Consider the following 57,671-nt stretch of genomic DNA (forward strand, 5'->3'; position numbering starts at 1 on the left):
AGGGGCCGATCCCCTTCACCACGCGGGGATAATGGACGCCCTCCTTTGGAGGGTGGACGGAACGTCCCTTCGTTACTTGAAACTTCCAGTCATCGCCGAAATCATACCAATAAAAGAGCTTCATTCTCTCCGGTAGCGGCCAGATATCGCGGAGCTCGACCTCATCTTCCTCGGTCTCCTCTTCGCTCTCTGAATCATCCCAGTCCAGAAAGTCGATACTTTCCGAGTCATCGAACACTATGGTCCGGTTCCCCACGGTGCGTCCGATGTAGAATTCATAAAGATGATCGGAGTCGAAACCGACCGATCGCAGAATGGCAGCGTGCAGATTATGCAGCGTCGCGTGGTTTCCGATCTCGATCACACGACTGCAAGGCTCGGCAAGGTATGCGCCCCGGAGGCACTTCACGGTAAGCGTGTAGACCAACGGATTCGCGTCAGGCGATTCCAATGCTTCCGTTCGGCCCGCATCGCGCCCGCGTACAAACTCCGCAAAACTCCTGGGCCCGACGCGTTCCCTGGCTCTCATCTTCCTCAAAAGAGATTCTAAGCGATCTATATCCATCGACTTTCGACGTTACGCCCCACTCCTTGGATGGCAAGTCGTAGTCCGCATCTGAGTCGCGTTAGACGCCAATTCCCGCAAACATACGGGGTTTCAACCACGGAATTCACGGAAGAGAAGACAAAATCATTTTCACCCAAACCAAACCTCGGCTCCAAGCACCCCAAACGAGTTAGCCAGATGCCCGCGTTCGTCTGCGGTTCCTCCTCTTCCTTTCCGTGTATTCCGTGTTTTCCGTGGTCTCAAACCGAGCCCAAGCCATCTCATTCAAACGGTGAACAAGAACCTCTCATTCTTCCTTTTCCCAGCTCCGGGCGGTTCACAAGTCCAACCGTTGCAGCCCGGATTTCCCTGTTTCCCGCTGGCGCCATGTCATCAGGAGTGGTGGGGCTACCAACGTGTCATGCGAGGAGGCTCCGCCGACGAAGCAATCCACGAAACAGCGATCCGTGCCGCCTTTCCCGGAACGTGGATTGCCGCGTCAGTCGTTCCTCCTTCCTCGCAATGACAGATGCTCGTCTGTTTTTCCCACCACTTTCAATCACGCCCCCGTGAGATCGTCCCTTGAACGAAAGCTTGTTTTCCCGCCAATTCCCGCTACAAGCATCCATTAATTATTCTACTATGCGCTCTCACGACTCCTTATCCGCAGGGGACGGGAACCCAGCCCGTCGGTTGTATTGGAAGTGGAACCTCGGCTTGATGCTACTGCTGCTGGCGGTGTGGGCGGCGGCCGGACTTGGATGCGGTATTCTTTGGGCGGATACTCTCAACCAATGGAATCTTCCGGGAACCGGTTACCCGCTCGGGTTCTGGTTCGCCCACCAGGGGAGCATCCTGGTCTTCGTCGCGCTGATTTTCATCTACGCCCTGGTCATGGACCGCCTCGACCGCACCTTGCAAATGAAGTCTTCCGCCCCCGTCCAACCGTTTAACCCGGAGGACGACCGATGAGCGTGCAGGTTTGGACCTACCTCTTCGTCGGCTTGAGTTTCAGCCTTTATCTCGGCATCGCCTGGTGGAGCCGGGTGCGCGACACCCAAGGGTTTTACGTCGCCGGACGCGGGGTCCCGGCGGCGGCGAACGGGATGGCCACCGCCGCCGACTGGATGAGCGCCGCTTCCTTCATTTCCATGGCCGGCTTGATTTCGACCATGGGCTACGCCGGGGGCGTTTACCTGATGGGGTGGACTGGCGGGTTCGTGCTATTGGCATTGCTGATCGCGCCTTACCTCCGGAAGTTCGGCCAATTCACCGTGCCGGATTTCATCGGCGACCGTTACGCGTCCCGCGCTGCCCGGCTGGTTGCCGTGCTTTGCGCGATTTTCATCAGCTTCACCTATGTCGCCGGCCAAATGCGGGGTGTCGGGGTCGTCTTCAGCCGGTTTCTCGAAGTCGATGTCACCGTCGGCGTGCTCATCGGAATGGTGATCGTTTTCGTCTACGCCACCCTCGGCGGGATGAAGGGTATCACCTGGACCCAGGTCGCCCAATACTGGGTCTTGATCACGGCCTTCCTCGTGCCGGCATTCGCCATCTCCTTTAAATTGACCGGCGTCCTCCTGCCGCAAGCCGGCTTGGGAGCGGAACTTCCGGGCCACGGCGTCTACTTTTTCGACAAACTCAACCAAATCCAACAAGACCTTGGTTTCGGCTCCTACACCGAACCATTTCTGGGAAGCTGGGATAAAGTGAACGTCTTCCTGCTGACGCTGGCGCTGATGGCCGGGACCGCCGGTCTGCCGCACGTGATCGTTCGGTTTTATACGGTGAAAAGCCCGCGCGCCGCCCGTTGGAGCGGATTTTGGGCCCTCTTCTTCATCGCCGCTCTTTATCTGACCGCCCCCTCGGTCGCCGGATTCGCCCGGTATTACATGCTGGAAAGCCTCAACGGCGCCACCGAGGAACAGCTCCCCGACTGGTTTCACAGCTGGGAAAAGACCGGTCTGATCCTTTGGCTCGACGATGGCGACGGAATCATCCGCTACACGGCCGACGAACGGAACGAGATCTTTCGGACCGGGAGCCTGAACCCGGCGGAAATGACCCGAATCACCCGCGACCACCAACTGTTCATCGATAGCGGAGGAACGCGGGGCCGGGATGGCCGGGCGGTGCTGCGGGAAGCGGGGTTGTCCGGCCCCGACCGGGACATCATTGTACTGGCCACTCCGGAGATGGCGGGGCTGGCCGATTGGATCATCGCCTTCGTGGCGGCGGGGGGTTTGGCCGCGGCCCTTTCGACGGCGAGCGGACTTCTGCTGGTGATCAGTTCATCGGTGGCCCATGACCTCTATTACCGAATCCTTCGGCCACAAGCGACCGAGAAGCAGCGTCTCCTGGTCGGTCGTTCGGTGATTGGGGTCGCGGTGGTGGTCGCGGGCATTTTCGGGGTCTATCCGCCTGGATTCGTCAGTGAAGTGGTGGCCTTTGCTTTCGGTTTGGCGGCGGCCAGTTTCTTTCCGGTCATCGTCCTGGGCATCTTCAGCCGCCGGGTCGGAACTGTTCCTGCGATCTGCGGGATGTTGGCGGGAATCGTTTTCACCGGGGGATACATCATCCTGACGGTTTACGGCGGGATGCCCCGCTGGACTCTTGGGATCAGTGCGGTCGGGATCAGTCCCCAAGCCATCGGCGCCCTCGGCATGCTCCTGAACTTCGCAGTCACCCTCGTGTTGACCCCCTTCTTCCGCGCTCCCGACGCCGAAGTCCAACGACTAATCGACCGCGTCCGCCAACCCGAAGAAGACAGCCCCGCGGTCGAAATCGAAACCGCCCCCGAGCACTAAATCGATTTTCTCCGGGTTGGAGTGTTTACTTCCTCGAGCGCCAAAGGCGCGGCCATCCTCCAGCCCAGTCCGAACGGCTGGGTTGCTTCTTCCCCGCCACTGGGAGGGATGGCATCCTGCCGTCCGCCGCCGGCGTCGGCCTTAAAAGTAGGTCGGCTATAAGCCAACCCTCCGATTTGGCCCTGCAACCCGGCATGGGCCCCTGCAGTGCATATACGCCAACGGCGTTTCGCCCTCCAGCCCAGGGTTGCCGCGCGCATGCGGAGCTACCCTGGGTTTTGGTCGCGAGACGATCTACCTCGAAGAGGTTGCGCCTTGGCCCCCGTGCGAGGATGGACCGGACCGGGCGGAACCGCGTTGCGGTTCGTGGTGTTGGGTATCGGTCCCCAGGGTAGGCCTCGTTTCCCTCGGCTCAACCCTGGGCTGAAGGGCGTAAGCCCGTTGGGCTATGGAACTCTGGTTCAGGCGTGAAAATCTTTTTCGGATCACCCTTTCTTCTGCCACTGGGAGGGATGGCATCCTGCCGTCCGCCGTCGGCGTCGGATTCAGAAGAAGGTCGGCTGGAAGCCTACCCTCCGATTTGGCCCTGCAACCCGGCATGAACACAAAAGTTCCACAGTACCCAGCGGCCTGATAGACAGCTATTCGAAACTGTGCACGACCATAGTCGGAGAGATTCACTATTCGGTTCTCCTAATAAGCATACAAAAGCACCCGATTGATTTCATCAGGATCCAGGACCTGACCTTCCCTGATATTATCATCCCATGGAAATCGATACACAAGAATGACTTCCGAATCACTCTTCAAGACAATGCTCGTGCTAAGATATCCCTCTTTCTCGATTCTGACCGAATCATTTCGATTGATTAGGTCGACCGCAACACGCCTCGAACCATCGGTTCAGGTTTCTGTTTTCCCCGATCGCGGATCGGATAACGCCACTCCGCCAGCTCTACCTGTAACGCCTGTCATACCCTCCTTGCACGAAACTTCGCCTCCAGTTCGAAGAAAAACAACTAAGCCCCCCGTTCCGTGAGGCACTGCTCCGTCTGGTCCGCCGCAGCGCCGACGCAACCGCGGACGACACGGAGGTCGTCCCTTCCACGGTCGAAGGCCTGCTTCACGGCTGGCGAAGGGGCAGACTATGGGCGAACCGATTGCTGTCCCGGCCGTCCGGAGCGTGACGGATCAGCCAGAAGCGGCCATCGCGGATCTCAATGACCAAGCCATCCCGTGGCCGAAGGCCTTCCGTCGGTGCCTCGGCGAAAAGCTCCTCCAGACTGTCGGGAAACCGACCGCTCTTTTGACGGTAAATTTCGGCGGCGAGAAGCAGGCGCATGAGTCCGAGTCGTGTTTCCGTCTGCGCGGAGGCTTCGACGGCAAAAGCCAAACTGCCGGTAAAAAATGAGCGAACGATCCGGTGAGGGCTAAAGTCGGCCATCAGATGAAGGCCGGCTTCGTCGACGTATTGCAGCCCCGCCTCCGGGTCTTCGATTTGGAACAACGTCCGTGCCGCCTCCAAGGCATCGCGATGATCCCGATGGAATCGTCCGCTCGCCACATAGAGGCGGGCCACGGTTCGAAAAGCCCGGCTATCGGTTTCAAACCTTGCCGTCGGATTCTCGCGAAACCGTTCCATCCGGACATGGGTCGTCACGGCCGCCCCGGCGATGATCGGTCGCATGGTCCGGGCTGCGGCCGCGGCCAAAAGATGGTCGAGGCGGCGCAGTTCGTCTTCCCCGAGTTCGCGGAGATCGAGCAGTCGCTCAACCGCCGCCACGATTGAACGAATACGCGAGCTTCGCCCGAACGCGGCGAGTTCCCCCGGTTCCCATTGGAGAAGGTCGTCCAAACGGAAGGCCAGTTCGATCGCTTCAAGGGCGGCCTCCGTTTCCTTCCGCTCTCCATGCCACATCGCCCGCAGGCAGAGCAGTTCGCCCGACTGGCGCGCCGGGCCGAGGTGCGGGAGGGAGGGATCGGACGGATAGAAGGGATGGGCGAACCGGGCGTAAGGACGGGAGGCGGCCTCCGCCACGCGTTCCAATGCGGCGACATTGCGATCCAACAACAAGGCCACTTCGGCCATCTGATCGGCGGTGAACAAATAGCCCCCGGACGAATGCTGCTCCCCCGGTGACCCGGGCCAAAGGTCGCGGATTTCGCCGCGCTCCAAATCGAGCCGCTCGAAAGCCTCCTCCAACAGAGGCGCGGCATTGCCTTCCGGCTCCAGCGAGGGATCGAAGTAAAACCGGACGAACGCCTCCCCGGTGACCGGCAGGCCCGCCGCCTCGACACGATCGATGGCTTCGGCGAGAGTGCGCTCGGCGGTTTGGCGCGAGATCCAAAAGGCGCCGCCCACCGCCCCGACGGCTCCAAAAGCGAGGAAGACCAATCCAAGGACGAAGGGATTTTTGAGGCAGACGATGCGGATCATGGTTTCCTCTCCGTTATCACCGTTTTCCCCGTTGGACACAAGCGGTTTACGCGATTTCGGCTTGGCAGGTGCCAATAGGAAAACATGCTTGCCCTCATGACCGACCCTTCCGTTACCGCCGCCCGTTGCCCATCGCCCCCCTTGGCTGAAGCCGTCGGCCTATGCATTTCGTTTCGCCGCCAAATCGCGGTGGACGGAGTCGACTTGACCGTCGGCTCCGGGGAAATCGTCGGACTGATCGGACCGAATGGAGCGGGAAAAACCACGACCTTGCGGATGATCTCCGGCATTTTGCCCCCCGATGAAGGGGAAGTGCGGATTTGCGGACACGATTTGGCGGGCGACGGCATCGAGGCCCGCCGACGGATGGCGTTTGTCCCGGACGATCCCCGGCTCTTCGAAAAGCTGACCGTTTGGGAACAACTCCGCTTCATCGGTGCGCTTTACGGGGTCGACGGCTTCGACGAGAAGGCCGGGCGATTGCTCGAAAACTATGGATTGAACGACTTCCGTCATGCGCTGTGCGGCGAACTCTCCCGGGGGATGCGCCACAAAGTCGGCATTTGCTGCGCATTCCTCTACGACCCCCGCGTGCTTCTGCTGGACGAACCGTTGGCCGGACTCGATCCCCAGTCGATTCGAATGGTAAAGGAAACCGTTCGGACGCACGCGGCCCATGGCGGGGGCGCGGTGATCAGTTCCCATTTGCTCCCACTCATCGAAGACCTTTGCACCCACCTCCTCGTGTTGAATCGCGGAAAAACCGCCTTCCATGGAACCGTGGCCGACTTTCGCCAACTGTCTCGGAAAGGCGACGCGGATTGGCTGGAAGAAATTTTTCTCCGGATCGTCACCGAAACGACCGTTACGCCGGATACCAAAGCCCAATGAACCGGGGTCTGCTGCAACTCTGGAAACTCCTCGCCATCGCCCAATGCCGGTCGTCGCTGCGATCCCTCCGCTACCCCGGACGGGCGACGGTCGCGGCAGTCGGATTGCTCTATCTCGGCGGACTGCTGTGGCTGGGATTCCAAGCCGACGGCGATTCCGTGACCGAAGGAATTCTACCGATTCTCCCCGGGCTTTACCTCCTCGCGCTAACCGCGACAACCTGTTCGTCGAGGGACTTCGCCGGATCGTTCTGGACCGCTCCCGAGGTGGATTACCTTTTCACCGCGCCGGTAGCCCGGCGGGAGCTGCTCCTCTACAAACATATCGCCGTCGCCGGCTTCCTCCTGGGGATCTGCCTCCTCCTTGGCCTTCTATTGGGAAGCGGCTGGGCAGGGACCGTTCACGCCTTCGCGGTATTCTCGATCATCGGACTCCTCGGGCTCGGTTACGCGACCTTGCTGGGACAGACGGTCGGCGCCGTCGACCGTCTGCATCCAAGTTTCGGGTACGCATATCGGGCGGTCTTGACCACCATCGCGATCTACATCGGTTTCGTGCTGATCCGATTTTTATGGGAATGGGTTCCTCTGTCGCTCAATGGATTGGCGCCGATTTCCCCGTCCCACGATTTGCGCGGCACGCTCTTCGGACAAGCAGTGGCGGTCTTATTCTCCCCGGTCTACCTGATGTTCGACGGCGGGGTACGGCTCTTCTTGGGTGTGGCAGGCGGCCTCGGCATCTATCTGACAACTATGGGAGCAAGCCTGCTCATCGCCTGCGACATCCGTAGAAACGCGGTCCTTCGCGTCGACCGCCGCGAACGTCCGGCGACCTTCGGAACCGCCACCAACACCGACGCTGATCGAAAGAGAAACGCCACCCGCTTCGCTCCCCCGATGTTTTCTTTCCTCGGCGGATCCCGCGCGATCATTTGGCTCCAAATAATCGATACAATACGAAGCCGCCCGATTGGAAAACTTTCACTCTTCCTGTCGGCCGTTGTCGCGATCGTGGCGATCGTGGCGATATTGCCGGACCTTCAGGTGATGGCATGGCCCATCTGGATGGCGCTCTTCATCTTCTTGATGACTTTGATCTGCGGCGATCCCCGGTTCCTCGCAAAGATAGCCGATGAATCCCACGTATATCCAGTCACGCCCCGGACGGTGGTGGCCGCGACGGTCTTGGGCCGGACGTTTCTCGCGGGAACCGCCATTGCCGCGACCTGCCTTGCATTATTCCCCATCCTCCCCGGTGGAAGTTTCGGGTATTGGATCTTGATTTTCCTGCTCCCCTCCCAAGTCCTCAAGGACTCGGTGGGATTCGGAATCCACCTCCTGTTTCGGAATTCCGTCGGAAACGAAAAGGAACAACGCTCTCGCCAGCTCTCCGTCAATCTTGCTCCCGACGCCGCCCTCCTCTGCGCCGGACTGATCGCCGGCTCGGCCGCGATCACAGTCGCAGTCCTGACCCACCTCCCGACTTGGGTGGCCGTCCTGACCGCGTGGATAATTCTGACAACAATCAGCGCGACCTTCCTCGAACTCGCAGCCCGATGCTTCAACATGGAAAGAAAGTAAGTAATTCAAGCCGCAAAACCGCGCCGAACTCCCAAGGCTATTTCATCCGGCAATTTAATCATTTGGAACGATTCGGTTTGACCCCACTTTATCGACATCGGTTCATCTCTTAATGAGCAAACGAGACGACGACATCGGGACTTGGGTCAGTTTCGCCGCAGTGGGCGTATTCTTTTATTGGGTAACCGAGAAGCGGTCGCGCATCGTCGGGTTTCTCGCCATCGTGATCATCGGATCGTTCCTCTTGGCTCGACTGGCGGAAAAAGAAAACGTGGAGCGACGCGAGGCCTACGAAAAACGGGTACACGTCCAGGGTCTTATCGCTCAGGATAAACTCGATTATACCCCGGTGATCGCTCTTCAGCACGCCGTGATTATCAAGCAGTGGGAGGAATACCTTGCCAGCCTGCCGGCGGTCAATTCCACCCCCGCCTGGCGGGCTAGCCAAACCGCACAAGGCCCGAAGATTGACCGGCAGGAAGGGCGCTTGCTGGGCCGAATCGTGACCCACTCCGATATTCTCGCTTTCGTCGAGGGGCCGCTGACGGAGACCTTAGGCACTCCATTATTCACTCAATTCATGGCTCAACCTCACCTTCCGTTTTTCACCGACCCGGAATCCGCGGTCCCGTCTCTTTACCTGCGCACCGACAGCCGCGGCATCTGGACCTGGAATGGCGGGGACTACGGCCAACGAGCCTACAAACTCATCAATCCGGCGTGGTTTATCGATGCTCAAATGCAACACCACCTAAGCGAAAATTCGACCCGCGATCAACTACTTGAGATGGCCACCTCCTTTGAATTTCGGTTCACCGCCCGGAAACACGCGGCCCTGGTTGCCGCGTATGAAACCAATCAATTGTCTCCCCTTATCGAACGACTCACGACCGACATTCGACGCCGCGATCCCCAGATTGCCGATGACGAGCTAAAGCGCCTGATCCTGAAAGACGTCCAATCCAGTGTCGACCACCGCACCCTCTTACGCGAAGTTCCTGACTACCGCGTCGAGGACTTTCCCTTCTTTCGCCCCGCCACGAGAGATCTCTGACGCAGACTCCCGGAAGGTGACAAGCGAGTACTTAATGACCGACCTCAACTGCCTGCGACAAGACCTCGCCGAAGCGGGCGCGAAGAAAAGGGTGCGGACGCAATGTTACTTAGACTTGGCTAGCGTTCAGGAATCAACTCCCGACTGAGCGGACGGGCGCCATTACCCACCCCCGGGAGTTGACCCACCTGACGGACACGTTGAAATGTTCCTTCTAGCGCCGATTCCCGGGCGGCGAGACATGTGTAAACTGCTTGCAAACCATCGTTAATCGTGGACCGCGAGGAGGCTTCCCCCCGAATCACTTCAAAAAAGTTTTTTGCCAACTGACCATCTCCGCCAAAGTGAGCCAAGCTGTCATCGACTTTGTGGGTCTCCGTAAATGGCTCGTAATGCCAGACTCGATTTAATTCGTTCTTATACCAATCAAACGAAATCGTCCCCTGACAACCCGTGATCGTTGCCCCGCGAGCGCGAGCGGAATTCTTAATAAAGAAAACCTGACTATACACTGCCTGGGCTCCATTTCCAAACTCCAACAATGCCGACGAATGGTCTTCGTTCATTCCTGAATCGGGCGTTCCGATATCCTCATAATAAAGCCGGTCTTTGCTCGGCTTTCTCCCCTTCAGCGAGCTATCGGTAAACACCCTCCCACGGGAAAGCATCGCAGCCACCCGCACCACTGGCGCTCCAGCCAAATATCTTAAGTAATCAAAGTCATGCGTCGCCTTTTGCACGAAGAGCCCCTGGGTTGTGTTGTAGTCACGAAACCAACTATCGAAATAGACGGTTCCATACGGAACGTTATTGACCGCTTGCAAATGCTGCACCCGTCCCACGGCATTTCCATCCAATAAATCCTTCACCCGGCGGCAAAGCTGGGAGACGCGTAAGGGAAAACTCACCACGACTTCCGACTGCGAATCTGCAAAAGCATCTTCGAGAGCGAGCGCGTCCTCCATGGAAGTGGCGACAGGTTTCTCCAAAAAAATGGGTAACCCATACTGGGCAGCTTCAATCGCGAATTTCGCATGAAGGTCGCAGCGCGTCCCTATCGCCAAAGCATCCGGACGCGCCTGACGAACGAGTTCGTCCAGAGTCGAATAGAAGGCGACTGACGACCGAACATCAACCGGCAAACGCGCTCTTGCCGACTTCTCATCCGGATCAATCACCCCCACCACGCGCAGTTCCGACTCAACACCTTGGAAGGTGTTTAACATACTGCCCATTCGTGCCCCCAATCCAATTACTCCAATTTTCATTGTATTATGACTCCATTGAGTCGATTACTTATTCTAAACATCCTGCCTCCATTCTTGCCGGGATTAATCTCCGTCCTCCGTTACAATAACGCCCACGCTCCTGTGTGTCACGACTGGCCTCTCAAGGGTCCATACTACGGAACCTCTACTCCATCCGGAGGTGTCGTCACCCGAAAGAACCCACGATCGACGTCCCGAATCGAGAAAATTCGGTTAATCTCTCCGTCAGAACCTAGGATCTCCGATTCGAGATCGAACCAATCCCGCAGATCCTCCGAGAACTGAATCCGATAAAGTTTGTCGGGGTTCGTAAAAAAATGTAACCCGACCGCCGGGATCATTTCCATCGATTGCAGTTGAATGGCACGCGACGGCGTCGTAGCCCTAAAATTGTGATACAGGACCGTATCTTCGCCTGATAAAAGAGCAATGATTCCCGCCGACCCAAACGCGAAGGAACCATCGTCGACCGTGATGCTCCCGAGCGAACCACCCAGTTGTCCATTCTCGCCGTATTCAAATACTTCACCGAGAAGTGAAATTCCTCGAACCGTAAATCGGAGCTGCCATACATCCCCGGGTCGGCGCGGCACTGTCCCCACCGGAGCGGTCTGCAAGGTAGTCCAATTCCCCAAGGTCCGCTTCCTCAACTCCATCCGTCCGTCTCCATAAACCTTGAACGCATAACCAGTGAGGGATCCCCAATCGTTTCCATTCATTCTCGCCATCAAACCAAAGAACGCGGTGTTGGCCTGCCACGGATACGCTTCCACGTCCGCAGTCACAATGTAATCAAACCAATCGCCACTCCCCGGTCCGTCATAAGTCGCGGCCGACCAGCCATGCGTTTGCCGAGTCAATTTCAGGTGCCCATTTCCATCCAAAACAGGGGTTTCCTGTTGCAGGTTTACTACCCAGTCGGACGGCGCAAGCTCTGATTCGTCGAAGGCAGTTTGGTACAACGTCTCCCCGCCGGACATATCCCCGTCAAATGCCAAAACCACGTACTCCAGCGGCCCAAGAGAAACCTGAAGATTCTCGCCATTCAGTTCCCATTCGCCCCCTCCGCCGATCCGGCGCCAAATGCTCCAATAAGGGCTCGGGAGGAACCAACTCCAAGTCCGGGTTGCATTGTGAGGATTCACGACGAGGAGAGTGACCGTGCCTGTATCCGTTAACCGGGCACGCGCAATGACATTCAGCGAATCCGCTACCGTTGCCGTCGGCACCTCCAGCTCTTCTCCAGGAGCCAGAAAACGCGGATAGAGCTTCCTGACCGCCCGCACCGTGGAAACGATCGCGTCCCAAACCGCCGGTTCGTGCACCCTCATGTCGAACCACTGCCTCGGCCACCAGTAATAGGCAAGACCTTTTGCCCCGAGCGCCAGCCCAACATGACCGTGCATTCGTATCTCTGCCGGACTGGGCCGGTGGACATGTCCGGGAACCGGCCCGCTCTGAAGAGCGTAATCATGTGCGTTGGTGATCATCCAGTTGGCTCGGGCCTTCCCAGGCGAAGCTCCCGAAAAGGAGAGCGTATTCACCCGTGCGGCACGCATCGACTCAATGTCCGCCAAAGACCGCTCCGGCTGACTGTGAGCACGGTAACTTTGCGACCACAGCATGTCGAATCCCCGGCTATATCGCGGAATCAACGCCGGATGCAGATAACAAATTGTCACCGGACGAAACGGGTCCACCCGCTTGATCGCTTCGTAGGCGCGCCGATGGCTGGCGGCGGGAAGCCCCACCCAATCGGGTTCGTCATACAGATACCACATTGCCAGGGAGGAATGCCCCATCAATGCCCCCACATAGCGTTCGATTAAATCCTGCCGTTCATTCCAAACCCACGATCTCGGAATTCCAAGGTAGACGCTCATGCCGTGGCGCTCGCAATACTCCAGATACTGTTTCGCTTCGTCAATCACTTGCACGATCTCCGACTCTTCCATCCGCCCCGTCACACCTCCTTCGAAATGATAACTATGGGTAAGCGCAAACCCGGCCTCCATCACTCCCCTGACATCGTTCAGCGAGTCGCTTGGATCGCGATAGGCGCCGAGTGGAGAAACCAGAAGGCCGTCGCGCCGAAAATTTCCGTCCTCGTCAATCGAATACAACGGGGGCAACTTCGTCCGCACGACCATGGTTTCCGCAGTCTGGATCACTACACCATCCTTCATGAAAATCAATTGCAGGCGGTTCAGGCCCGGAGAAAAATCAGCCGTCGGCTGCCAGGATGGACCCTCCGGCGATAGGACGGCGTCGCCAGCCAGAACGCCGCCACGAACAATTCGGACCCTATCGGGACGGTAGTCTGTCGTCCACTGCCAGGAAAGATGAGGCCGGGGCTCCTCAAAATGAGCAGGAGTCGGGCCTGTTATTCCAATATGGGAATGGTCATTGATCGCACTTGGGGGTACCACAAAGTCACCTGCTAGCCGGCCACCCCGAACGGGACCGGCGGCGGTTGATGCCTCCAGTTCCCAGCGGTATGCGCCGGGTGGGAGAGGATGCAGCGGGCGCCACACCGGATCACGCGTCCAACCTTCCCCCACGATTTCGTCCTGATTGTCGAAAAGAGTGAGAGCAAAATCGAAATCCTCCCGCTGATCATCGCCATCCTGAAGAACCGTCCAGGAGATCTCCGGACGATCACGACTCACCTGACTTCCCGCCGAAGGAGAAACGATGGCAAAACGCGCCGGTTCCGGCGCATCCCCTGCCGGGAGAAGGCGAAGATTCCGAAATCGTCCATTCCCCCCCTGCGCATGCAGGTAAAGGCCGCTTTGATCCAGATAATCCCACGCGGCTCCACGCATCACCGTGGTGGCGGTTTCCGCTGCGCCACCGTGTTGATCAAAATAAAAAAACTCGTAATAGGGACCATCGACCAAAAGGCCAAACTTATGCCATCCCACCGTCCAGGCGTCCCGGTCCCGGCTTAGGTTCATCTGAAATGCCGGCCACCGGTCATGCTGCCGGTTCCAGAGAACATTGCTGCCGCGACTGATGATGCGGTTATTGATCCCGAACGCATGGCCCCGCGTGCCCTCATCGTTGGCCCGGATGAGTAGCGTGGCCAAATGCCGGTTGTTGCTTCCAAGGGTCTCGCTGTTGTAAATCTCCACTTCGAGATAAAATGCCTCAGGTAATTGTTCCTGCCATTGGAGGGCATACAGCGAACTCGAAAGATTGAGTTGCCGGATTTCGCTGCCGTTGAAGGTCCAAAAGCCACTCCGAGTGGTCCACTCATTGGAGTTTGCAAGGTCGCGGGCGGACAGGTGCATTGCACAGAGGAGGAGAATGGAACTGGTGATTAAACAAATGCGCCGCAGGAGAATCCTCTGAAAAGTCCATCCATGCGGCGCATTCCGTATCCGGCTTTGCGCGCCTCTCACATATGCCCCGCCTGAGGCGATCACAATAGCGTTGACTTCGTATAAGCGTTGGAGCATAATGTGAGACATCGCACAATCGTTATTCTGATAATAACCAATCAGACCTGTTTCAGCCTGCGGTGCATGATCAAAAATGCCGCACAGCCGAGCCCCATTAACAGAGCCGTCGTCCCCGGCTCAGGAATGGCGGCCACTTCGAGATCATAATGCGAGATCACTTGAGTACTGTTTTGAAGGGAATAGATCCCAGCGTATCCACTGGCGAAGTTGTCGTCCGTTACCGTGAGACTGGCTTGCTCGACTCCAGCTGAATTCAAAACTCTGCCCGTCAATTCGTTTCCGATCATCGAGAATTCCAGAAACCAGACTTCTCCGGGTTGATAGGTGAATGTTCCCGGTGCGGTTAAGATACCACCAACCCAACTTTGAGAGTTGGTGGTTCCATTCCAGAGGCGCCTCTCGATTCCGATCCGGCCTTGTACGTCGGCGTAAAAGCCATAAAACGACCGTTGATTGAAAAGATCGTCCGTCAACTGCACCCGCCCAATCAAACCGACGTAGCCGCTGGTTCCCTGCCACGTGGTACTGCTCCACGCCGTTGTGATGGTGTAGTCCGTCCAGTTCGCACCCTCACCCGTGTAAACAATACGATTGTGACCCGCTGTGGTGATCAATTGACCTTCTCCATTCTGTTGAGGAAGATCAGACCAGCTGGGCACCCAGTCAGCGGGGAGGGTACCGGCTGGGCCGCTAAAATCCTCACTGAACATAACCAATGCAGCATTGGCAACGCCAGCGAAGATCAGTAATGACGCCGTCATTACCGTAAGTGACTTCATCCATTTATGAACTTTCATATTTCTGTCTTTCTACTTGGGTTTGGTTGAGTCTCATTGCCAGAACAATTCCGGACGCATGAGCGAAAATCAGTCTGCTTCCTCCATGAGCAGCACCAAATGCTGGTATGGAGCCAGGTGTATTGTTATGGCACCGCCTTCCCCGGACCACCGCCCGTTTCCTGAAAATTTTGTCCAGGTTCTTCCGGGGCGGTCGGAAACCGACCATTCCCACTCCTGGGACCGACCATGTGGATTCGCCACCAATAAGACCTTGCGTCCATCATTAAGACGCCGCGCCCGCGCCAATGCTCGATCAGGCTGCGCTCCATCCGCGGTTGGTACCTCCACTTCATTTCCCTCCGTCAGGAACAGCGGATACACCTGGTTGAGTTCGTGAAGTGTCGCCACGACAACCGACCAGATTTCCGGCGTGTCGCTCCGGAGGTCGATCCAGCGCTGGGGCCACCAATACCAAATCAATCCACGCGGATTAAGCGCCAAAACCGAAAAGGCGTGGGCATGGATTTGTTGCGCGCTGGGACGATGAACATGATTCGGGATCGGCCCTCCCTGAAGGCGCATATCGTGCGCGTTCAAAATCATCCAATTCGCCCGGGCTTCGGCGGAGGAATGTCCGGAAAAATGCAGCGTATTCATCCGCGCCTCTTCCATCGACCGCATATCGGCAATGGAACGTTCCGAGTGAGAATGCGCACGATAACTTTGCGACCAGAGCATGTCAAACCCCCGGCTGAATCGTGGAATCGCATCCGGGTGAAGGTAACAAATCGAGACGGGACGAAATGGATCCACCTGCTTGATCGCTTCGTAAGCCCGGCGATGGACCGCCGCCGACATCCCCAGCCAATCCGGTTCGTCATACAAGTACCAGGTCAACAACGCCGGTTCCCCCATCAATTCTCCGACAAACCGTTGGATCAAATCATGCCTTTCGTTCCAGACCCAGGATCGACGAATCCCCAGAAAGACCGCCACTCCATTCTCATGGGCAAACCGCAGGTAGTTCCTTGCATCCCGCACAAGTCCATCGTATTCCGTTTCATCGACATCGCCTCCATGTCGTCCTTCGAAATGGTAACTGTGACTCAGAGTGAAACCAGCCTCATGGAGTCCGGCGACATCGTCGAGACGGTCACTCGGATCCCGGTAGGTTCCGAGGGGAAGGAAAACCTCCTCCTCATGAAGGAGAACTCCGTCATCGCGGAATGAATACACACCCGGTAGTCGGGTCCGGACTACCAGCGACTCCACAGGTTCCAGTTCTTCTCCCTGGTGCGAGGCCCGAATCTCCAACCGATTCAAGCCATCAACGAGATCCCGGGCCGGCCTCCAGGAGAACCCATCCGAATGGATCTGGACCTCTCCGGCCAGCTGTTCTCCTCCGCGAAAAACCAGCACCGCATCTGGAGGCCCCCCACAAGTCCAAGTCCAAGTCAACTCCGGCCTCGCCTCCTCGAAATGGGCGGGCTCCGGCAATGAAAGCTTCAATGCCGGTGGATCGGAAACAGCGTCATCAGGAACTTCGAAACGGGAGGAAAACGATCCACCACGTAGGGGTCCCGCCACAGTCGAAGTCTCAATCGACCACTCATAGTGTCCGGGGACCAACGGCCTGCCTGGCCTCCAAAGCGGATCGCGCACCGTCTCCTCGACAACGACTTGCCCGTTTGCATCTTTCAAGGTCAACGTAAAATCAAATTCCTCCCGTTGGTCGTCGCCATCCTGGGCGATCCTCCAGCTAAATTTCGGCCGGGTCCGATCAGCTCGGTTCTCTGGCGATTCGATCACGAATCGCTCGGGCGCCGGCGCCTCGTCGGGCGACAAAAGGCGAAGATTGCGAAAGCGTCCCTCCCCTCCGTGGGCCTGGAGAAACAGGCCATTTTGATCCAAATAGTCCCAGGATGCTCCGCGAAGAACGGTGATTGCAACATCATCCTTCCCCTCCGCGCGGTCGAAGTAATAGAGTTCATAATAGGGTCCTTCGACAAGCAGACCAAATTTATGCCACCCGATCCCCCAGGCATGCCGGTCGCGGCTAAGATTCATGGCAAACGGCGCCCATTTCTGGTGGTGCCGCTCCCAGCCGACATTGCTGCCGCGGTTCACTCTCCGATTGTTGATCCCAAAGGCATGCCCCCGCTCTCCCTTTGCGTCACCGCGAACGAACGCCGTGGCAATATGCTGATCATTCCCTCCCCTCTCGTCCCTATTGTAAATCTCAAGTTCGAGGTAAAAATCACTCGGCAATTCTTCCCGCCAACGCAACAAATGGATGCCCGATTCACTGCTATCGGAACGTTGACGGATTTCTCCGTCCGTAAAATCCCACTGCCCGCGAACTTCCACCCAATTGGCAGAGGCAACAATATCCTTTGGGGCGGATACCATGGTGAGGGGAGAAAGAATGGTGAGAAACCAAGCGAAATGCTGAAGGGTCGAAATACAATTCATGGAGAAAACTTTATAGGTTGATACAACCTCCGTGCTGACCACGCGAACGTGGCCAGCAGGACGAAAGCGGAGGCTGAGAAAAGCCGGCGTTACTCCTGGTCTCTGACTACCCGGTAGAATTCCCGGTCGCGGTCACGAGTGGAGATAAAGCGGGTAATTTCCGTTCCGGATCCCATCACAGCGGATCCGAAATTCTCCCACTGGCTCAAATCAGTTGACCTCTGCACCTGGTAGGTTGTGCCGGAGGCAGTATCGAAGCGGAGTTCGACGGCCTGAAAGATTTCGACCGGATGAGGGATCTCGGCCAACTCCAAAACTCGGTGGTTATGATAAAGAACCTGATCCCCGGGCGACAGGAGTGCGACAATCCCTGTTGAACCCGAAGGATACGCGCTGTTCTCCGCCGATACACTGGCCAGCAACTCGCCGGTCTCGCCTGTTTCCGTCAGCCCGAAAACCGCCCCAGTGATAGTCGTGCCTTCCACCCGAAGGCGCAATTGCCAACGCTCCCCGGGAACATAGGAGACAGTCCCTACCGGTGTGGTGGCAATGATGGTGGTGCTGTTGTTTATCCAATTCAGAAGGCGTAATTGACCGTTTCCGTAAACTCCAAAAACATACCCGCTAAAATTGGCCAATGCGTCCCCGGTTACCCTCGCTTTTAGCCCAAAGAAAGCTGTTTGTGCGGTCCACGGATCAGCTTCTACGTCGGCAATGACCGTGTAGTCAGTCCAGCTGGCACTGTCACCACCATAATACGCTGCCATGTTCCAACCGTTATTGCCACTCCCGCGCAATAAGCGAAGGTTACCTTCTCCATCCTGCGCAGGCCAGTCCTGAGTCCACATATTATCCCAATAAGCGGGAACACTTCCGATCGGTCCTTCGAAATCCGTTTCGTAAAGCACACCCGCCGTCAGGACCGGGGAAACGAAAGAAAGGAGCAAGGCCGAACAGCCAGCCAGAAGAGAACGAGTGATGATGTTTTTCATAATGAGCACTAAGTGTTGTCGAATGATTGTATGATTCTGATTTTGGTTGTTACTGGATAAAAATGAGTATATTCCCGACGACGTCTGCTTCACTGATCGCCGAATATCGGAGCGTTACCTCCATGGTTTCCCTGAGTCGTTGCGAGGGTGGCGAAGTAATTACGGTCCATTCGTCCGACGTGACCATCGAGAAAGAGAGCATTGGCCCTTTCGCCATGTCGGAGATGTACCATAAATTGACTTTCGTATCCTCCCGATCCTATCATATATCCCTGAACCTGACTGGTGCGGCGGATACTATCGGCAATAATATAAAACTGCGACGGCACGTCGACATCCGAAAAACGCTTCCATTCCTCCCAGCGTCCGGGGTGACCACGTGGATACCAGGCACGCATGCCATAAGTATATGACCAATTTCCCGGCAGCTCGGCTTGCACTTCCTGACGATTGCGCGGGGTCCACGCGGGGCAGTAAAAAATATCCGAATCCAGATAATTGGCCGAATCTTGCTGGACATAACCACGGTCCGTAAGCATCCAAGGCCAATGCCGGCCCTGTCCCAAGCCTCCCCACTCGCTTTCAAGGATGCGAAATGGCATAATTCGTCCGTCATTATCATCCACGAATAGATGGATCGCAGCTCCCAACTGGCGGAGGTTACTCGTGCAATTGGCGGTCCGTGCCGACTCGCGAACCTGTCCTACAACCGGTATCAGAATCGCTGCCAGAATAGCAATGATGGCGATTACCGTTAAGAGTTCAATCAAAGTGAAAGCTGCGGAGGCCGCGTGAAGAGTTCCACTCTTTCCAATGGAGCTTTGTTTATTAGGGGAATATTGGATCATAATATTATGGATATTCGCTTATTAATTTGATCTAAGTTTTAAAAGACATAGGTTAATAATTACATTAACTCAAAGGGCAGGTCCGGTTGATTCACGAACAACAAGATGGGGCCGAATCTTCTGCATCGCGTACGGCTTCTGAGGATTCTGGATTCGCTCAAACAAGGCCTCCGCGATCTTCTCCGCCATTTCCGTCGGCCGTTGATCCACTGTGGTCAAAGGTGGTGATGACGCCCAACCAAAGTCCATATTGTCGAATCCGGCTACGGCTATATGCTCGGGAACCCTTAACCCTCGTTCCGTCAGGGCTTGGATTGTTCCCAAGGCAAAAATATCATTATGGACGATAATCCCATCCAAGCCGGGACTTGCTTCCAATAGACGCTCAACACTGGCGTGAACAACCTCCCGACGAGTATCGCCAGTGTAGGGCGACGTCCCTCTGAAATCATGGTAAATTACCGGGCACTCGCTCGAATTCAGGGAAAGTTCAGCCAGTCCAGTCTGGAAACCGTGTTCCCTCTCTGCCATGGTGGAGTGACCGCTCCTAAGCAGGAGAAGGCCGATCCGGCGACGTCCGCCTTCGTGCAAATGATGAACGAGCAACTTAGTTCCCTCGACAAGATCGAGCGCCACCTGATCCCCGCAACGGACCACCGGCGATCCGACATAGAGGACATTCTCCATCCGACGCCCGAGTTCCTCGATTTGGTCGGTAAAGCCTGGATAGCTGTGAACGAACGAAACCACTCCATCGACCCCTCGACCCGCAAAATCACGCAAGTATCTTCCAATCGAATCGACATCATCGTGGACCTGGCCAATTAAGAGCCGGTATCCGCGTCCAGCTAACGCTCGCTCCAAACGCTGCACAACCTCGTACGAAACCGACGGACCAAAAGAATCGATTAGAACTCCAATCAAACAGCTTCCCTCTCCCGCCAGTTGTTTGGCACTGAGATTCGGAGTATAACCCAGGCGCGCCGCTATCGCCCGCACCTTCTCCGCAGTCTTCTCCCCCACCCTGATTCCTTTCGAACCATTCGGGAACAAAACCCGCGAAACCGCCCGCCGAGAAACACCTGCTTCCTGGGCGATGTCTTCCATTCGCACGAATTTCGCACCAGCAGCAAGGGATGGGGTTCCGACTTCCTCGTTCCCCGGACCGTAAACGCCTTTTCGGATGAGTTGCTTTGGTTCTGAAGCTTTCATGCTCGAATCAAGTTGAATTCCGCGCGGTATCACAAGCCTTAAGATTTTTTTCGGCTGGCACTAGAAAGGTTATCGTGGACTAATTCGGCTCGTGATACCTCGCGGTATCTTCATAGATATGACGACTTTTCCGCTCGTGTCTAGCCTTTTATTTTCTTTTTGCCGGGGCGTTCCTTAGTTTTCCAGTTGCTCCAAAGCGGCCAGAAGAGTCTCCTCCATTCGTGACGGAGACACACTTAGAAGCTTCAGGGCCGACGGGGTACCTTCGGCAGCGAACGCGTCCCGGACAACCCCCAGAGTACGGTCGACCGTTTCCGCTGCGGCAGGTTCCCCAAGGTGGTTGGCAGGGTTGATCATCGTCAGCCGACGCGGAGCCAGACTCGCCGCCAAGTCCGGCAAATCGTAGGTTCCAACAGAGCCCGGAACGGCATGCGGAACATAATGAGTGCGGTATTGGTGATGACGGATCAACTCAGCCCAGCTTACAAGCGGTTCCGTCAAGACAACTCCTCGTATCGATTCGACGAACGCCGACGCGTGCAGCGCGACCGGTGCCAGATCTCCGCGCCCGATCAGGGCTATCCGCTCCGAATCGACCGCGTGGTGCGTCCGCAAATAGTTCACCGTCCTCGCGACATCGCCGGCGCGAATTCCCGTGATGCTTCGTCCGAGTTGGACACTCGCAAACCAGATGTTGTAGGACACCGGACCAACCTTGAAGTCGTGGGCATCGCCCCTGTAAACTCCCGGCCCCATCTCCCCAATGCCGAGCAGGTCGGGAACGAGAACAACCCAACCCTCTTTCGCCAGTCTGGCGATAGTGCCATCACGATGGGCATCTTCGGCCTTTCCCTCCGGATGCAGATAGACGGCCGCCGACCGCCGTCCAACGCCATCCGGCACAAACAGGAGAAACGGAATGACATAATCCCCTTCACCGGGCAGGAAGTATTTCTCGACCGAGTATCCATCGCGCGGCCAACGACCGGAAAAAACCGCTTCCGAAGGACCATCCGGCTCGCGGAAGCCCGACAGACGGCGGGCGACGGCGGGGATTTCATCCGAATGTCGAGCACCTTCGGTCCGCGCCGTTTCCAGCCGCTCGAGCAAGGGCTGGGACTCGAGAAGATTCAGACTGAAAATCGTCCCGCCACCAAGCGAGGTCGCGAGCTGGCCCGTAGGCGTTACCCGGGTTTCCTCCAACGGCCATTCCCCGACCTCCAGGTCGGACGGATCTCCAGGTTGCTCAAGGTGCTCCTGCAAAAAAGCATAGATCGCCTCCCGGTTTTTCTGGGTGGAAGTGTGACCGGCATCGTCCTCCTCAAGAACAAGGTTACGCTCCCCCCCTAGTGCCCGGAAAGCCGGCCGCACCTCGTCAAAAACCTCCCGCGTGCCTTGAATACTGAAGATATCACGGGTGGTGGCGGTCACCAGGGTCGGCTTGGGCGCCCGGGCAACAAGAAGATCGCCCATGTCGATGCCATTGGCGATGCCTCCCGGGAAGTTCTGCTCGGCATCCTGCAGCCCTCGGGTCTCAATCAAACGACGGAAACTGGTAATGTAATTTTCCGAGGTTGCCGCTCGAATTCGTTGGTCGAAAGCGGCCACATACGCAGCCTGCGTCCCGCCTCCGGAACGGCCTGCCACCCCAATTCGTTCCGCATCCACCTCGTCGCGAGAAACGAGGAAGTCAATCGCGCGGATTGCGTCCCAGGTCATGTGGCGTGCCAGGGAAAAACCGCTCAAAAAACATTGGGCTCCCGGATAGGAGTGCTCCAGAGTCGGTCCACCGATCCACGATGCCTGCCCTCCCTGATCCCAGTACTGCACCCGTTCTCCTTGTCCGACCGGGTCAATGGTCAGCACGATAAAACCTTTGTGCACCAAGTTTTGGATAAGGTGCAGACTGGCCTGGTAACGGAATCCGACGGAAGCATGTCCGAGGAGGAATAATACGGCCGGCGCCCTGCCGGAGAGATTCTCCGGCAGGAATAGTGCTCCAGTGACAAAGAACTCCGGCCGCGATTCAAAGACAACCTTCTCCATCCGCACTCCGTTTTTCGTAAAGCTTCCTAATATCTGGGTGTTAAGAGGCGTTCGCTCTGGAAAGGGGCCGACAATCCGATCAAGGATGGCGCGCACTTCCTCCTGCCGGGTCCGCCAATCCTCTCCAGAAGTGAGCCCGGCCACCCGTTCCGCGCGTGTTTGCAGCAACTCCTGCATCTGAGCCGCCATATGATGGTAAAGAGAATTCGGGGCGTCAGTGAAGCGCATCCAACCACCTAGCACCGAAAGATCTTCCTCCTGTTGGGCCGACGCGGAGGCTGTCGAGAGAAGTAATGACAGCGCCATTACGTTGACTAGTCTTATTGATTTCAAACCGCTCATACCTCTGCCTTTAATTTAGATTCCTAACCGCCTGCGGAGAATTTTAATTGACCGTAAAACGCGGGTGGATTCCGCGCGGTATCAAAACAGATTCGTAGATTTGCCAGACGTTGTCCAGCTTTTTTTGGTTAAGCAGGTGAAAATCTAAAAAGCACTCATCAATCAGAATGGTCTTTGCCGTTGTTTTTCTGTTGTGAGTAAATGCGCGTCAAACATGGTCAGGGAATCCATTTTCTCCAAGACGCTGCCGAACGTCAGTCCAAGAGCCAGACCGGTCTGGCGAGGCCGGAAGATGACGGGGAGGCAATCGGCGACAAACGAGATGTAGGCTTCCACACGATCCTCCTTCTGGTGGAGGTTCAGGCGCAGAGGCAAAAATCGCCTTTGAGGTTTTGTGGACTTCCCTTCAAAAAGGTTTTCTCCAGCTTCGTGAGGTTAGTCTACCGCAATTCCACCCTGGAAATTATCGAATCAGAAACACCGATTCTCCGCCTTCTCCTTTGCGATCTTCGCGCCCTTTGCGGTTCAACTCCGGACCGTCAGCATCTGCTACTTCGTCATGGGAGGCTCAGCTACTTCGTCGTCCAATTCCTCAGCGCGAACGCACGATACGAAATGGCCGGGGACGATTTCGCGCAGGGCCGGGGGTTGGCCGCGGACGTCGCACTTGCCCGAGAGGGCGTGCGGACAACGGGGGTGGAAACTGCATCCGGCGGGGAGGTCGGCCGGATCGGCCGCTTCGCCTCCGATGCCGAATTTCAGTTTGGTATCCGGATCCGGATACGGGATCGCCGACAACAACGCCCGCGTATACGGATGCCGGGGCGTCGCGAACAACTCTTCCGTTTCCGCCAATTCCACGATCTTCCCGCCATACATCACCACCACGCGGTCGCAGATGTGACGGATCACGCTCAGGTCGTGGGCGACGAAGATGTAGGTGAGGTCGAACTCCTTTTGCAGGTCTTCCAACAGGTTGATCACCTGAGCCTGCACCGAGACGTCCAAGGCCGACACCGCCTCGTCGGCGACGATCAGCGAGGGGCGCATGATCAACGCCCGCGCGATCCCGATTCGTTGGCGTTGACCGCCGCTGAAGGCGTGCGGGTAACGGACCCGGTGCTCCGGCTTCAACCCGACCCGCACCAGCGCTTCCTCGACCCGGCGCTTCAACTCCGCCCCTTGGGCCAGATTGTGCAACATCAACGGTTCGCCCACGATGTCGCCGACGGTCATCCGGGGGTTCAACGACGAATACGGATCCTGGAAGATCATCTGCATCTCCTGACGCAACGGCTTCAACTGCTTGTCGTCGAGTTGGGCCAGATCGACTTCGCCGTTCGTCGCCTGGAAGGTCACTTTCCCGGCGGTCGGCGAAAAGGCCCGCATGATGGCGCGGGCCGCCGTGGTCTTGCCCGACCCGCTCTCCCCGACGATCCCGAGGGTCTCTCCCCGCTTCACGTCAAAATGAACTTGGTCGACCGCCTTGACCGTTCCGACCTGCCGGCTGAAAAAGCCTTTGCTCCGGATCGGGAAATGTTTGCACAAGCCGCGCACCTGCAACAACGGCTTCGCCCCGGCGCCATTCTTCTCGGCCTTCTTGTGCTCGGAAGCGCCCCCGGCGATCTCGACCGCGTCGGTCCGCTCCTTCTCCGCGCCGCCGAGGATTTCCTCCACCCGGTGACAAGCGATCTTCGCCCCGTCCTCGAACTCGCGCAACTCTGGCGGTCCGCCGACGTCGCAGCGGCCCGGTTGAGCATACGGACAACGGGGGTGGAACGGACATCCGGGCGGAATGTCGAGCAGCGACGGAACCGTGCCTTTGATCGCTCGCAGCCGCTTCTCGCGGACGTGGATACTCGGCAGGGAATCGAGCAATCCCATCGTGTAGGGGTGGCGCGGCTTCCGCAATAGCGTCCGCACGTCGGCCTGCTCCACCACCCGGCCGAGATACATCACCGCCACTTCGTCGGCCATCTGGGCGACGACTCCGAGGTCGTGGGTGATCAACAAGACGGAGGTGTTCATCTCCGCCTGCAGATCTTTGATCAACTTCAAAATCTGGGCTTGGATGGTGACGTCGAGGGCGGTGGTCGGCTCGTCGGCGATGAGCAACTGCGGATTGCAAACCAGAGCCATCGCGATCATCACCCGTTGGCGCATCCCGCCGCTGAACTCGAACGGATACTGCTTCAACCGTTTCTCCGGTCCCGGGATCCCGACCCGTTTCAACATCTCCACCGCCAGCTTCTCCGCCTCGGCCTTGCTCACCTTCTGGTGAGTGAGGATCGCCTCGCAGACCTGGTTGCCGATGGTGTGGACCGGGCTCAGCGCAGTCATCGGCTCCTGGAAGATCATGCTGGCGATACCGCCGCGCACATGGTACAACCGGTCGTCCTTCTCATACAGCGAGGCGACGTCGATGGTCGATCCATCTTCCGGATACAACTTGATCTCACCGCCGACGATTTCCCCCGGTTTCTGGATCAGCCGGAGTATCGAATAAGCGGTGACACTTTTGCCGCAACCGCTTTCGCCGACGATCGCCAGCGTCTTCCCCCGCTTGAGGGTGAAGTTGACCCCGTCGACCGCCGGAATCCGGCCCTCCTCGGTGAAGAAGTGGGTTTGCAAATCCCGGACTTCGAGGACCGTCTTGGAAGCCGCCGGTTTGCCGGTTTTAGGTGTGAGAGTGGAAATGGAACTCATATCAATTGGTTAACCACTGATAACCACGAATAGACACTAATCATAAGCAGTGTTTGCTCTTCATTCGTGTCCATTCGTGTTCATTCGTGGTTGAATATCCGTTTACCGTGAAGCGTAGGGATCGGCCGCGTCGCGCAGGCCGTCACCGAGGAAGTTGAAGGCGAGGACGGTGACGATGATCGGGATCACCGGCATTAGGAGCCATGGATAGTTGGCCACCGCCTGCAATTGCATCGTGTCCTGGAGCATCACCCCCCAGCTCACCACCGGCGGCCGGAGACCGAGGCCAAGGAAGCTCAGCGCCGTTTCCCCGAGGATCATCGCCGGGACACTCAAGGTGAGCACCACGATGATGTGACTGGTGAAACCGGGGACCAAATGCCGGAACAAAACCCGCTGGTGACTCGCCCCGAGCAACCGGGCGGCGATCGCGTAATCCTCTTCGCGAAGCGAGAGGATCTTGCCTCGCACCACCCGGGCCAGACCGGTCCAACCGAGCAAACTCAACACCACCGTGATCCCGAGATACATCACCATGATCGACCAATCGGCCGGCATGATCGCCGCCAGTGCCAGCCAGAGCGGCAACTGCGGGAACGAATTCACGATCTCGATCAAACGTTGGATAAAGTCGTCGACGTAGCCTCCTTTATAACCGGAAATCCCTCCGATCACGATCCCGAGGACGAAGGTCAGGAAGATGGCGATCAACCCGATCGACAAGCTGAGCCGCGCTCCGAAAATGATCCGGCTGAAAATGTCGTGCCCGTATTTGTCGGCCCCGAGGAAATAGAAGGCGAGCCGATGGTCGGACGTCACCTCCCCGCCGACCGCCCGGTGATCGACCCCGAAAAAGCGGCGGTCCCACTCGAACAATCCCCAGAAGCTGTAGGGCTCCCCTTTCACGAAAAAGGAGAGCGGCACCACCTCGTTGGGAATCGCCACATAATGGCGTTGGAAGGTGATCGGATCGCGGTCCCGCACCATCGCGTCGACATACCATCCGTGTTCGAGGTTGAACTTCGGCAACTGCGGGGGCGCGTGCATGTAAGAGAGATCCCGCCAATCGCGCGGATACGGAGCGAAGAACTCCGCGAAGAACGAGACGAAATAGAGCAGCACCAGTACCCACAAAGAGAATACGGCCAAATGGTGTCGACGGAAACGGAGCCCGATCAATTCCCATTGGGAGAGATGACCGAGGCCGACCTGTTTCGGCGCGGCCGCGTTCTCCACCGGCTTTTCCGCCGGAGTCTCCACCGAGTTCTCGGCGGGCTTTTCCGGCTCTTCTTCCTCTTTTCGAATCAAACCAACCATCAGCTACCTCCCATCCGGATGCGGGGATCGATCCACATCAAAAGCAAATCGCTCACCAGGGTTCCAAACACCGTCAGCAAACTCAGCACCATCAGCATCGAGCCGGCCAAATACATGTCCTGCGTCATCAACGCGCTCAACAACAGCGGCCCCACCATCGGCAGACTCAAGACGATCGCCACGATCGCCCCGCCCGACACGAGTTGCGGGAAAATACTGCCGATGCCGGAGACGAACGGGTTGAGGGCCATCCGCACCGGGTATTTGAACAACAATTTCATCGGCCGCACCCCTTTGGCGCGCGCCGTCACCACATACGGTTTGCGCAACTCGTCGAGCAGGTTGCCCCGCATCACCCGGATCATCCAGGCCGTCCCGGCCGTCCCGAGCACGATTACCGGAATCCAGATGTGCTTCATCAAGTCGTTGAATTTCGCCCAATTCCATTCCGGCTGGGCGGCGTATTCCGGCGAGAAAAGACCGCTGACCTGGGCGTCGAAGACAGTGGCGCTGACATACATCAGGATCAGCGCCAGCAGGAAGTTCGGGATACACATCCCGATGAATCCGACCAGGGTGAAAAAGTAGTCCCCGAACGAATACTGTCGCACCGCCGAGTAAATCCCGATCGGGATCGCCATCGCCCAGGTGAACAGCACCGTAATGACCGAGATGATCACCGTCAGTAGGATCCGGTCGCCGACCACGTCGTTCACCTGTCGGGTGTCCTCCATCGATCGTCCGAGACTTCCTTGCAACAATCCCTTGTCGGCGGAATCGAAACTGAGGAACCACGGCAGACCAAGCCAGCGGAAGTAACGGACCACCACCGGATCTTCCAAATGGAAAAGGTCCCGTAATTCCTTGATCTCCTGGATCGCCGCGTCGTCCCCTTCCATTTCCAGCTCCAGGATCCGGGCCTGGATAAAATCGCCCGGCGGCAACTGGATGATCGTGTAAGTCGCGATCGAAATCACCAGCAACGTCGGAATGAGAATAATGAAACGTCGTCCGATGAACGGGTGTTTGACCGCGAGCAGCACTCCGCCGAGCAGGATCGATCCCCAGATCAATGTCTTGAGCGCGAAACTGACGAAGTCCCGGGCGGGGGTCGCCACGGTCCGCTCCCCTTCCTCCGAAAACTCGACCCGAAGCGACATCCGGGGATCGGGCCGGACTTCGACCATCGAGCGTTTCATCGCCGCGATGGCGCCCGGAGAGTCGAAGGGGTGGTCGAAGAAATAGGTCTCGATCCCGGCGTTCGCGGGGGTGCTGAAAACATGACCGACGATCGCATTGCTCGGCACATTGCGGAACCCGTTTTGGACGATCACCAACTGCGGCGGCGGAGTGCTAATGTTGATGCTCCAAACGTTTTCGGCGGCAATTTCGAAGGCTTCGTTGAAAATATCCCGCTGTTCTTCCAAGGTTGCCGCTCCCAAGGCTTCTTCCAGGATATCCATCGTCCGGCGAAGGGGATGGTCCATCGCCGGCTCAAGCGCTCCCGGACGGTTTGCCACGTCCGGATTTCCGTAGAGTCCGCCGAACCGGTACCACGCGGCGTATCCGGGCGCGAAAAAGGAGTGTCCCACCACCGGCACGAAGTTCCGCGGCTCCACCAACGGGTAAAACTCGCTCTCCCCCGTCCAGACCGTCAGGTCATGCTCCAAGGCTGACTGCTGGCGCTGCCAGAGGCTGCGGGCCCGGTCCTGCAACATCACCCGCACCCCCACCTCCGACCATTGGGTGGTCAAGAACGGCGAAGGCCCGGTGCCGGTGAAATCGGTGACATGCAAATAAAACGTCATCCGGGTGCCGTCGGGGAAGGTGCGGTAACCTTCGCGGTCGCGACGGTCCAGACCGATTTCATCGAGCAACGCGTTCGCCCGGTCGGGATCGAATTCGGTGAAGCTCTTGAAGAGCTCCGGGTGATGAAAAAACGATTCCGGCCCCGGCTCCAACTGAGCGGCTTCGGTCTCGCCATGGAACTCCGCGGTGATAATCTCATCGCGGTTGATCGCGAGCGAAAGGGCTTGGCGGAACCGCTTGTCGTTGAGCAACTGGTTTTTCCATTTGGTCTCCGGTCGCTCCGGATCGACCCGTCGGTTGAGGTTCGGGAAGACCACGAAAGTGGAACGCGACCCTTGAAACCAGTGGTAAACGTCGTAGTTGTTCCGCTCCCGCTCGCTCATGTAGAGCGTGTAATCGTCGTAGCGGATGTTCCGCAGCTGCATTGTGATGTCCCCGGAGGCCGCCGTCACCGAAATCATCCCTTCCGAACGGATGTCGAAAAGCATCCGGTCGACGTAAGGCAACTGATTTCCCTCAGGATCGACGACCCAGTAATACGGATTGCGGACGAAGTCGTACGGTGGGGTCCCCTGGTAAGTCCGCGGGACCCACGGCCAGAGGCGCGGATGCTCGGGATTGCGGAAATTCTTCAACCGGAAATAGGCGGCCCGCGGACTGATGACCCCTTGCACCCGCATCATTGCCCGGATCATCTCCGGATCGCCCAACTCCGGGTGAAAGGGCCGCAAATAATGCTCCGGCACCCACATTTCATACCTCGCCAACCGCTCGGGAAACAATCCGTTCGGATGCGGAAAGGTGAAACGGACGGTGTAGTCGTCGATCATTTCGATCTCCCCGAGATCCCCCCGGATCAACATCGCATTCGGTCGTTGGTCAAAATGTTTGACCTCGTGGCGCCACCAATAATCGATGTCCCGCGCGGTGAACGGGCTGCCATCCGACCACCGGATCCCCCTGCGCAAATGCACAATAAACTCGCGGCGATCTTCCGAGGCTTCCCAGGCCCGGGCCAAATGCGTTTCGAGCGGATATCCCATCGGCGACCAACGCAACAGGGTCGCCCCGGACAGACGCCACGAAATCATCCCGACATCACTTTCCGAGACCGCGACCCGGTACCATGTCCCCCCGTAGTTGCCGATCCCGTCGCGCCCGGTCATCACCGCCGGCTCTGGACCGACCCGCTCGGCTACCGGCGGCAAGCGGCCTTCCTCGACCAACTCCGCGAGAAACGGGGACTCTCCTTTCGGAAACCACGCCCCGTCTTCGCCCTCGGAATAATCGACCCCCACATGCAAGACCGGCGGATTCTCGGGATCAAATGACAGATCCCTGCTTCGCTCAACCGCCGCCAAAGTATCGGGATCGGGCGTGATCCGCTCGGCTCGGATGTCCGGCCGGAAAAACCACCCGAACACGTAAAGCACTCCGACCAAAAACAGGCCCGCTGCGGCAAACCACCCGAGGGAGGTCAATAAATTCTTGTATTTCAACATCTGGAGGAGTTTCGAAATTGCATCAAGCCGACCGAACCCGGCCTAGGGGACCACGATTTCCAAGGACCTGTTCCACGAAACCGGCTGGCACCCGAAGCAGGTCTGTTCGATTCAGTTTCCATCGTCAATTTTTTCAAGGCCTAAAAGCTCTAACATCGTTGAACCTGTAAAGCAGATCGGATTTAACAGACCCACCCGGGTTGGTAAACCGTCCGGCAATGGGACACGTAACACCGTCTCTTGATGCGCGAAATCACTCAGTTCCGGCCGACTCGACTCCGTTCACCGAAGCCTCCGGAATAAAATGGTCGATCAAACGGCCTTCCCGGTCGATCACTTTCAAATCGAGGAAATCGCCTTGAACCGTCAACAAAATCACGTGGCGGATCGACTGGGCCCGCTCGAGGTACCAGGTCTTCTCCACGTCGTGGGTCAACCGTTCGCCGACCCCCCAGGAGCCGTCCCCCATGAAAACAATGCCGGTTTCGTCTTTCCGTTCCCCCCGGATCGGAACGGTCCGTTTGTAGGCATGGTCGTGGTTCTCGAACGCCACCCGCACCCCCGCCTCTTCGAACAAGGGAAGCCAATGCTCCCGCACGCGTCGGCTCGTCCACCCGCCGAACGGGCGCACCGACGGATAGGCCGGCACGTGGTAGACCGGGAAAATGTGCCGCACATGCTCGCGCCCGGCGAGGGTTTCGGCCAACCATTCGAGTTGTCTTCCATCGACCGGCCCGGAATGGTCGCTGTCGAGCAGAACGAAGCTCATGTAGTCTCCGAAATCGAGCACGCCGTACCCGGGGTGCCCGGGAAAGGCGATGAGGCTGTAATAATACGGCGCGATTTCTTCGCGGAATGCGTCGGTGTCCTCGTAACTCTCCCGGCCGCGTTCGGCTCCCCAATAAAACCCTCCGACGACCTCGTGGTTTCCGATCGCCATGATGACCGGAACGACCCGGCCATCTTCCGCGACCAAGGTTTCCTTCATCACCCGGAAGAACGTGTAATCCCGCTCGACCCGCTCCGGCCGTCCGTCCGAATAGGCCAGATCCCCGCCCCAGACGATGAAATCCGGGTCGAAACGCATCGCCACCAGATTGACCTGCCTCATCCAGGCTTCCTGGGAAAGCACGTCGCCGCCCACCGCTACGCGAATCGGGCGATACGCTTCCGTCGGCATAGTCCGGAATTTGTAGAATCGGCTAGGCAGGTTCAAATCCAGATTCCGGATACGAAATTGATGCTCCGATTCCGGATCCAGCCCGGTGATCTCCACGGTGTGGACGTAACGGTCGGAGAACGCCATCGGCCGGCTCTCCGGTTCCGCCACCCGGAGGCGGTCGCTCCCCAGCGGAGCGTGTTCGATGGCGGTATCATCCGCTTTTCCTTCGGTATGCCACTGGATGGTCATCGTCGTGGTCGGATCGCTCTGCCAGCTGAGGTACAAAGCCGGGGGCACCACGGTTCGTTCGTCGATGGCCACCCTCACGCCGAACGCGATGTCGTCGCTGCCGCGGAACCGGTTGTGCACCGAAGCGGTCAAAACGTTGCGCCCCTGCCGCAGGGGCGGGTCCACCACCTCCAGCGTTTCATGGTCGGCCCACGGAGTCGTATAATCGGTCGTCGCGGTTTCGAAGTCGATCTCCCCGTCGGGCATCAACTCACTGCGGGCGATTTCTTCGCCGTTCAGATAATAGACCGCGCCGTCGTCGATGATTTGCTCGATTTGCATCCGCCGGTTGTCCATCTCCCCGGCGTATTCGAATTCGATGCGGAAGTAATAAACCAGCAGGTTCTCCGCCAGGCCGGTTTGCAACCCCGGCGACGGCCACCGGTCCACGCGTCCCGAGGTGTCGTAGCCGAGGACCCCGGGGCCCTCCGCCCAATCGGAGTCATCGTAATCAAACTCCCGCCACTCAGTGCCGAGATCTTCGTCCCCGTCGTGGTAGCGCCAGACCGAGTCGAATTCAACGACCGTTTTCGCCTCGGGATTCCTGATCGCGCCGACCACGGGATCGCTAAAAACCGAGACCGCGACGACCCCGAGCGAAACGAACGATATGAAACGAAGGATGGGAGTGGAGTGCTGCTTCATGGTCATGGTGGTGGCTCTGTTCATTCCAAATGATCCTTTAAAAACGCGGCCAGCAACGGGCGCAAATCAAGCTGTTCCGGATTCAGACCGTAGGTATGGCCGGCGCCGTCGATCCGATGGTAAACATGGGGAACGCCGAGATTCTGCAACGCCGCGACCAGGTCGTCCGATTGCGACACATCGACCGTGGCGTCTTCGGTCCCATGGGTCACGAACATCGGCGGTGAACCGCTGTGGAGATGTTCGATCGGCGAGGCCATCGCCCAGACTTCCGGCGCCTCCATCCGGGAGACGTCGAGAAAGTGACTCCCTCCCCAAACCCTCACGTCCGGGATGCCGTAGAAATTGACGATGCAGCGGACGCGGTTGTCCTTGAAGGTGTACAATCCGCCGGAGTTCAATTCGTCGTGGTCCGGGGACAAGCCGGTCAACATCGCCAGATGGCCGCCGGCCGATCCTCCCATCACCCCGATCCGCTCCGGATCGATCCCCAGCGTTTCCGCGTTTACTTTCAGAAAGCGCAGCGCCGTCTTGCAGTGGAAAATGTTGTCCGGCCAGCCGCCCTTCACTTTCGGACTGCTCCATGGCTCCCCTTCGTATTGGGTCAAGCGGTAACTGATGCTGATCGCCGCATACCCCTGGTCAACCATGAAATGGGCGAACTCCCGCTCGCGCCAGCCCGTCTTCGAACCGGTCGCCCAACCGCCGCCGTGGATGATGACCATCGCCGGACGCGGCCCGCCGCTGGTATCGGCCGGCAGATAAATGTCGAGCTTCTCCGGTACCGTATCCCCCAGGTAGGTGACATCCGAATACAAATAAAAGGGCGTCTCGGCCGGAGTCGTCCTCTCCTCCGGCTCCCAATCGGCAAGGTCGAACGTCCACTCTTCCACGAAACCGACCTTCACCCGCATGAAACGGGCGTCGGCCCCGGAGACCGGGGTCTTGTCCCGCGCCGTCAGACTTCCGTCGGACTCTTCAGACATTTCCATAAACTCGCCTCCGCTCCGCCACTCCTCCAAATCCGAGGAGACCTCCACCTGCAAAGCCACATCGATCGCATCTTCATTCCTGGAGAGGCTCAAGGTCAAAAAACGTTCGCTCTCCAAGGCCGCCAGGGAGGGAACGGGCAGCTGGCCGCGCCCGGTCGTCGCCGGATCGAGCCCCAAGGCGTACGCGACCGCGTTGGGCAGGCCGTTGCCGTTCGGGTCCGCCCAGGGATCCCCTTCGCGGGGCGAGGCGAACGCCCGCTCAAACCGCCACAATCCGTAGGTCAACGGCGCCGCCGCCGGTTCCGGCACCGGGGTGACCGCCTCCCAACTAATTCCAATCCGAATTTCATCGAAATGCGAGGCATACAAATTATCGGCATCCCCCCGGGCCGAAAGCCGGATCCAATCGGCCTGGACGGAGCTGTCGAGCGTGGTGGAAAACATCCACTGCGTCGGTTCGTCGGCGGGCAACGGTCGCACGGCACTGAAGAAATCGAGATACACCGCATCGCCCGACTCGGCCGAAGTGACGATTTTCAGCACCGCGAGGTAGGTCTGATTCGCCTCCCATCGGATTCCCGACGGCCCGAGGATCGTCGCCCCACCCTGGACCCGCATGTTGAAACGCCCCGTTGAACCGCCCGTGCTGGCGGCGGAGCCGAGACCGAAGCGGATCAGCGAATCATCCGGCCAAAAACCGCGCGCCGTCGAGGTCGCCAGGTAAACGAACGCGTCCGACTCGGCCAGGCTGTTCCCCCGCAGAAGGACGCTGACGTAGTAAATGCCGTCCGCCCCGAAATCGATCGCGTCGGCGAACTGCCGGTAAGTTTGAATCCAGTGATTCGACTCTCCCCCATATTCGGATCGCAGGTAACCGCCGGTCGTTTCAAACGGAAACCCCGGGTTAAGGCTTTGACCTTCGCCCCCTGAAACCCCGGCCATCCGATTCGACAAAAAGGTTCCCTGGGCGTGGTTGGTCCAGCCGCCCGCCCAACCAAAACCGCCCGTGGGTCCGCCGGAGACGTCGCTGAGCCGGGCATTGCCGGGCATATAGTCAAACCCTTCATACGCCAGGATAGACGCCTGGGATACCGCAGGTGCCGTCCAGGCCGCCAGGCACCAGCCGAGCCCGCCGAGAATGTTTTTGATGTTCATATCAGGGTTCTACGATTTCACTCACTCCTCCGGCTCCGCGAGATCCACCCGCAACCGCATGAACCGCTTTTCGACGGATTCCAAAGGGGTGTTGTCGCGGGCCCGCAAAACTTCGCTGTTGTCGATCAGGATCGTGGTATGGGCCGGGCCGCTCTCCCACTCGACGAGGTCGGACGAGACCTCGATCGCCCATTCCGCCTCGACCGCGGCCGGATTCCGCAAAACGGTCAGGGTCAGATAGCGATTTTCCCCGGCCTGGCCGACTTCGGGGAGCGGCAGGAGCGCCCGGTTCGACTCGAATGGATCGAGGCCCAGCGCGTAAGCCATCAAATTCGCGACACCATCCCCGGACGGATCGGCCGATGGATCGCCTTGGTCCATCGCCGCGAATCCCTGCCCGTCCCGCCATGCCGCGTAGGTGAGGAGTTCCACCGGAGGCCGCGCCACCGCCGCGCCCCAAGTACGGCCGAGGCGTAGTTCGTCGAAATCGGCGCGATAGGGATTTCCCGACTCTCCCCGTGGATTGATTCGTATCCAATCCGCGGTCACGTCGCTTTCAAAGACCACCGCCATCGGCCAATCGAAGGGTTCGTTGATGGGCACCGGGCGGTCGGCGTGGAAAAACCGCACCGAAGCGACATCGGTCGTATCGGCGGAGGCCACGATCCGTAAAACCGCGAGATAAACTTTTCCCGCCTCCCAGGTCTCTTCCGACAAAACGACCTCCCCGTCGCCTGTCGCGAGGACGAAACGGTTCGATCCAAAAGTGGCTTGCGATCCAAGTCCGAACCGGACGACCCCCGCCTCCGGCTCGAGCGAGGTCGTATCCTGCAGATGAATCAGCGCGTCGGAATCCGCCACACTGCTCCCCCGCAGCAAAACGCTCAGATAATAAACTCCGTCGTAGCCGAACTCGACGGGATGAACCAGTTGCCGGTAGGTCTGAAGCCAGATCTCGTCCTGCCCGCCCCAGTCGGAGCGAAGATGGTTGCCCGTGGATTCGTAAGGGAATCCGGGGTTGAGAGTCCCCATGCCGATCCGGTTCGACAAAAAGTTGCCCTGGACGAAATTAGTCCATCTCCCGGCCCAACCGAAACCGCCCCAGGGGCCTCCGTTCACACTGTACAACCTGCTTCCTCCGGGATTGTAGTTAAATTCTTCATACGCCAGGAACGGTGTCTCCTCGATGACGATTTCATCGACGAACCACGCATGGTCCAGGCCAAAGGAAAACCCTTCGAACAGGACCTTGAAATCCGCCGTCATTTCAAAGCCCGAAAGGTCCAACTCCTCGTGATGCCAGACTTCCCGTCCGGCGGTTGGATCGATGGTCAAAACCGTGTGCCAGTCGCCGTCGAACACCTTCACGAAGGCGCCCTCGAACTCGGGGGAGTCGTCGAGCTTCCAAACGAAACGCAAGACGGGCCGATTGACGCCAAGAAGATTGTATTCCCGCATCGCCCGCCCGAAGCGGGTGATGGCGATGCTCTCCGCGCCGCTGAAACTGATCTCGTCCGTCAACCCGGCCCAGGTCGAAAAGAGCCATCGCTCCCGGCCTTCCACGTCTCCGGCTTCGAACCGATCGACGTGAACCGGTTCCCGGGGGAGCACCTGGATCGTGACGGTCGCCACGTCACTCGGCCATTCGCCGTCGTCGACGAGGAAGGCGAACGAGTCGGTCCCGATGAAACCGTGGTCCCCGCGATAGACGAGTTCCGGGAACTCGCCGGTCAACGTTCCATGCGAGGGAGCCTCCACTAGCTCGTATGCCAGGGGCAGGCCGTTTTCGCTGTGCCCGCGGACCCGCACCGTCGCTTCCCTTCCCCGGAGAACCGATACGGTCCGGGAGTGGGCGACCGGCCGGTGGTGGACGTCCAGATCTCCGCTCCTGGGCAAGTCGCCCGGGGCCAGCAGGGGCAATCCGTCCCAAATGGTGAATAGGTTTTCCCCTTGCTGGAGGTTCGGAAACGGACCGGGAACCACGGCCATCGCCGCGGGATCAAAGGCCAGATCCAGGGTCAGAGTCCGGCTTGTTTCATCATAGTCGGCCGTATTGCCGACGCTCAGGATGCTACCCTCGTCGACCTCGACATCGTGATGAGCCCAAAACGCCTTCCATTCGGCAAACGTCAAAAATCCGTCATTTGCCTGAAGAGTCGATACGCCGGGCGAGTTCTCCCCCAGATCGGGGTGTAAAAAATCCGAGCAAAAGACATTCAAGCTGGGACGCGGCGGCACCCGGAAATTCCGGGTTGGCGCGAAGGCCCGGGCACCTTGCTCCGCTTCGTACACATTGCCGCTCGATCGAACCGGACCTCCCTTGTGCGAGGGATAAGGCAACTCCATCAATTTTCCCGGATGAATGAACAAATTTTGTCGAATGGTGTGATTATCGGTCCGGGAATCCGGATCATTGAGATGGGTCAACTCGACCGCGGAGAACGAGGGGGAGTCGTTCGCAACAAGGTTGTGACGGAAAGTAGCACCGGAAGCGTTGTGACCGTAAAACCGGTTTCCCAGAAAGATATTCTCTTCGACGACGACGGCATCCCAATCGTTGAGCGCCTTCTCCAGAAAAACGCCGCGGCGTCGCGCGGGCAACGAACGCGAGGCCTCGACGGTGTATTCGTTCCCGACGAACACGTTGTCGGCGATCGTCACGCCGACCCATCGGTTGTCGAGCCAAATCCCGGCGGCCTTGTTGTGTCCGAAATAATTGTCCTCGATCCGGCTGTCGAGAAATTGATGCGCCTTGAACCCGGCCGACTCCCAACGTTTCTCTCCGATGAAATTGAAGGCGTTGTTCCGCAGGATCACGTTTCCTTCCAAGGTCAGATCCCGGGCCGCCGACGCGATCACGCCGCCTCCGCCATTGTCGACGATATGATTGTTCCGGATGACGATGCCCCCGGGATGGTTGTTCGCCGACTGACGCCCCGCCCCTTCCGGGATGCTGTTGGTCTGCGGATCGAGCGAAAGCACGCCGGCTTGGATCCCCATTCCGCTGGCGTGACGGATGATGTTGTTTTCAATCACCCAGTTGTGTCCAAAACGGGTATCGATCATTCCAAGCGCGGCCGCCTCCTGACGCATCCAGAAGTCGCGCGGGTATTGGTTGGCCGCGTGCTCGATGATGAAACCGTCCAGATGGATATGCCCCAGACCGGTCCGCTGGGGGGCGAAGACGGTCCGCCGCGTGGTGATCTCCACCCGTTCGTTTTCGGGGGTCCCGGAATGGAAATGGACATGGATCCGGTGGGTGGACCGGTCATAGGCCCAGGTTCCCGGGTTCCCCGGAAGCTCGGAGACGAAAGGTCGCTGCTCGTAGGGGGTCCCGTTGACGAAAACTTGCCCGAGGGTGAACCGGAGATCCGGATCAGCCGAAGGGTCGGTACCGTAATACCATTCGGCGTATCCGTCCCGGTCATACGGTGTCGCGGTAAAAGGAATCCGAAACGGGTCGGGGCCGTCCCAATAAACGTCGTCCGTGAACATAGCCGGTGCGGGAGCCGCCTGGAAGATGTTATCCGACACGGGAACCCAGTCGGTCTCCCAAATATCGGAGCCTTTGATGAAGACGTTTTTGCCCGGTTCCGCGACATAGCGGATCGGGTTTCCGGGAGTCCCGCCCCGGGCGGGAGCCACCCGTTCGCGGTAAACCCCTTCCCGCACCAGCACGGTGTCTCCCGGTTGCGCCAACTCGGCCGCCCGGGAGATCGTGCGCAACGGGGAATCCGCCCGCCCGTGGTTCGCGTCGCTGCCCGTCGGCGAGACGTGCAGGAAACCGTCGGGGGTGACCGATTCCCAGGTGGTTCCGACCCGCAACTCGTCGAAGTGGGACCAAAAGGCGTTGGTCGAGTTGACCCGGCCGTTCAACCGGAGCCACGCCGCCTGGCTGCCGCTGTCGAACTCGGTGGTCAACATCCATTCCTCGGGTTCGGTCGGGGGGAACGGGGACCCGGCATGGAAAAACGAAACCGAAAAGGTGTTGGTCGAATCGGAAGAAGCGTCGATCTTCAACACCGCCAGGTAGACTTTTCCGGCCTCCCATGGCTCGTCCGAAACGACTGCGTTTCCGTTTCCGGTCCGCAGCGTGAACCGATGGTTTCCGCCGAAACTGGCTTGCGAACCGAGCCCGAACCGGACCATCCCGGTGTCGAAGGTCGTCGCGGTCGAGTCCTGGATGTGAACCAACGCGTCGGACGAAACGACGCTGCTTCCCCGCAGCAACACGCTGATGAAGTAGACGCCATCCTCCCCGAGGTTGATCGGGTGCGCCAGTCGCCGGTAATTTTGCGCCCAGCGGGGATCGGCCCCGCCGTATTCGGCTCGCAGATGCCGGCCCGTTCCCGCGAACGGGAACCCGGGGTCCAAGCTTGCCCCAACCGCCCCACCCATCCGGCTCGACAGATAAGTGCCTTGCACGTAATTCGTCCATCCCCCCTGCCAGCCGAATCCCCCGATCGGGCCGCCCTCCACTTCGGACAGCCGCGCTTCACCGGGATTGTAATCGAATCCTTCATACGCCAGCAGTTCCGCCGTCGCCTCCGGGGCCAAAGCCCGCAGCGCCAAAAGGACGAGCCCGCCGGACCAGATCCGTTTGAGGAAAGCCTGCTTCATCGCTCTGTCCGAAATTCGTCGAGCTGGAGACCGATTCGGCCGAGCGGAATCGCCTCGAATTCCTCTTTCGCCATCAATTCCTCGGCGAGCGCGATCAACTCGGGCCGTGACATGGAGGCCGGGTCGGAGGCCCGTCCCTGGAGTTCCCGGTTGTTCTCGGTCTGGGCCCAGGCCTCGGAGCCGTGGAGAAAATGAAGGCCGGCGGCGCTGTCGACCAGGATGTTGCCGATGATTCGGTTTCCCACCGGCGCGTAGGGTTCGTTTTCCGGCAGTTCCGCCAGGCCGGGGTAACGGTCGCTGTAAGGAGGCCGGTCGAACGGCACGGCCCGGAGCCGGTCCCAGATTCCCCAGCGCCCGTCGGGCTGGGCGTATTCGCTGGCCCAGGTCAGGCCGCGGGCGTCGAGGCGCACCCCCCGGTCTCCTCCGACGATGAGATTGTTTTCGACAACATTGTCGCGACCGCCTCCGACCAGGATCGACCGTCCTCCGTCGTGCAGGAGGTTCCCGCGGATCGTCACCCCGGAGGTGAGGTCGTCGAGGTAGATCAGGCTGACCCCGTGCATCGGAATCGGCTCGAAGACCACCCCGTCTTCGCTCGATCCGGTCGCCCCATTTTGGAATTGCAGGGAATGGTGGCTTCCCGAGTGACGGAGGATATTGTGCTCGATGAGGTGTCCCCGGCCGGTCCAGTCACGCCCGATGTAAAAGGCCCCGGCGTCGTCGGTTTCGGTCAAAACCCGGAAAACCTCGTTCCGGGCGATGCGGTGGTCGTTGCCGGAAAAATTGATCGCGAGATGGGGCGCGTCGTGAATCAGGTTGTTCTCGGCGACGTGCCCTACCCCGAACAATTGGACCGCCCCCCGGTAGGTCCGGGCCCACCGGCTGAAGTTGTGAATATGGTTGTTGACCGCGGCGTGACCTCCCGGCTCGAGCGTCTGCCGGTCGCCGCCTTCCAACCGGATGCCCCGTTCGCCGAGGTTGTATAGATCGCTGGATACGACGCGGTGGTTTCGTCCCCCGGCGACCCGGACGCCGTCGCGGCCAATGTTGCGGATGACACACCCCGCCACCGTGATTTCTTCTCCGCCGCGGATCTCGATGGCGTGGTCACGGCCCGCTTCCAGGATCAAACCTTCGAAGCGGACGAACGAAGCACGGTCGGCCCGGATCAACGGTTCCTGCACCAGGCTGACGATCGTTTCACCCGGATCGTTCGCCGCCCCTTCCGGCGGCCAGAAGTAAAGGATGCCGGTCCGCCGGTCCAAATACCATTCGCCGGGCGAGTCGAGTTCTTCGAGCAGATTGTAGACGAAAAACCGCTGCCCCTTCCGGAACCCGTATTGGTGCTCCGACCCGAGGGTGATTTTCCGGTTGGCGTCATCAACGCGTTCGATCGGCGTATGCTCGTCCGCCCAACCGTGATACCAATAACCGTAAGCCCACGGATCCGGCGCTCGGGTCCATCGTTTCACCCGGGCGGTCTCGACCCCGATGGTCCGGGCCGCCGCCCCGGTCGCGTCTTTGTCCGGAATCGATCCGATGGTCGTCCAGCCCTGGTTCGGCCAACGGGCGAGGGTCATCGGTTCGCCGTCGTGAAAAAGTTCGAGCGCGGCCCCGGCACGCTCCAAGGAAAAACCGCGACGCTCCAAGGTACCGAAGTTTTCGATACCTTGCGCCTTCAGGTCCGCCTGGACCACGTTACCGCGGGCGGCCTCCGGGAGCCGGTCCAGCACCGCGGCATCTTCGACCGCTCTCCATTCGCCGATCATTTGCCCTCCGACGATTCGAACCGGTTCGGATTCGTTCCCCTCCTCTCCACGATAGGCGCGGTAAACGACCGGAGCCCGATCGGTACCGGAATCGTTCGCGCCCAACCGGAAGGAGGACCGCCGTTCATGGATTCCGCCATGGAGATAGACGACCGTCTTCCGGTCGCCTTCTTCCCGGCGCAATTCACGGACCCGGTCCCTCGCCGCTTCGAGCGTCGCCAGGGGGGCTTCACGGGTACCGTCGGCGGAATCGTCACCGGCGGGCGAGACATGGATGACGAGCGGCTCCCCTCCCTGGCCGGCCCCCAGACATCCCCCTCCCGCGAGGATCGCCACCGCGATCCCGAAGATCAGCCCTCGCCCGCGCCGTCCCCGCGACCCGGAATTTCCTGATTTGTCATTCATGTCATCCATCGGTTTTCCTCGGTTTCAAGACTCTTCTTCAATCGTTCCCGCACCGGCGCCAATCCTTCTTCTTCGATCCGGTTCGTCCGCTCGCCGGGATCCTCGGACAAATGGAATAGTTGCCAGCGGGTTTCCCCGGCCTCGTCGCGCAACCGCGACAATTTCCATTCCCCATCGATAATGGTGCGGGAATAGTCTTTGTAAAAACTGTGAATTTGATCGCGCCCCTCCGCCCGGTCGTCCCGGAGGGTCCGGACGAGACTCCGGGCATCGGCCACGCTCTCCGGAACCGGCACCCCGGCCAACTCGCAAAGTGTCGGGTAAAGGTCCGGTGTATGAACTTTTTGCTGACGATGGCCATCTTGGGGAATTCCGGGGCCGCACAGGATCAAGGGAACCTTGATGCTGTGCTCGTAAACGTTTTGTTTCCCGAGCAATCCATGGGAACCGAGTCCGAGGCCATGGTCCGAGGTGTAGACCACGATGGTGTTCTCCATTTCCCCCGCTTCCCCGAGCGCCCGCAGCATCCGGCCGATGCAGAGATCCATGTGGGCGATCATCCCATAATAATCGGCCCAATGCCGCCGGATGTCCTCCTCCGTCCGGGGATGCGGCGCGAGCAATTCGTCGCGGATCCGGTCGTCTCCGATCCGGTGCGGATGCTCCGGCAAAAAGTTTTCCGGCGGCCGGGCTTTCGGCAGGTAGCGATCCCGACCGAACTCCGGCGGCGGCGTCCTCGGATCATGGGGCGCGGTAAAAGCCACATAGAGGAAGAAGGGGGCGGCGTCCGGCTTCCGGCGTTCGATGAATTCGACGGCCGTCCCGGCGAAGAGATCCGACGAATGCCTGTTTTCGCAGTAGTGCCGGTGCCGGCCGTAGTTTCCACCCGGCTCGTAGTCCTGGACCGGCGTCTGGTAATGTTCGTCCATTCCGCCGAAGAACAACGCCTTGCCCCCGGAGAACGACCGGTTGAGCGCTTCCGCGTCGTTGTGCCACTTTCCGACCGCGAAGGTTTCGTACCCCGCCGCCCGGAAGGTTTCCCCGAGCAAAGTCTGGCCGGGAGCGATTCCGGACCCGGAGCCGGGGATCAACGCGTTTCGGGGATGGTTTCCGGTGTGCAACGCCGCCCGCGCCGGGGCGCAAACGGCCGGGCAATCGCTCCCCATGTGGTAGCAATTCGAATACGCCGTTCCCTCGGCGGCCAGACGGTCGAGGACGGGTGTTTCAACCGGATGGTTTCCGGCGCCGCCGAATACTCCGGCGCGGTGGTCATCGGCGATGAGGAAAAGGATGTTGGGCTTGCGATCTGTCATCGGTTGGTTTTGGCAATGCGTGAACAGGGACGGCGCGAGGCGCCCTCCTTCGGGGAAGATTGGAACAGCTCGAGATCGCTCCCGCGACGTCCGGCAGCGATCATGTTCCGATCAGGCCCGCCGCCGCAAACGGTAAACGAAAAGCATCGCCAACGCTCCGACCGCCAAAGCCGCATGGCTCGGCTCCGGAATCGGCGTCACCGAATCCCAGGTCGTGCCGATGCGGATTTCGTCGAAGGTGGAGTGGATCGAATTATCGGCGTTGCCCTGCGCGAACAATCGAATCCAATCCGCTTGAATACTGCTCTCGGTTGTCGTGCTCAGGAGCCATGATTCAGGCTCCGACGTCGGCATCGGATTTCCGGCGCCGAAGTAGGAGACCGAAACGGTATCGGGGCCTGTTGCGGATGTCGCGATTTTTAACACCGCCAGGTAGGCCTGGTTCTCGTTCCAGGTATTTGCCGATTGCGAAAGGATTGTCTGTTGCCCAGGCACCCATAGCGTGAACCGTCCCACGGCGCCTCCGAAACTGCTGGCGGCTCCGAGCCCAATCCGCACCGCGCCACCACTGCCTCCGAAGTCTGTCGACCTCGAACCACCCAAATATAAGAATGTATCCGAAGACTGATGGCTGCTGGCGCCCATCAAGACGCTTACGTAGTAGGTGCCGGTCCCTCCAAAGTCAATCGGAGTGGATAATTGACGGTAAGCATTACGGTATTTGGGATCATTCGTTCCCAACTCGGTTATCAAATGGCGTCCGGCGGTTTGAAAATCAAACCCCGGATCCAAACTTGATTGAGTGCCGCTGACCCGATGGGTAATGAAATTCCCATTGTCCACGTTAACCCAGCGTCCAGCCCAACCGAATCCGCCGTCGGGCGGAGTATGGAGAGAGTTCAGCCTGGCACCTCCCGGGTTGTAATCAAATCCCTCGTAGGCGAGAAGTTCCGCGTGAGAGGTTGTGGCGGAAAAGGAGGCGACTCCGAGGGCGAAACAGAATGTCCGAAGGATGGTTTTTGCGGTCATAATCTTGGAGATGAGTGGGTGAAATGAAATGTTACCGGGTTGGATCGATGTTTTGAAGGGTGACGTCGTTCACTGAGACGGATGCGACATTGGAACCGACGAAGAGGACGTTGGCCCGGCCATTGTGCCGGTGGAAACCGAACAATTCTTCCCAGGCCGGCGGACCGAACCATCGCTGGGTCATGGCGGGCGTGCCGTCCATCGAATTATCGACGATCAGGATCATCCGCGAGGGATCGGGGATGTCGCCAAGGCCCCGCGGGGTCTGGCCCATCAGATCCCGCATCACAAAACGGTTTGCCGCGTATCCACGGGCGTCCCCTTGATTCGAAGGACAGTTGAAAAGGTGGGCGCTTCCCGGTTCCCGGAAAGCATTGTCTCCGATCCCGGCGTTTCCACCGTCGTAATACCCTGCGAGGTACGGCAGCGAGCCGCCCCGGGGGCGTCCATCCTCGTAGAATCCTTGCACATACTGGTCCCAAACCCAGCCATCCCGCTCTCGCCATCCCGGGAGGCGATCATCGTTTTCATTCAGGTAGATCCCGACCAGCAACCCGATCTGCCGCAGATTCGACACGCAGTTGCTGGCCCGGGCCGACTCGCGGACCCGGCCGACCACCGGGATCAGGATCGCCGCGAGGATTCCGATGATGGCGATCACCGTCAACAATTCGATCAGGGTGAAACCGCGCCGGGAATCCATCCCGGCCCTGCCCGATAAAGTAGTTCTGTTGGTTTTCATCGCTGCTCCTTTTATTCGGCCAGATCCACCCGCAACCGGATGAAACGCCCCTGGTTCTCCTTAAATGGTTGATTGTCGCGCACCTGCAGGAAATTCGGCTCATCCTCTTCGATCGTCGTGTATGCGGGACCGCTCCGCCAATCGACCAGGTCGGAGGACACTTCCACCACGTAATCGACATCGGTCAAATGACCTTGGCGGAAGACGGTGAGGCCGAGAAAGTCTTCCTCCCGGGCGATCGGCGCGACGGCATCCCAGGTCTTTCCGAGACGGAGTTCGTCGAAGGCCGACTCGATCGTATTATCGGCGTTGCCGCGGCCGAACAACCGGATCCAATCGGCTTGGAGGTTGCTGTCGACCGTCGTGGTCAACAGCCAGTTTTCCGGCTCCTCGGACGGCAAGGGATCGTCGGCGCCGAAAAAGGAGACCGACAAGGTGTCCGGGCCGCTAGCCGAGGTTTCGATTTTCAGCACCGCGAGATAGGTTTGATTCTCCTTCCAGGTATCCGAACTGGTCGTCAACCGGGTGCCGAGCCCGTTGTCGGCCCAAAGGGTGAATCGGCCGCTGGCGCCCCCGAAACTGGCTGAAGCCCCTAACCCGAGCCGGACCGCCGTGCCGGGTCCCCCGAAATTGGTATGGATCGAATCGGCCAGGTAAAGGAAGGTGTCCGAGGACGTATGACTGCTTCCCCGCATTAGAAGCGAGAGATAATGCACTCCATCCACCCCGAAATCGACCGGCGCCGCGAGCCGTCGGTAAACACTCTGATAGCCGCTGGGGTTGCCGCCCAACTCCGTCCGCAAATACCGGCCCTCCACCGGATACTCGAAACCCGGATCGAGACTGACGCCGGCATTCGCGCCTGTTCGATGGGTGATGAAATCGGTCCCAAGGGAATTTCTCCACTTGTCGGCCCACCCGAAACCTCCATCCGGACCGCCGGTCACTTGGTGCAGGCGTTGATTGCCGGGCTCGTAATCAAAACTTTCATACGCCACAAGGTTCGGATCGGCGTCGAGGGGCTCGATGGTGAAGGTCCCCACCTCGCCGCGCGGCAAGGCGAACCTCGACGCCACCAAAGGATCGAGGCCGAGGGCGTATTCCATGACATTCGGAATCCCATCCCCGTCCGGATCGGCCGCTGGCTCCCCATCCTCCGCAGATTGCAAATTCCGGGCGTCGCGCCACGCGGCATAAGTGGTTGGAGGAACGGGAGCCACCGCATCCCAGGAGGTGCCGATCCGGATCTCATCGAAATGGGAGTCATACGCATTGGACGAATCCCCCCGGGCCGACAACCTGACCCAGTCGGCCTGGGCGGTGCTGTTCAGAGTGGTCGCAAACATCCAAGTCGCCGGTTCTTCTGCCGGCAAAGGCCGATTGGCCCCGAAGAAATCGAGGAAGATGGCGTCGTCCGACCCGGCCGAGGTGACGATTTTCAAAACCGCCAGATAAGTCTGGTCCGCTTCCCACCGGATGCCGGACGGTCCGAGAATCGTCTCTCCACCCTGTGCTCTCAGATTGAATCGTCCCGTGGAACCGCCAGAGCTGGCGGCGGACCCGAGCCCGAACCGCACCAGCGAATCATCGTTCCAAAACCCCCGTTCGGTCGAGGTCGCCAGATAGACGAGCGCATCCGAGTCCGCCAGACTGCTTCCCCGCAACAGGAGGCTCACGTAGTAAATGCCCTCGGCTCCGAAATCGATCGGATCGACGAGTTGCCGGTAGGTCTGGATCCAATGATTCGAATCCCCCCCGAATTCCGACCGCAGATAGCCGCCGGAGGTTTCAAAGGCGAAACCAGGGTCGAGGCTCCGCCCGAGGCCACGGGAAACACCCGCCATCCGGTTGGAAAGAAACCCCCCGCCCAAGTGATTCACCCAGTCGCCAGCCCAACCGAATCCGCCGTCCGGTCCGCCATCCACTTGATGAAGGCGGGCATTTCCGGGAGTGTATTCAAATCCCTCGTACACCATCAATTCCGCGTGCGAAGAAACCGAAAAGAGCCACGAAAAGGAAAGAGCGGAAAAAAGGGCTGCCGTTTTTCGAATGATCATAGGTAAGGGTTGTTCCATGGATAAATGAAGCTGCAGGGCCGCGGGAAGGACATACCTCCGCTTGATACAACTCACTTTCCGTCGCCGCCTCGGAAGTGTCAATCAATTTTTTGACTCTTTTTCACCTTTTAATAACCAATCTATTAACCAACGTTCTTTGGGGGCCAAACAGACCTTTAATTTAAGTTGAATCCCCCATTGCCAATTCATTGGACGATATAAATTAAGATAATCCAAGGCGGAACCTAGAAAAACAAACTGGTTTATTAACTTGAAGTTTTGTTTCGTTTTGACTTCTCTTTCTTAAACCCCCATTCCTTATCGTCTCATGTCCATTGCTGAAGTAGCCAAAATTGCCGGCGTCTCCGCGGCGACCGTCTCGAACATCATCAACAACAAACGGAAAGCCTCGGACGAAACTGTTCGGCGGGTCTTGTCAGCGATGGAGGAGATTCGTTACGTCCCCCGCCCCGTCGCCCAACGACCGGGGCGGAAGACTGCTGGCGTCGGGAAGTCGGGGGGTCTCAAGAAGATCGCTTTGATCGTCCCGAACTGCGGTTTGGCCCAGTTCCAGAACCCGATTTACAGCTTCCTGGCCGACGCGATCAGCCAGGCCGCCTACGAGCGCGGCGCTTCGATGATGCTTTGCCGCATCCCCAGCCAGGGCCAAATGCCGGAGAACATTTACCAAGGCGAAATGGACGGATTGGTTTTCGTCCTAAAGGCCGGCGCCGACCCGTATGTCGACGCACTCTCGAACTTTCCGAAGGTCGGGATTCTCGGCCATACCGACAGTCGGATGGACGCCGTCACGGTCAACAACTCCGCCGTCGGCCGGATGGCCGCCGACTATCTCCGGTCGTTGAATCTCGCCAGCTACGCCTGCCTTTACGACCGCGTCCATCCGGCGCAAGTGACCCGGGCCCGCGCTTTCCAAGACACCTGCGAGGCACACGGCGTCCCCGCAATCACCGAGTGCGGAGACGAACTACTGATCATCAACGACCGTCTTCACGAACCCGATCCGGTCAAGATCGACCACCTGCTCGAACGGATTCTACAAAAGGTTAATAAACCATTCGGCTTGTTCAGTCCGACCGATCTCACCACCACCGCCGTCTATCCCGCCCTTTACCGCCGGGGGCTCCAACCGGAGAAGGATGTTTGGGTTATTTCCTGCGACAACGAAATCCCCTACCTGATCGGCCTCTCGCCAAAGCCGGCCGAGATCGACTTGAACCTGGCGGCGATGGCCCGGCGCACCTTGGATCAGTTACTTTGGCGCATTCAAAATCCGTCCGCCCCGGTCAACACCGTGCTGATCTCCCCCGCATTGATACCGCCCGAATCGAACACCCTTTCCTCAACCGGCTCCTGAGCCCACCGGTTCCGCCCCGCGGAGGAATTCTCCCGCCCGCCGGTCGAGATCCGCCCGTTCGGCGTCCGCCCCGGGATGTTCGAAATGTCCGGCCGACAGGACGCGCAACTCCTTCCTCCCGGCGTGCGCCCGCCAAACGGAAAACTGCCCGGGGGGCGGCACCGCCGGATCGAACAGGGCGCATCCGTAATACGTTGGCAATCGCAGGAACCGGGCCGCGGCCGCCGAATCGAAATACCGCAGCGTTCCGATGATCGACGGGGCTCGCCGCCACTTCAATCGGACAGCCTCCCCGCTGCCAACACACTGGCATTGCAACCGCAACGGATGGTTCCCGAAACTCGGTACCCGCAAATACGCCGCGCGGAACCGGTCGTCCCAAGGCAACGCCAACGCCCCGATCCCGCCGCCGAAACTTCCTCCCCAATAATGAAGCGGCAACTCCCCTCCAAAACGCTCCCGCAACACCGTCGCCGCCAACCAGAGGTCCGCGCAACATCCACCATGGATATACGTCGAGCGATCCTCGATCCCGACCAACACATGAAACCCCGATTTCGAGGGCAAGTCGTCCGCCACCGACCGTTCCGGCAACCCCCGGGCGCAAAAATGAAGGCAAGCCGCCCCTTCCATCACCGGCCGCGCGTCGTTCTCTGTTTTGCCGCCGTAGCCGGTCCCGACCACCACCAACCGCTCGATCTTGCCCGAAGACGGCGTGGTCAACCATCCGCCAATCCGTCGCCCGCCGACCGACCGATAGGTCATCCGTTCGGTTTGGAAATCCTCCCGCCCAAATAGCGATTCGAACTCCGCTTCCGGTTCGACCGCCATCGCCTCCGCGTAGAGTCCCCGCCAAAACTCCTCAAAATCGTCCGGAACATCCACCGGAAGTTCCACGTTCAAAAGGGCCTCTTGGTCGAACCCGTAGGTCGGGTCAAACGGATACGAATGCTGAAACATGCTCATTTCCACGAGATCATCCAGCACCCGCCCCCGCCTGGCCAGCCGTTTCCCGAAGAACGGCGGCAATTCGGCGCCGTCGACCGATCCCGCGCGTTGGAGTGCCCGCATTCATGCGGTCTTCGTCCGGTTCCCGGGGAGGGACCAGCCACCGTAGATAACATGAGGGCGACAAGTGGGAAAGAATTCTCCAACATGTCGCCCGATATGAATAACCAATCGAAAAATAACTTCTCCAAATTGATTAACGGAATCGTCTCGTCCAATGGGCAGGAGGTCAAGCTCGGGATCGATCTTCATGCCCGCGATGGCGTGGCTTGCCTACAGGTGGACGGCAGCTTGCCGCAACGCCCGTTGCGCTTGAAGCACGAGGAACTGGTTCGCCTCGTTGGCAAGTTAGTGGCCGCCGACCTGAAGGTTTATGCCTGTTATGAGGCTGGTCCTTGCGGCTATGGATTATACCGCCAGCTCACCGAATTGGGAGCCACCGTTTTCGTGGTTGCCCCGGTGAGCCTGGCGGGCGGACGCAACCAAAAGACGGATAACCTTGATGCGCGGGGGCTGGTCGACCAACTCGACCGCTATTTGCGAGGCAACAAGAAGGCCTTCACGGTCATTCGTGTGCCAAGCCAGGAGGAAGAACAGGCGCGGGCGAGATCACGTCTGCGCGATCAGATCAAGAAGAGCCGGAGTGGATGGGAGGCACGTGGTCGAAGCGCGTTGCTGGCGCAGGGATTCCACGTGAAAGGCCGTTGGTGGGGGCCGCGCAAATGGAAGGATCTCTGTCTCGAATTACCCGAGTATCTGGTCCAGCAACTTGAGGTAATGCGTGAGATTCTGCTGAAGCTCGACGAGAAGGAAAGGGCCATCAAAAAGGAACTGGTCGAGGAGGTTAAACAGCCTCTGCCGGTCGGAATCGGAGCCCTGACCTGGGTGATGCTCCTGCGGGAGATCTGCGACTGGGGACGGTTTAAGAACCGGCGTCAAGTGGCCGGCTTCGTCGGATTATGTGCCGGGGTTCACCAAAGCGGAGGATCCTCCCGGGATCTGAGTATAAACAAGCACGGCAATCCGCGAATACGCGCCCTGTTAATCGAAGCGGTCTGGCGCATGGTGCGATGGCAACCCGATTACCCGCCCGTGCGCGAGTTGGTCGAGAAGCTTGTCAGCGGCCGGTCTCGGCGCAAGATCGCGGTCGCGGCCGCCCGCAAGCTCGCCATCGATCTGTGGCGGTTGGCCACCGGTCAAACCACGCCTGAGAAGCTCGGCCTGAGGATGCCCGAGGTTGCAGTCGGCTGAGGGCAACCAACTTCCCTTTTTGTTCTTTGATCTTTTTGCCTGAAGCGAACCCGATTTCGGAGTGGAGCGCGCACGTTTCGATGCTTGGACTTTCATCCGTTCCTGTAGATTGTGCCGCTTGCTCCGTCCCTCTTTTCCTCCGGCCTCGCCGGGGGTCGCATAAATTATAATGCGCTGCCTCTAAGGCACGCGCGGATAGCAGTTTGTCCCCCCGGCCAGTTCGAGGGGACCGGGGACGAGAGACATTCCTTTCCGGGGGCAACTCCAAAGGCCAAAAGATTGGGGCTCATTGCCGCCCCCAAACCCCCGCTAGGGGAACTAAGGTAAGAAAGCAGATCTTAAGAATGTCCTAAGAAAAATAAATCAAACAACGGTTTCATTTTCCGCTTGTCACGAAACCCTCATAGCAGCATCGAGTTTTCACTCGATGACTCTTGTCTGGTCCGCGCGGCTTCAAACGGGCAGGAAAGCCCGTTCTCCTTGGTGGAAGCTCCGGAAAAGACCGGCTGAAGCCGGGACTCCAACCAAGGGAGGGACCAGCCACCGTAGCATCGAGTTTTCACTCGATGGCTCCGCCTGATCCGCGCGGCTTCAAACGGGCACGAAAGCCCGTTCTCCTTTTGTGGGAGCCCCGGAAAAGACCGGCTTTAGCCGGGCTTTTCGATCCATTCCATATCCTGCATTGACCGCCCCCCGGGGTCCCGGTTAACAACGGAACCATGGGAAAAAAGAAAAAGGGGAAGTCCAAGGTTTCGGTGGGGCAACCGTCCTTATCCCCGGAAGAATTGGAGGCCCGGGCGCTCGCCGACTTTGAGGCGGGCCGCCTCCGCCGCGCCCGCGACGCTTTCAAGGAATTGACCAAAATCGACCGCGAGCGCTTTCTCCCCCGCCTGATCGACTGCAATGTCGCGCTCGCCGCCGAAATGTCCGCCAAAGGACAGCATTCCGAGGCCGAACAGGTCCTCGCCTACCTCAAGACCATCGCTCCGCCCGAGTCTTTGACCTATGTCCAACTCCCGCTCGCCCTCGGGCGGCAAGACTGGCCGGTTGTCGCCGAACTCGCCGCGGCCGGTCTCGACTCCGGGAAACCCGACGAGTCCACCGGACGCATCCGCCTGTCGGACGCCCTTATGCTGGCCGGAACGGAGCCCCCCGCCCCGAAATCCGCCGGCCCCCATCCCTGGCGCGACGACTTCCGCCACATCCGCCGCGGCTTCCAGGCGTTGAGCGAGGAGCGCTACGAGGAGGTTCGCGAGGCGATCCGCCCGATCGGCCGGGATTCGGTTTTCGCGGAATGGAAACTTCTCCTTCGGGGCCTCGTCGCTTATTTCACCGGGGACGCACCCCGGGCTTCCCGGTTTTTCCAAGAGATTCCCGCCCGTCGGATTCCCGGCGAAATCGCCGCTTCTTACTCCAAATTGCTGGACGCCGACGTCGGCCTTTCCAAGTCCTCCCCACAAGAGGTCGAATCCCTCCTCGAAGCCCTGGGCCTGACCGCCACGGAGAGCATGGTCCTCACGGCCATCGAATCATGCATTCGGGAGGACCAGCTGGCGCTCGCCGCGGTCCACGCCGAACAACTTCCGGGATATCCCTCGCTGGGCGACGATTGGCAAGCGGCGTTGACCGAATATCTCGTTTGCGCTCCGCTCTCCCACGACTCGGAGGCTACGAACGAGATCGCCCAGCATTACAATCGGAGGCTCGCCGGGAAACGCTGCAAGAATCCGGTCGAAGCGTTCGTAGTCTCCCGCACCTTGGCCCTGTTGATCAACTCCGACAGTGATCAATTCGAACTTGCCTGGCTTCGATGCCTCGCCCACCACGACGCGATCTTCGGCAAGAATCCCAAGGTTACCTCCCGCATTTGCCGCCATGTCGCCTCCGCTCTGGCTGAAATCGTCTCACGCGGTTTTTTCCACCCCCAGCCGTTCATGCGCGATCCGGAAGGGGCATTGACTCACTTGGAGGTGGCGGTCGACACCAATCCCGACGACCTGGCCGCGAGCCTGGAATTGGTCAAGGTTTACGATTTCACCAAGAAGACAAGCGAGCGGAACAAGCTCCTCGACAGTCTGACGAAACGGTTCCCCCGCGAACGCCAGGTTTTGATTTTGACAGGCAACCTTTGCATCGAACGGAAGGCGTTTAAAAAGGGCCTCGCCCTTCTCGAACAAGCCCACCAACTTGATCCTCTCGACCGCGAAACCACCTCCCAGCTGTTCCTCGGCCTTTGCAACGCCGCCCGCGGATTTTATGCCGCCGGAAAAGTCGCTCAGGGCCGGGAATCGATCGCCCAAGCCCGGGGACTCACCCGGGGACCAAGCGACAACCCATCGGAGGGAACAGAATTCGCCCTCGCCCGCGAAGCGATCCTCGAAGAGATTTTCGGCGACTCCACGACGGCCAAGGCCAAACTCGACGAGGCGTTCGCGATCACCGCGCATCCGTTGCTTCTCCGCTTCTTCATCGCCGGCATCGCCCATGCTTACCGCCCCCGTCGCGGCAAGAACCCGCATGAGGCGCCGCTGTTGAAGGCCGCGCAAACGGAGGCGACCGTCGCCGCCTGTCTCAAAATCTGGCCGATAGTCGGCTACATCCGGGCCATTCCATCGAAGAACGGTCTGCCGCCAATCACCCAGTGGTTCGCCCACCTTCTGACGAAAGCGGCGGATCGACCCTTCACCTGCGACGAAGTTTCGGTGATCGGAGACTTGTGCGGCCCCAGCGAATCGTTCGACCACGAACTTCATCGGCTCGTCAAAGGGGCGCTCAAACAGGATCCCGCGCACCCGATGCTCCGCCTCTTGGACCTGCTCATCCGAGGCGCCGACGCCAGACCGCATATCGCCGCGATCAAAGCCGAAGCGGAACGCCGCAACGACGCCCGAACCCTCGAACTCCTTCGGAAAGTAGGGACCCCGAATCCCATGTTCCAACCGTCCGATATCTTCGACGACGACGACGACGATTGGGACGACGACGAGGATTTTGACGATGATGAGGATTTTGACGAAGACGACGTTCTCGGTCCCGGAGAACCGGACCCGTCGCCCGCGGTGATCGCGCAGATGATCGCGGACCTTCCCGAGGACGAGTACCGCCGGATGAGAAAGAAGTTGGAGAAAGATATTCCCGGCCATATCCTCGATGAGCTTCGCCGCGACGCGCGAGCGCTGAAACCCAAACCGAAGAAACCATCTCCCCCGCTGGCGGATCCCCGGCAAAGCAGCTTCGAGCTTTTTTAACCAGCAACTTTCCTTTATTTACGACATGAACCCTTACATCGTCCTCGGAGTCCCCGTCACCGCCACCGACGCGGAGATCCGCGCCGCTTACCTGAACGCGATCAAGAAACATCCGCCGGACGCCGCTCCGGAAAAGTTCCAGGAGATTTCCTCCGCCTATTCCCGGATCCAGACCGAGGAGAAGCGGATCGAACATACCTTCTTCAACCGCGAAGCCCCCGGCGACTCTCCGGTCCGCACCGTGCTCGCCGCCCGCCGCGCCCAAGGAATCCGCCCGATGTCCGCCGCCGCATGGCAATCCTTCATCCGGCGCCGCGCGACGAAAGCGTAGTCCCGATCCAAATACGACGATCTTACCAATGGAAGAAGACGAAGACAATTTCGCCCCGGCGCCCCACCCTTTCACTCCGGAACCGGCCGACGACGATCCGGACGCCCGTCTCGCAGAATGGAAGCGGGTCGCCCGGGATCAGTTCGAACGGTGGCTCGACGGTCTCGAGGAGATTCCCGCAGAGGCCCCGCCTCCCGAGGAACCAGCGGAAACTCCCGGCTTGTTTTCCTTTTACGAGGAATTGGCGGCGTTGCGCAACGAAGTGCGCAAGGCCAACCGCCGCACCGCCGAATCGTTCAGCCTCTGGGGCGAAACCTTGGAAACATCCCGCCAATCCCTTCGCTCCATCGAACTTTCCCTCGCCGCCAACCGCTCCGAAGAGGAACCGTTATCCCGCGGCCATTGCCTCGCCTTGGTGGAGTTGTTCGACCGTCTTTCCCGCCTCGGCGACGCCCTCGACAAACCCCCTCCGCCCCGCCGGTTTTTCTCCGGCACCGCCGAATGGGAAGCCGCCTGGAAAAACATCCGACACGGTTTCGCCATCGTCCGCGACCATACCGAAAACCTGCTCGCGGACGCCGGGGTCGAACCGATCCGGGCCGAAGGGGAGTCGTTCGATCCCCGGGCGATGGTCGCCGTCGCGGTCGACGACCGCCCCGACACGGCTCCGAACACCGTGACCGCGATCGTCGCCGGCGGCTACATCCGGAATGGCGAAGTCCTCCGTCCGGCAGAGGTCAAAGTCACTCCGCGCCAAACGTAACCCACTCTTTTCACTTGTCCCACTTCCCGCAATCGAATCCTCAAATTCTGAATACATCATGTCCGAACTGATCGTTGGTATCGACCTTGGAACTACAAACTCCGCCCTCGCCTGGCTCGATGACGAGGGGACTCCCCGCATCGTCCCGATCGACGGCCAGCCGACCATGCCGTCATGCGTCGGTCTCGACGCCGATGGCAAACTTCTCGTCGGCCAGGCCGCCAAAAACCAACTGGTCGCCGCCCCCGAATCGACCGTCCTATCCGTCAAACGCCTAATGGGAACGTCCGAGAAAGTGACGTTGGGAGACAAGGAGTTTTCCCCCGAAGAGATTTCCTCCTTCATCCTGCGCCGTCTCAAGGACGAAGGAGAGAAGCAACTCGGCCAACCGATCCGGAAAGCGGTCATCACCGTGCCCGCCTATTTCGACGAACACCAGCGCCGGGCCACCCAAAACGCCGGCGATCTCGCCGGCCTTGAGGTGGTGCGGATCGTCAACGAACCGACCGCCGCCGCCCTCGCCTACGAGGCCGGACACGAGGGCGACCGACGACTGCTGGTCTATGACCTCGGCGGAGGCACGTTCGACGTCTCCGTGGTGGTGGTCGAGAACGGTGTAGTGGAGGTGAAGGCGAGCCACGGCGACACCCACCTCGGCGGCGACGATTTCGACGACTTGCTGGTCCGCCACGCCGAGGAATGTTTCCACGAGGAACATGGCGAAACCCTCCGCAACGACCTCAAAACCAAACGCCGTTTGCGGGTCGCCCTCGAGCGGGCGAAATGCCGGCTGTCCGACGAGCCGGTCACCCGGGTCCGCGAGGAATTCATCGACGGCGAACGCCACCTCGATCTGGAAATCGACCGGGACACCTACGAAGGATTGATTTCCAAATACATTTCGAAAACCCTCGATTGCATCAGCCATTCCCTCCGCGACGCCCATCTCCTTCCTTCCGACATCGACCTCGTCATGCTGGTCGGAGGCTCCACCCGGACCCCGCTGGTCCACCGGATGTTGAAGGAACGAATGAAACTCGACCCCCGGTTCGAGATCGATCCCGACTTGATCGTCGCCATGGGTGCGGCCATCCAAGGCGGGATTATCGCCGGCCGCCAAAGCCGCTCGATCCTGGTCGACATCACCGCCCATAGTTTCGGCACCTCCTCCTACGACACCCGCGACGGAGAGTTCACTATGGTCTATATTCCGATCATCCCGCGCAACACCCCGTTGCCGGTTACCAAATCCGACATGTTTTACACTCTCCATGAGAACCAGGAGAAAGTGATGGTCGAGGTCTACGAAGGAGAAGACCCGGAACCCGCGAAGAACACCTTTCTCGGCGATTTCCGTATCGAAGGTCTCAGCAAGGGGCCGGCCGGAAATCCGATCATCGCCACCTTCAGCCTCGATCTCAACGGGATCCTCCATGTGACCGCCCGCGAGAAAAAGTCGGGGCTTTCCAAATCGATCACCATCGACACCCGCAACCGAAAGGAGTCGATCGATCTCGAACGCGCCCGCAACCGCTTGGCCGAGTTTTACGACGACGGCGACTTCGACGACGAGGCCTTCGACGACGAGGATGAGACCGATGCGATCATTGATGTCGGCGACGTCGCCGGGAGCCCCTCGACCGGAGCGCCCGCGACGGCGAGCAAAGAGGAAACCCTCACCACCGCCCGCGATCTCAAGAAGCGGGCGGAAGCTCTCCTGGAACTCGACATCGACGAAAGCGACGCCGGCGAATTGCGGAACCTCCTCCATGACAGCGGCGCCGCAATTTCCGCGCAAAGCTGGGAAAAACTCGCCGGATTGAACGACCGTCTGAGCGATCTTCTCTTCTATCTCGAAGATTGATGGCCGCCGAATTCGCCTGTCCCGCCTGCCGCAAAGCGGCGCCATCCGCCGCGAGCGGCACGGCCTGCCTCCGCTGCGGCTGCGACCTCTCGGAGCTTCTCCTCCTGGCGGACGCGGCCTCCGCCGAACTGGCCCGGGCCCGGCTCGCCTTCGCCAGGGGAGACGCGGGCGAAGCGGCGCGCCACGCCGCGAGTTCCCTCCGCCTCCGCCGCACTCCGGCGGCGCGGGAGTTGTTGGATCTCGTCACGTGAGTTGACGGAGCACACACCCCACCATGCTTGTGCATGGTCCCCCCTCAAGAGGAGAATTTCTTGTACACGGATCCCCTTCTATGAAACTTCACTGTCCATGCGGGTTGCAGGGAGTTTCGGCTTTCGCGCGAAGCGCTTGTTATTCTCCGCTTCGCTCCGTAGATGTGTCGCTTCGCTTGATAGGAGTGCGGTGCGTCCTCGCACCGCTTTTCGAACGGTCAGCGATTGCCGCACGCCCGGCAGCCCTTCGACTGCCGGAGCTCTTCCGCACGCTCGAAAGCTCCGCGGGGACGCGGAGCACTCCAAAGAGGCTCCGCCTCAAATCCAAGTTTCATTCCATGTTGTTCCCAGGGCGCAGCCCGGATATTGGCTCTAAAAACCCTCATCGCCCTCCGAGAATCAAGTTTCATCCTGCCATTCGCGCATCATGCGCAATTCCTGACGGGGATAACCTCCGATAATCTTACCGCGATGCTCCGGCTTTTCGCACTCCGTCGCCAGGGCGATCGAGAGATCGCTGGCCCAACGGCGACGGGCCCGGGCCGGAACCAGGTACCGCACCGTGCAATCGATCCAGGCATCAGCCATGCTGACGAATACTTTCGGCTCATCGTCGACGTCGAAGGCGAGCCGTGCTTTCCGCAACAACTCCCGATACTCCTGGGCCGGAACGGTCATGTTCGCCCCCAAAACTTCTTTCGCCACGCGCTCGAAAATTCGCTTCGTGTAAACCAAATCGCTTTCGCCCGCGACGTTGACAGTCACTTCGTCCCATACATACGGAAAGTCCCGACTGTAGTTGATGATGTTCGACCGAAGCACTTCCCAGTTGGGAAACGTGATCATCGCGCCGGTCGATTGCGCCCCGGCGACCGGTTTGCCCGGTCCGCCCGCCTCCCAGACGGTGGTCGTCAAGATGTCGATTTTGTAAACGTCGCCGAAGACTTCGCCGACTTCGATTCGATCCCCGATCCGGTAGTATCCACGAAATGAATTCATCAGCCACCCGGCGAAACTCTCGATCGGCGTCTGCAACGCCCACGAAAGCGCCAGGCCGACCAGACCGACCGAACCGATCAAGGCGCGGGCGTCTCCGGCCAGCACACTGACGGCCGCGGCGATCGCCATCAGGAAGACCCCGATTTGCACCAGCGCCGACAGGGCATGGGTCCGTTCCCAACGCCCCAGCGTCTTCTCCAGGACAATCCGCAAGCCTTTCGCCACTGCGACCGCCAACGCCAGCAATGCGACAGCGATCACGATCCGGGGCAACATCGCGTAAAACCCGAGAATCAGTTCGCGGACGGTTCCGGTCGCCTGTTCGAGC

Annotated in this window: 36 protein-coding genes and 1 pseudogene (2 of these 37 cut by a window edge); 12 read left to right on the forward strand and 25 right to left on the reverse strand. The window is 59.3% G+C overall.

Annotated features, from left to right (window positions below; all coding sequences use genetic code 11):
* On the reverse strand, positions 1-451 hold the 5' portion of the coding sequence (locus ACWUI2_RS03340) for an IS1096 element passenger TnpR family protein (RefSeq protein ID WP_486981450.1). 26 nt of this gene lie to the left of the window's left edge; the window shows 451 of its 477 coding nt (coding positions 1-451); its start codon is at positions 449-451; its stop codon lies off the left edge, out of view.
* Between the two features lie 738 nt (positions 452-1,189).
* Between ACWUI2_RS03340 and ACWUI2_RS03345 the strand changes: the two genes are divergently transcribed.
* Together ACWUI2_RS03345 and ACWUI2_RS03350 are read left to right on the forward strand one after the other, a co-directional pair.
* Positions 1,190-1,519 carry a DUF4212 domain-containing protein gene (locus ACWUI2_RS03345; protein WP_486981451.1) on the forward strand — a complete coding sequence of 110 codons (330 nt, stop codon included), beginning with the start codon at positions 1,190-1,192 and terminating at the stop codon, positions 1,517-1,519.
* Positions 1,516-3,354, forward strand: a complete 1,839-nt coding sequence (locus tag ACWUI2_RS03350; protein ID WP_486981452.1) for a sodium:solute symporter family protein — start codon at positions 1,516-1,518, stop codon at positions 3,352-3,354. Before ACWUI2_RS03345 ends, ACWUI2_RS03350 begins: the two co-directional genes overlap by 4 nt.
* Positions 3,355-4,477: 1,123 nt before the next feature.
* Here the strand turns inward: ACWUI2_RS03350 and ACWUI2_RS03355 are convergent.
* The gene (locus tag ACWUI2_RS03355; protein WP_486981453.1) at positions 4,478-5,791 is read right to left on the reverse strand and encodes a hypothetical protein; all 1,314 of its coding nucleotides are present in this window, start codon (positions 5,789-5,791) and stop codon (positions 4,478-4,480) included.
* 96 nt (positions 5,792-5,887) lie between these two features.
* Between ACWUI2_RS03355 and ACWUI2_RS03360 the strand changes: the two genes are divergently transcribed.
* The 3 genes from ACWUI2_RS03360 to ACWUI2_RS03370 all read left to right on the forward strand — a co-directional run bounded on the left by ACWUI2_RS03360 (position 5,888) and on the right by ACWUI2_RS03370 (position 9,316).
* Positions 5,888-6,682 (forward strand): ABC transporter ATP-binding protein, encoded by a 795-nt coding sequence (locus tag ACWUI2_RS03360; RefSeq protein WP_486981454.1) that lies wholly within the window; start codon positions 5,888-5,890, stop codon positions 6,680-6,682.
* Entirely contained in the window at positions 6,679-8,262 is a 1,584-nt protein-coding gene (locus ACWUI2_RS03365) for a hypothetical protein (protein ID WP_486981455.1), read from the forward strand. The genes ACWUI2_RS03360 and ACWUI2_RS03365 overlap by 4 nt, the downstream gene beginning before the upstream one ends.
* A 112-nt stretch (positions 8,263-8,374) precedes the next feature.
* A complete protein-coding gene (locus ACWUI2_RS03370; RefSeq protein ID WP_486981456.1) occupies positions 8,375-9,316 on the forward strand; it encodes a hypothetical protein in 942 nt (313 codons plus the stop codon).
* Positions 9,317-9,435: 119 nt separating this feature from the next.
* Here ACWUI2_RS03370 and ACWUI2_RS03375 read toward each other — a convergent pair whose 3' ends face one another.
* The 21 genes and pseudogenes from ACWUI2_RS03375 to ACWUI2_RS03475 form a co-directional block, all read right to left on the reverse strand.
* Positions 9,436-10,584: a Gfo/Idh/MocA family protein gene (locus ACWUI2_RS03375; protein WP_486981457.1), complete on the reverse strand. Its 1,149-nt coding sequence runs from the start codon at positions 10,582-10,584 to the stop codon at positions 9,436-9,438.
* A 134-nt stretch (positions 10,585-10,718) separates the two neighbouring features.
* Positions 10,719-14,045, reverse strand: a complete 3,327-nt coding sequence (locus tag ACWUI2_RS03380; RefSeq protein ID WP_486981458.1) for a hypothetical protein — start codon at positions 14,043-14,045, stop codon at positions 10,719-10,721.
* A gap of 41 nt (positions 14,046-14,086) precedes the next feature.
* Positions 14,087-14,845 (reverse strand): PEP-CTERM sorting domain-containing protein, encoded by a 759-nt coding sequence (locus ACWUI2_RS03385; RefSeq protein WP_486981459.1) that lies wholly within the window; start codon positions 14,843-14,845, stop codon positions 14,087-14,089.
* A gap of 69 nt (positions 14,846-14,914) precedes the next feature.
* Entirely contained in the window at positions 14,915-17,299 is a 2,385-nt protein-coding gene (locus ACWUI2_RS03390) for a hypothetical protein (RefSeq protein WP_486981460.1), read from the reverse strand.
* 89 nt (positions 17,300-17,388) lie between these two features.
* Positions 17,389-18,384, reverse strand: coding sequence for a hypothetical protein (locus ACWUI2_RS03395; protein ID WP_486981461.1), 996 nt, complete (start codon positions 18,382-18,384; stop codon positions 17,389-17,391).
* Entirely contained in the window at positions 18,381-19,139 is a 759-nt protein-coding gene (locus tag ACWUI2_RS03400; RefSeq protein WP_486981462.1) for a prepilin-type N-terminal cleavage/methylation domain-containing protein, read from the reverse strand. The genes ACWUI2_RS03395 and ACWUI2_RS03400 overlap by 4 nt, the downstream gene beginning before the upstream one ends.
* 69 nt (positions 19,140-19,208) lie before the next feature.
* Positions 19,209-20,246 (reverse strand): LacI family DNA-binding transcriptional regulator, encoded by a 1,038-nt coding sequence (locus tag ACWUI2_RS03405; protein WP_486981463.1) that lies wholly within the window; start codon positions 20,244-20,246, stop codon positions 19,209-19,211.
* Positions 20,247-20,525: 279 nt separating this feature from the next.
* Positions 20,526-22,703: an alpha/beta hydrolase family protein gene (locus tag ACWUI2_RS03410; RefSeq protein ID WP_486981464.1), complete on the reverse strand. Its 2,178-nt coding sequence runs from the start codon at positions 22,701-22,703 to the stop codon at positions 20,526-20,528.
* Between the two features lie 198 nt (positions 22,704-22,901).
* Positions 22,902-23,114: a hypothetical protein gene (locus ACWUI2_RS03415; protein WP_486981465.1), complete on the reverse strand. Its 213-nt coding sequence runs from the start codon at positions 23,112-23,114 to the stop codon at positions 22,902-22,904.
* Between the two features lie 174 nt (positions 23,115-23,288).
* Positions 23,289-25,445, reverse strand: coding sequence for an ABC transporter ATP-binding protein (locus tag ACWUI2_RS03420; RefSeq protein ID WP_486981466.1), 2,157 nt, complete (start codon positions 25,443-25,445; stop codon positions 23,289-23,291).
* Between the two features lie 102 nt (positions 25,446-25,547).
* On the reverse strand, positions 25,548-26,762 hold the full coding sequence (locus ACWUI2_RS03425) for an ABC transporter permease (RefSeq protein ID WP_486981467.1): 1,215 nt from the start codon (positions 26,760-26,762) through the stop codon (positions 25,548-25,550).
* Entirely contained in the window at positions 26,762-27,802 is a 1,041-nt protein-coding gene (locus ACWUI2_RS03430) for an ABC transporter permease (RefSeq protein WP_486985035.1), read from the reverse strand. The genes ACWUI2_RS03425 and ACWUI2_RS03430 overlap by 1 nt, the downstream gene beginning before the upstream one ends.
* 618 nt (positions 27,803-28,420) lie before the next feature.
* A pseudogene (locus ACWUI2_RS03435) lies at positions 28,421-30,073 on the reverse strand (ABC transporter substrate-binding protein); the annotation flags it as partial.
* A 253-nt stretch (positions 30,074-30,326) separates the two neighbouring features.
* Positions 30,327-32,192 carry a purple acid phosphatase family protein gene (locus tag ACWUI2_RS03440; protein ID WP_486981468.1) on the reverse strand — a complete coding sequence of 622 codons (1,866 nt, stop codon included), beginning with the start codon at positions 32,190-32,192 and terminating at the stop codon, positions 30,327-30,329.
* Positions 32,189-34,315, reverse strand: coding sequence for a prolyl oligopeptidase family serine peptidase (locus ACWUI2_RS03445; protein WP_486981469.1), 2,127 nt, complete (start codon positions 34,313-34,315; stop codon positions 32,189-32,191). The genes ACWUI2_RS03440 and ACWUI2_RS03445 overlap by 4 nt, the downstream gene beginning before the upstream one ends.
* A 21-nt stretch (positions 34,316-34,336) precedes the next feature.
* Complete coding sequence (locus tag ACWUI2_RS03450) at positions 34,337-38,935, reverse strand: right-handed parallel beta-helix repeat-containing protein (protein WP_486981470.1); 4,599 nt, start codon at positions 38,933-38,935, stop codon at positions 34,337-34,339.
* Positions 38,932-41,109, reverse strand: a complete 2,178-nt coding sequence (locus ACWUI2_RS03455) for a right-handed parallel beta-helix repeat-containing protein (protein ID WP_486981471.1) — start codon at positions 41,107-41,109, stop codon at positions 38,932-38,934. The genes ACWUI2_RS03450 and ACWUI2_RS03455 overlap by 4 nt, the downstream gene beginning before the upstream one ends.
* A complete protein-coding gene (locus ACWUI2_RS03460; RefSeq protein ID WP_486981472.1) occupies positions 41,106-42,422 on the reverse strand; it encodes a sulfatase-like hydrolase/transferase in 1,317 nt (438 codons plus the stop codon). Before ACWUI2_RS03460 ends, ACWUI2_RS03455 begins: the two co-directional genes overlap by 4 nt.
* Before the next feature lie 111 nt (positions 42,423-42,533).
* Positions 42,534-43,451: a hypothetical protein gene (locus ACWUI2_RS03465; protein ID WP_486981473.1), complete on the reverse strand. Its 918-nt coding sequence runs from the start codon at positions 43,449-43,451 to the stop codon at positions 42,534-42,536.
* A 31-nt stretch (positions 43,452-43,482) separates the two neighbouring features.
* The gene (locus tag ACWUI2_RS03470; protein ID WP_486981474.1) at positions 43,483-44,193 is read right to left on the reverse strand and encodes a type II secretion system protein; all 711 of its coding nucleotides are present in this window, start codon (positions 44,191-44,193) and stop codon (positions 43,483-43,485) included.
* Between the two features lie 11 nt (positions 44,194-44,204).
* On the reverse strand, positions 44,205-46,250 hold the full coding sequence (locus ACWUI2_RS03475) for a hypothetical protein (protein ID WP_486981475.1): 2,046 nt from the start codon (positions 46,248-46,250) through the stop codon (positions 44,205-44,207).
* Between the two features lie 328 nt (positions 46,251-46,578).
* Between ACWUI2_RS03475 and ACWUI2_RS03480 the strand changes: the two genes are divergently transcribed.
* On the forward strand, positions 46,579-47,628 hold the full coding sequence (locus tag ACWUI2_RS03480) for a LacI family DNA-binding transcriptional regulator (protein ID WP_486981476.1): 1,050 nt from the start codon (positions 46,579-46,581) through the stop codon (positions 47,626-47,628).
* Here ACWUI2_RS03480 and ACWUI2_RS03485 read toward each other — a convergent pair.
* Positions 47,614-48,699, reverse strand: a complete 1,086-nt coding sequence (locus ACWUI2_RS03485) for an acetylxylan esterase (RefSeq protein WP_486981477.1) — start codon at positions 48,697-48,699, stop codon at positions 47,614-47,616. The two genes, ACWUI2_RS03480 and ACWUI2_RS03485, sit on opposite strands and share 15 nt — an antisense overlap.
* Positions 48,700-48,750: 51 nt before the next feature.
* Between ACWUI2_RS03485 and ACWUI2_RS03490 the strand changes: the two genes are divergently transcribed.
* The 6 genes from ACWUI2_RS03490 (at position 48,751) to ACWUI2_RS03515 (ending at position 56,344) form a co-directional block, all read left to right on the forward strand.
* Entirely contained in the window at positions 48,751-49,887 is a 1,137-nt protein-coding gene (locus ACWUI2_RS03490; RefSeq protein WP_486981276.1) for an IS110 family RNA-guided transposase, read from the forward strand.
* Positions 49,888-50,606: 719 nt separating this feature from the next.
* Positions 50,607-53,135 carry a tetratricopeptide repeat protein gene (locus ACWUI2_RS03495; RefSeq protein ID WP_486981478.1) on the forward strand — a complete coding sequence of 843 codons (2,529 nt, stop codon included), beginning with the start codon at positions 50,607-50,609 and terminating at the stop codon, positions 53,133-53,135.
* Positions 53,136-53,160: 25 nt separating this feature from the next.
* Positions 53,161-53,466, forward strand: a complete 306-nt coding sequence (locus ACWUI2_RS03500) for a J domain-containing protein (protein ID WP_486981479.1) — start codon at positions 53,161-53,163, stop codon at positions 53,464-53,466.
* 28 nt (positions 53,467-53,494) lie between these two features.
* Positions 53,495-54,229 (forward strand): nucleotide exchange factor GrpE, encoded by a 735-nt coding sequence (gene grpE / locus ACWUI2_RS03505; RefSeq protein WP_486981480.1) that lies wholly within the window; start codon positions 53,495-53,497, stop codon positions 54,227-54,229.
* Positions 54,230-54,287: 58 nt separating this feature from the next.
* Complete coding sequence (locus ACWUI2_RS03510) at positions 54,288-56,093, forward strand: Hsp70 family protein (protein WP_486981481.1); 1,806 nt, start codon at positions 54,288-54,290, stop codon at positions 56,091-56,093.
* On the forward strand, positions 56,093-56,344 hold the full coding sequence (locus ACWUI2_RS03515; RefSeq protein WP_486981482.1) for a hypothetical protein: 252 nt from the start codon (positions 56,093-56,095) through the stop codon (positions 56,342-56,344). The genes ACWUI2_RS03510 and ACWUI2_RS03515 overlap by 1 nt, the downstream gene beginning before the upstream one ends.
* A 399-nt stretch (positions 56,345-56,743) precedes the next feature.
* Here the strand turns inward: ACWUI2_RS03515 and ACWUI2_RS03520 are convergent, their stop codons facing one another.
* Positions 56,744-57,671 carry the 3' portion of a mechanosensitive ion channel family protein gene (locus tag ACWUI2_RS03520; protein ID WP_486981483.1) on the reverse strand. The gene runs 215 nt beyond the window's last position, so 928 of the gene's 1,143 nt are visible here — the last part of the coding sequence; its start codon lies off the right edge, out of view; the stop codon is at positions 56,744-56,746.

Source organism: Verruconatronum alginivorum (assembly GCF_056590205.1).

Excerpts from the sequence above, each read along its gene's own strand:
- ACWUI2_RS03405 (WP_486981463.1), bottom strand. The coding sequence starts at position 20,246 with ATGGAAGACATCGCCCAGGAAGCAGGTGTTTCTCGGCGGGCGGTTTCG.
- ACWUI2_RS03370 (WP_486981456.1), top strand. The coding sequence starts at position 8,375 with ATGAGCAAACGAGACGACGACATCGGGACTTGGGTCAGTTTCGCCGCA.
- ACWUI2_RS03355 (WP_486981453.1), bottom strand. The coding sequence starts at position 5,791 with ATGATCCGCATCGTCTGCCTCAAAAATCCCTTCGTCCTTGGATTGGTC.
- ACWUI2_RS03480 (WP_486981476.1), top strand. The coding sequence starts at position 46,579 with ATGTCCATTGCTGAAGTAGCCAAAATTGCCGGCGTCTCCGCGGCGACC.
- ACWUI2_RS03500 (WP_486981479.1), top strand. The coding sequence starts at position 53,161 with ATGAACCCTTACATCGTCCTCGGAGTCCCCGTCACCGCCACCGACGCG.
- ACWUI2_RS03490 (WP_486981276.1), top strand. The coding sequence starts at position 48,751 with ATGAGGGCGACAAGTGGGAAAGAATTCTCCAACATGTCGCCCGATATG.
- ACWUI2_RS03385 (WP_486981459.1), bottom strand. The coding sequence starts at position 14,845 with ATGAAAGTTCATAAATGGATGAAGTCACTTACGGTAATGACGGCGTCA.
- ACWUI2_RS03475 (WP_486981475.1), bottom strand. The coding sequence starts at position 46,250 with ATGATCATTCGAAAAACGGCAGCCCTTTTTTCCGCTCTTTCCTTTTCG.
- ACWUI2_RS03410 (WP_486981464.1), bottom strand. The coding sequence starts at position 22,703 with ATGGCGCTGTCATTACTTCTCTCGACAGCCTCCGCGTCGGCCCAACAG.
- ACWUI2_RS03350 (WP_486981452.1), top strand. The coding sequence starts at position 1,516 with ATGAGCGTGCAGGTTTGGACCTACCTCTTCGTCGGCTTGAGTTTCAGC.
- ACWUI2_RS03510 (WP_486981481.1), top strand. The coding sequence starts at position 54,288 with ATGTCCGAACTGATCGTTGGTATCGACCTTGGAACTACAAACTCCGCC.
- ACWUI2_RS03380 (WP_486981458.1), bottom strand. The coding sequence starts at position 14,045 with ATGCTCCAACGCTTATACGAAGTCAACGCTATTGTGATCGCCTCAGGC.
- ACWUI2_RS03365 (WP_486981455.1), top strand. The coding sequence starts at position 6,679 with ATGAACCGGGGTCTGCTGCAACTCTGGAAACTCCTCGCCATCGCCCAA.
- ACWUI2_RS03450 (WP_486981470.1), bottom strand. The coding sequence starts at position 38,935 with ATGAAGCAGGCTTTCCTCAAACGGATCTGGTCCGGCGGGCTCGTCCTT.
- ACWUI2_RS03460 (WP_486981472.1), bottom strand. The coding sequence starts at position 42,422 with ATGACAGATCGCAAGCCCAACATCCTTTTCCTCATCGCCGATGACCAC.
- ACWUI2_RS03390 (WP_486981460.1), bottom strand. The coding sequence starts at position 17,299 with ATGAATTGTATTTCGACCCTTCAGCATTTCGCTTGGTTTCTCACCATT.
- ACWUI2_RS03470 (WP_486981474.1), bottom strand. The coding sequence starts at position 44,193 with ATGAAAACCAACAGAACTACTTTATCGGGCAGGGCCGGGATGGATTCC.
- ACWUI2_RS03455 (WP_486981471.1), bottom strand. The coding sequence starts at position 41,109 with ATGAATGACAAATCAGGAAATTCCGGGTCGCGGGGACGGCGCGGGCGA.
- ACWUI2_RS03495 (WP_486981478.1), top strand. The coding sequence starts at position 50,607 with ATGGGAAAAAAGAAAAAGGGGAAGTCCAAGGTTTCGGTGGGGCAACCG.
- grpE (WP_486981480.1), top strand. The coding sequence starts at position 53,495 with ATGGAAGAAGACGAAGACAATTTCGCCCCGGCGCCCCACCCTTTCACT.
- ACWUI2_RS03485 (WP_486981477.1), bottom strand. The coding sequence starts at position 48,699 with ATGCGGGCACTCCAACGCGCGGGATCGGTCGACGGCGCCGAATTGCCG.
- ACWUI2_RS03375 (WP_486981457.1), bottom strand. The coding sequence starts at position 10,584 with ATGAAAATTGGAGTAATTGGATTGGGGGCACGAATGGGCAGTATGTTA.
- ACWUI2_RS03420 (WP_486981466.1), bottom strand. The coding sequence starts at position 25,445 with ATGAGTTCCATTTCCACTCTCACACCTAAAACCGGCAAACCGGCGGCT.
- ACWUI2_RS03400 (WP_486981462.1), bottom strand. The coding sequence starts at position 19,139 with ATGATCCAATATTCCCCTAATAAACAAAGCTCCATTGGAAAGAGTGGA.
- ACWUI2_RS03345 (WP_486981451.1), top strand. The coding sequence starts at position 1,190 with ATGCGCTCTCACGACTCCTTATCCGCAGGGGACGGGAACCCAGCCCGT.
- ACWUI2_RS03445 (WP_486981469.1), bottom strand. The coding sequence starts at position 34,315 with ATGAACATCAAAAACATTCTCGGCGGGCTCGGCTGGTGCCTGGCGGCC.
- ACWUI2_RS03360 (WP_486981454.1), top strand. The coding sequence starts at position 5,888 with ATGACCGACCCTTCCGTTACCGCCGCCCGTTGCCCATCGCCCCCCTTG.
- ACWUI2_RS03465 (WP_486981473.1), bottom strand. The coding sequence starts at position 43,451 with ATGACCGCAAAAACCATCCTTCGGACATTCTGTTTCGCCCTCGGAGTC.
- ACWUI2_RS03515 (WP_486981482.1), top strand. The coding sequence starts at position 56,093 with ATGGCCGCCGAATTCGCCTGTCCCGCCTGCCGCAAAGCGGCGCCATCC.
- ACWUI2_RS03440 (WP_486981468.1), bottom strand. The coding sequence starts at position 32,192 with ATGAACAGAGCCACCACCATGACCATGAAGCAGCACTCCACTCCCATC.
- ACWUI2_RS03425 (WP_486981467.1), bottom strand. The coding sequence starts at position 26,762 with ATGGTTGGTTTGATTCGAAAAGAGGAAGAAGAGCCGGAAAAGCCCGCC.